Genomic DNA, 57,671 nt, shown 5'->3' on the forward strand with positions numbered 1-57,671 from the left:
GCCATCGGCGGCGACAAACTGTCGCGCGGCCTCACGCTCGAGGGGCTGTGCACCAGCTACTTCCTGCGCACCTCGAAAATGTACGATACACTCATGCAGATGGGGCGCTGGTTCGGCTACCGGCCGGGCTATATCGATCTTTGCCGTCTCTACACCACAAAAGAACTGACGGAGTGGTTCGGCCATATCGCCGATGCATCCGAAGAGCTCCGCGAAGAATTCGACCTGATGGCCGCGAGCGGATCGACCCCGCGCGAGTTCGGTCTGAAGGTTCAGTCGCATCCCGTGCTCATGGTAACGTCGCGGCTGAAAATGCGCTCGGCGAAAAGTCTGATGCTGTCTTTCTCCGGTCAGGTGGTCGAAACTATCTCGCTCTTTTCCGACCGGGATACTCTGCAGCGCAATTATGATGCCGCTGCACGCCTCATCGCCCGGCTCGGCGCCGGCGAGGACGATCCGGTACGCGTGCGCGGATCGTCGAGCCAGACATGGAAGGGGCGGCTCTGGAAAAACGTCGCGCCCGACGAGATTGTAGCGTTCCTGACCGACTATCGCACGCATTCCGACGCCTACAAGGTCAACAGCCGGCTGCTGGCCGAATTTGTGACAGCAATGAACGGCACCGACGAGCTCACCGACTGGACCGTCGCGATTGTCGGCGGGGGACAGGGACAGGCGTATGAGATCGTGCCGGGTCTCAGCGTCGATATGCTCGTGCGCCGGTCGAACCAGGCGGGGCGTTACGCGATCGGCCGCCTCCTCTCGCCACGCGACGAGGCGCTCGATCTCAGCGAGACGGCATGGGATGCAGCGCTCGCCGCGACGCGTGACGCGTGGCAGGCTGACGCCGCCCGCCTCAAGTCGCGCGAGGCGCCCTCTCAGCCGTCGGGGCCAGCCATCCGCCGGATTCGCGGTGAGGGCAGCCATGGCGTCCCGGGAAACCCGAAACGTGCGCTGCTGCTGCTCTACCTGCTCGATCCTGAACAAGCCCGTCCCGACATGGCGGGGCTGCCGCCCGTCGTCGCGTTCGGGATCAGTTTTCCCGCAAGCGGGTCCGGCGTGAAGGTCGAATACAAAGTGAACAATGTCGCGTGGAACCTGGAGTATGGCGGTGCAGACTGACACGGAAGAACTGCGCCTCGCATGGACGGCACTGGCCGGGCAGGACGTTGCAGACGGCTGGATGACGATACCGCTCGGTGGCGCGGGCCCGCGCTTTCGCGCCGGCATCCACTATCCCGGCGGGTACGAAACCTTGCTCGTCGGGTTCAGGGGCATTACGACGCCCAAGCGCGCGGATCTGCCGGCGGGACGCGGCTTCACCGTCAGCGCGGTGCCGGAGGCCGCGGGCAACGGATTCACCCAGTGGATCGGCGTCAGCCGCCAGCCAAACGCACCGGACGATATGTTCACGCAGATGGCGGCGGATATCGTCGGGTCGCTGGCCGCCCATGCCGGTCGCGCCGAATCTTGGCTTTTCGGTCTGCTGCTTGCACGGATCAGAGCGTGGCAGGAGTTCATGCGGCCGCCCCGGGCAGGCATTCTGTCGCCGGAAGCGGAACTCGGGCTCGCCGGCGAGCTGATCATGCTCGAGGCGCTGATCGGAGCGGGCGCCGACCCCGGGTCTGTCGTGGACGCCTGGCAGGGGCCGGCACGGTCGCTGCAGGATTTTCTCTTCGCTGTGCACGGGCTCGAGGTGAAGACGAGCCTGTCGGTCAACGGCTTCCCGGCGTCGATCAGCTCGCTCGAGCAGCTCGATGCGGCACAGGGCCGGCTCGTCCTCCTCGCTGCGGTCCGCCTCTGCATGCAGCAGACGGGGCGCACGCTTCCCGAGATCGTCACCGGCTGCCGCGCACTGCTGTCGGCGCTCACGATGTCGCTCAACGCGTTCGAACTGCAGCTGCTCAATGCCGGCTATTTCGACTCCGTGTCCGCCGAATATGTGCGCACCTTCGACCTGGTCGACATCCGCATCTTCCCCGTCGATGACGCTTTCCCCGGAATGTTGCGGAGCCTGACACGGCCGGAAATCCGTTCCGCCGAATATGTCCTCGATCTCGATCTTGTCAGTGTGCCGTCGATCACGGTTGCCGATCTGACGTCGCACGGAGTTTTCTGAATGACCCTTGAGGAATTTCTCGCCCAGACGCAGGCCGATGTCCGGGCGGAGGTCAGCGAAAAGATGGTAGCCGGCCAGTACCTGCGCCCCGACGCGGCCTTTACCGGCATTGTGACCGAGCACATGTCCGAAATCGGCATGACGTTCGATCCGCGAACGCTGCACGTAGAACGCAAAGTCGGCAACGCCACGCTGCGACTGAGCGGATTTGCCGTGTCCGACGATGCCGATGAGATCGACCTCTTCGTCACCATCTACGACGGGCTCGACACGGTTGAAGCGATCCCCGACAGCGAAATCAAAGCTGCGGCGGATCAGTGCCTTCGCTTCCTCGCGAAGTCGGTGGAAGGCAAGCTGGCGAGCGCGATCGACCCTGCCGACGAAGCGCTGGAGTTCATCCTGACGATTCAGGACTGCTACCCGTCGCTCGATCAGATTCGGGTCTATATTCTGACCGACCGGGTCGCGAAATCGAAGAGCTTCAAACCGCGTGACGTCGCCGGGAAGTCGGTGCGGCTCGAGGTAATGGATATCGAACGGCTGTACCGGCACTGGGCAGAGGGCAAGCCGCGCGACGAGCTGATCGTCAATTTCGAAGACGTCTGCGGCGCCCCGCTGCCCTGCGTGTATGTGCCCGGGGAAACCGAGGACTATGACTATGCGCTGGCAGCGATCCCGGGTGCCGCTCTGCGGCTCATCTATGAGCGGTACGGAGCCCGGCTGCTGGAGGCAAACGTCCGCTCGTTCCTCAGCCAGACCGGAAAGGTCAATCGCGGTATCCGCGACACGCTGCGTGATGCTCCCGAGCGGTTCATGGCGTACAATAATGGCATCGTACTCGTCGCGGATTCAGCGGCACTAAGCCGCACGGACGATGGATCGGTCGGAATTGCGTCGCTGAGCGGCATGCAGATCGTCAACGGCGGGCAGACTACGGCGTCGATCTACTTTACCGAGCGCAAGGAGCGCCATATCGACCTCTCGCGGGTGCGGGTGCCGGCAAAGATCATCGTGATGCGCGTTCATGATCCGGTGGCGGAAGAAGCGCTGATAAGCGACATATCGCGCTACGCCAATTCACAGAATGCGGTGAAGGTATCGGACCTTTTCGCCAACCGGCCCTTCCATATCGAGCTCGAAAAGCTCGCGCTGTCGACCTACCTGCCGGACGGCGTCGGACGCTGGTTCTACGAACGCGCCTCGGGCAGCTACAACGTTATGCTGTCGCGGGAGGGCAATACCCCCGCGAGGCTCAAGGCCCTGAAGGAGGCGATCCCGCCTTCCCGCAAGGTGATCAAGACCGATCTGGCGAAGTACGTTAACGCCTGGGGTTTGAAGCCGCACCTCGTGTCGCTCGGCTCTCAGAAGAATTTCGAGAAGTTCATGGCCGAACTCGCAGAAAGCAGCCCGGATCCGGTTGATGCGGCGGGGTACAAGCGTCTGATTGCGCAGGCGATACTCTACAAGGGCGTCCACAAGGCGGTACGATCCGGCAACTACCCTTCGTTTCAGGCCAATATTGTCACCTACACCGTCTCCGTTCTGGCCAAGCTCACGGCTGCCAGACTGTCTCTTGATGCGATCTGGGCGCGACAGGGCCTGTCATCGCAACTTCTCGAGTATGTCGCGCTGCTCGCCGGCGAAGTCGACAGAGCGCTGCGCAAATCTTCCGGCCAGCGGATGGTGTCGGAATGGGCGAAAAAAGAAGAGTGCTGGAGCGACGTGAGCGGCCGCAAATACACCAGCCCGCCAGCAAATATTCCGGAGCTGACATGATCACTCTCGGGAATATGAAACTGTGAGCAGATCAGGCGTGCTCGCGGAAGGGTTCACCCATGTTGTTTTTAAACGGCTGTCGGCTGTCGAAGCCGACCGCTCACGCTCCAACCAGCACGAGTTCAATGCCCCAAGAGCCCTGCGCGACGCTTTCGGCGCCGCGCAGCCGCGTCGCATCGACACGGATTTCGTCTGGATGCCAGACGACGGGGATTTCGTTACCGAACGGGGTGACCTGACCTGGTATGATTCACGGGCGCGGCATCCCACGCGATCCGAATATCGGGTCTACTACCGCGACAATGCGGTTACCCGGTATGCGTCGGCGGGCGCGTTGCTCCTGATCGCGCTCAGGCCGGATGGCACCGTATTGCTCGTGCTGGCTCCCGGAACCGGCCTCTCGGCGGCGCGTATCTCTTGGCTGTTCGGTATAGAGGCCCTACCGGGCTCCGGGTTTGCCGCGCTCGACATCGACCCGGCAGCGGGCCGGAAGCTGACGTCGCAACTAGGGATAATCTCCGGTCAGCAATCCACCGGCTGGGAGGAAGAATCGGAAATGCTCGTCGTGCAGTCCGACGTCGGGATCCGTTGCCAGGCAGCCGTTGCGCAGAACAAGGTTGCCAGCGTTACGGTCAGCGGGGCGCAGTGGGGCGATATTATCTTGGCTTTCCCCGACCCGCCACCCGAGATCGCCGGAGCGGGCTTCGAGCACACTATCCGTGGAGTCATCTCTCCACGCTCCTGAATTTATCGAATACCCGCCGGCAACGATGCTTCCGGGCCATACAAGACACACGTTAGGGCCATCAGCGATACTATATCCCGGAGCGGTCGGAGAGTAAGCGATCGCGACGACACCGGCTCCCCATTTTCAAAGCTCGAGGAGGGTGTTCGCGACATCTTTGCCTCAAAAGATGGGAGGGGCGCGGCCGGAATCAAAAGGAACAAGACGTCCGCATCCTCAAGCATCCCCCGGCCGGTCTACGAGACCCAATGGCAGCTGCTTACTCGCTTCTTCCCACTCCCCGAAACCGGCCGCTCTTTCATGTGACCGGACGACGGCTTCGGCTGCCTCAGCTAATCGTTCGGAACGATCGACCTCGGGAACTTTGCCGCTAGGCAGCTTGTAGACCAAGGACAGTCTGACCTTGCGCCGGGTTCACCCGCCCGTCACATTGGAGACAGGGGACAAAAATTCAGGGGGTTGGATGCTGGATCGCGGATCGGAATGGCGGCGCTGGGATCTTCATGTCCACACTCCTGAGAGTGCTCTTGCCAACCACTATGGGGACTGGCCCAGCTATATAGACGCACTTGAAGCCAAGGGGGCGGGCGTTTCGGTGATCGGCATAACCGACTACTGCAGCATCGAGGGCTACAAGAAGGTAGTCGAGGCCAAGGCCGCCGACCGCCTGCCCGACTTCGATCTAGTCATTCCCAACATCGAGTTCCGCACCCATCCCGAAATGGGGAATGGCAGGGCCATCAACCTCCACATACTGGTTGATCCCGAAGCGAAAGATGCGATCGTCCATATCGAACGGTGCCTCGGCCTACTTACTTTCGAGTATGACGGAATACACTATCCATGCTCGACGCAGGGGCTCCGCAGTCTCGGTGGCGCGGTCGATACTAGCCAGACAGACGAATGGGGTGCGTTCAAGACCGGCGTGAACGCGTTCAAGCCTGACTTCGGAGCCCTCCGCCGGTGGCTGGACAACGAAGGATACTGGCTCCGTCAAAACGGCCTCGTGGTCATAGCGAACGGCAAGGATGGCCCTTCCGGGCTGTCCAAAGACGCGGGTTTTGCTGCCGTTCGGGAGGAGCTGTATCGCTCCGCCGACATGATCTTCTCGGGCAACCCGGCTGATCGTGTGTACTTCCTCGGTCAAGGCTCGGACGACCCGTCGGAGGTCAGAAGGAAGAATGGCTCTCTGAAGCCCTGCATACACGGATCAGACGCCCACGACGAGGACAAGCTGTTTCAGCCCGACAACGATCGCTACTGCTGGATCAAGGCAAAGCCCACGTTCGAAGGCCTTCGGCAGCTTCTGCATGAGCCCGAGTACCGCGTCACCATCGGCCCGACCCCACCTTCGCCAACCGACACCAGCAAAATTATTGACCACGTGGCGCTCGCGGGCGCTCCCGACTGGTTCGCCGACGAAACGATTCATCTGAACCACGGCCTCGTGACGATCATCGGCGAGAAGGGCGCCGGCAAGACCGCGCTGGCAGAACTTATCGCGTTCACGACCGCGGCATGGAAGAGCGAGGGTTCGCCCGCGTCGTTCATTACCAAGGCTGCGCCCACCATTGACGATCTGGTGGTGACGGTAACTTGGGCAAACGGCGAGACCACAAGCCGCAGGGTGGGCGATGGTCGTGCGGGAGATCTGCCGCGAATCCGCTATCTTTCGCAGGACTTTGTCGAAGAGCTATGCTCGAACGATCTATCCGGGAACCGCCTGATTCGCGAGATTGAGGATGTCGTATTCGACTACATCGAAGAAGGTGATCGCCTCGATTCGTCCGACTTCGCGGGCCTGCGCCGACTTCGAACCGACAACGTCACGCAGAGGAAGCGCGAGGTGAACGCGCGTATTTCGACAATCAACCGCGAGATCCTTGCGATTGACGAACGACTTGCCGGCCGCCCCGAGAAGCTGCTGCTCCTGCAGCGCACCGGCGACGATCTAGCCGCCATCGACGCCCAGCTGCCGGCGCTCCAGGAAAGCGTGGATCCTGCTGTCGCCGCGGAGATTTCACGGCTCACCGGTATCCGAACGGAAAAGAGTACGCAGGTTGCGAGCGCCAACCGTCGATTGACTCGGGTGGCCACGACACGCGCGAAGACGTCCGATTTCGTGGCAGCAACGGAGCGGGCCTTCCTCGAGCTTCGCCCGGCGCTGATCGCGGTCGGCTTCACCGAGGCGCAGGCGGATAGGCTTCGGCCGATGATACCGGTCGACGCGCTCGATCCCTTCGATCCGATCGAGATCCAGCTCTTGCAGGACGTCGTCACGCTGTCGGGTCAGGCCGAAGCTCTTGATCCCGTCGGCGAGACGCTTGCGGATCTAGATCAGCGTCTCGAGACGCTGAACGGCGTCCTTGCGACCGACGAGCAGCAGCGGATCCGGTTGATCGAATTGCAAAAGCAGCGCGCGCGGATCGAAGGGGACCAGCGCCGGCTGGAGGCCGAGCTCGCTAATCTCGACGGTCCCGTGAAGACTGCGCTCGCGGCGAAGATCGAGGAACGCTGGACGACGTACCTCTTCTATTTCGACCTCCTCGATGAGGAGCGCGCGGAACTCGCAAAACTTTATTTGCCGCTGGAAAAGGTGATTCCTGCCGATGGCGACGGGGCTGAGGCGGGCTTCGAGCTGGACGTACGCCTGAGCGCTGCGCCAAACGAATGGATTGAGGTTGGTCGCGACATGTTCGACAAGCGGAGGAACGGAGTCGCACTCGCCAACGATAGGGTGCTTAGCGAGACCCGCCGCACGCTCTTTGAAGCGTGGCGGTCCGCTGACCGGCCGGCGATAAGAAGCTCGCTCGAGCGGCTGATAGGCGAGATGGGGCCAGCCGTCGAGATAAGCGAGCAGCTTCTCGGTCATGCTAGCTTGGAGCGGGTCAACGACTGGCTCTTCTCAACCGACCACATTACGCTCGACTACGGCCTAAAGTACCGCGGCACCGATCTCGAGCGCCTGTCGCCAGGCACGCGAGGAATCGTGCTGCTCGTTCTCTATCTTGCGATGGACAGACAGGACCGGCGTCCGCTCATCATCGACCAACCGGAAGGCAATCTGGACAACTCGTCGATCTACGAGGCGCTGGTGCCGTTCCTGCGCAAGGCGAAGCTGACTCGGCAGGTGATCCTCGTCTCGCACAATCCGAACCTCGTTGTCACCACAGACGCTGATCAGGTCCTCGTGGCGCGTGCCGACCGGCCTAAAGGGGCGCGGCATCCGATCATCTCGTACTCAGCTGGAGCGCTCGAGGACACTGGAACGGAAGAAGCGATTCGTGCTCAGACCGTCAAGCTGTTGGAGGGCGGCCGTGACCCGTTCAAGACACGCGAGAAGCGATACGCACTTCCCGCGTGACCGATTCTGACCAGAGGCCGGCATGCCCCCCCGCCTGAGAGAGCCGTCAGCGGTATAGCCGGCGGGCGATCAATATCACTGACTCGGTTAGCGGACGCAGTTTCCGGTCACCCTTCTCCAAGCGTCTTGCAAAACAGCGAAAACCCGAGCGGTTCGCGGAGATGAAGAAGTAGGGCCCAAGGATTATTAAACCTAGGCTATCGATCACGTTTAGGAGGACGCATGACTGGAGCCGAACTTATCGAACAGGTACGTCGCGCGATCACCGGAAGCGGCGAGCGGCCGGCGACTGACCGCGCTGTTGCAGGACGCTTGGGCATGAGTGTCACACATCTGACGAATTGGAAGAAGCGGCAGGACGTCACGCCGGAGCAGATCGCCAGGCTGCTGCTGTCGGTCGACCGAGCTTCGGAAGAGCGTACCCACAATGGCGTGATCCAGCCGATCGTCGAGTTCTTTTAGATCGCACCCTGCCCATACGGCAACGGCGAACGTTATCGTATTTTCTCCGTCAAGGACGAGGATGGAGAGGACCTGCCGTACCTAGCTGGGCTCAGGGCCGAACTAGAGGAGCATCGTGGCGTATACCTCTTCTACGACAGTCGTGGGCGAGCACTCTACGCAGGCAAGGCGCGTAATCAGTCGCTATGGACCGAGCTGCACAACGCCTACAATAGGGACCGTGGCCTTCAGAACATCTTGCGCGTCAACCATCTGCAGAGCCGGAAGGATTTCCGCACGTCGGATGAGGTGTCGCGGCAAATCCGCAGCGTCAATGTCAGGCTGCACGAATTGGCGGAGTACGTAAGTGCTTATCGAGTTGCGGACGCCATGATCAACAACGTCGAGTCGTTGCTCATCCGTGCCTTTCCGAACGACCTGCTAAACAAGCGGATCGAGAACCTTGCTTGGGCTTAGCCGCACTTACCCGTGTAACGACGTTCTGGACGAACCCCCGGGGTAGCGAATTTAGTGCAGAGCAACCCACGATGATCACTTCGCAGCATATTGGTTGCTTCGCTTATCCGGCGGGTAGGCGAACTCGCGCAGCAGTCGCCTCACCGCGCTGCGCTTTCGGTCGCGCGAACACTTACTGTGATCGCCACCTAAAGCGGTCAGACCGCCTTCAACCCCCGCCAAGTGCCTGAGGCCCTGCCCGGCCGAATGAACGAAGGGCTGGTTACGGCGGCGGCCGCCCGAAAGCGGCCGGGCCGGTTTCCACCAAGTTTAACGCGGTTGCGGTATGAAAGCCGGGGACAAAACGAACGCGGGAGCCGTAGCTAGTGGCAGATGGGATTCGGACTGGTACGCCATCTGTTCGTCATGCGGGTTTAGCCGGTGATAGGCTGCCCCCTTATGATAGGAACCGCCGCCACCTTAATTCAGAAGCTTCTTGTGTCGTACAGGCGCCGGGAATGTCTACGCTCAGAGTCATGCCCCGAAGCATCGCCCCAATCCATCAGCGCACGTTAACTCACTTGCGACGGTCGCCTGCTTCGCGGTATATTGCTTACGCTTCATTTGAGCAAGCTTGCGGTCGCCAACTTATCACGAACAATCAGTCGGATAGCTTCGGGTCGGGAGGGCCGTGGTTCGTGCAGGTCAATCCAGTCGTCAAGCGCTGCCAACTGCTCCGGCTGTAAGCGAACGTTGATCGAGACGCCTAAGCCCGTAGCGGGGCGTCCCCTCTTTTTTGCGGTGCCGTTAATTGACATGACCAAATTACGGTGCCACTAAAGGCGAGCCGACGCAAGGCTCCTACACCTCGCGACGGCTCTAACCAAAACCGATCTTAAGGGAGATCGATTGTGGCTGTTCAGGCCTTAAAGCCAGCGGCGTCGCTGGCCAATACCGATCGTACCCATTCAAAACTCGCGCTGGCACGATTCATCGACGCAGCCACAGGGCACGATGCAATCCGTTGCCCTTTCTCTATCACGAGCAAGCTAGCCGCGGGGCATCTCTTGCATTTTGCCAAGGTTCAGCTGGCGGGACCTTCGGTGCCCGATCTCGCGGCGTTGACGACCAAGCTCCGCTTTATCGTGACGAACATGGGCACTCCGCCGCTAGTCGCCGAATGCCTAGCGATGGACGTTCGCCGCCTCGCAAGTCGCGCGCCACAAGAATGCGCTTTTCGTCTTCGTCTTAGCCATCGCGTCCCAAAAAGAGCCCATCTGACACGGTGCGCTCAGCGAGCTCCCAGTCATCCCAGCACTCTTGTAGAAATGCTTTCTACAAGAGTGCTGGCTGGCGCAGCCGCTCGATCGTCTCGCAAGAGAAACAGTATGATGATCCACGCAGCTCCAAGCCAAACACGCCAACCCGAACCATCGGCACACTTAGCAGCCTGTTCCCAAAAGTGGGAACAGGTGAGTTTTCCGATCGCGGTGATCGGGATGTTGGGGTTCGACACATCCAGCGCATTGCCCGGCAAAGGCCGGCTAGTCGCTGAACTGAGCACCGCCATTCTTGCAGCGCACTTTATCATAAATGGAGAACATGGCGTATCCGACGCCAAACTTACGGATGCGGCCGCCGGGTCGGATCCGCGCAGCGAGCGGCTTCTCGTTCATACGCGCGAGCTTCGTGAGGCAATCCAATGACGGCCCCCTCGATCGTCAGACTCGACCAGAAGCTCGCCCGCGCTGCTGAGCTTGGAAAGGGCATCCGGCTGGAGTCCGCCGACCTCGACTTGCTGGGCAGTCTCGGCCTCTTCGACATGACGCACCGCGCCAAATCCGATTATCTGAAAGAACGAACACAATGTCGCGACGCACGCCGCCGGTCTATCAACGGGGCAAATACTGGCTTGCTCATGACGAGCGAGCAGACGGAAGCCGGCGGAGTCCCAATTTCTATGTCTGGTGGTACGATTCCGCCACGCGACGCGAACGCAGCTCGTCGACGGGTAAGGTAGACGAAGCCTCGGCGATCCTCGCGCTCGACAGGCTCTATCTGGCCGACAAGGGCGAGGCTCCGGCTTTTTGCCACGCCTGCGGCCAGTCGCTGGCGCAGGCGCAGACCTATCTGCTGACCGATGCCATCGCGGACTATAAGATCGAGTGGGGCGATACGCGTGTGTCGGCGGACACGATCGCCGGACGCCTGGCGCACGTCGTTGGGTTCCTCGACGCCGAGCAGGCGTTGGCTACGGAAGGCAGATTTGGTCACGCCACCAGCTGCGCTGCCGCCTGCTCGTCAGTCTTCGTCCACGCGTTTCGCGCTTGGTCGCGGTTGCAGCCGGTCGAGTGGCGCAACGGCAAGGGCGAGGTCACGGTATCGCGTATCCGCTCGCCGGCAGCGACCGAGGCATCGATCGCACAGCTGATCGCGGTCCTAAACCACGCCGCGAACGCCGAGCCGCCGCGCTCCGACAAGCGCCCTATCTATAAACCCCTCCCCGCCCGCCAAGTGCAGCGCCAACGTCGCACGCGAATCGGGGTTGAGGAATTGGCAAAGATGTTTGCCTATGCGGCCGAGCCCGACCGCCAGCGCGGCTCGCTCCACGCGTTCCTTGTCGCCTCGGTCTGCACGATCGCACGACCGGGCGCTGTGGTGGATATAAGCGTCGCGCCCGATCGACAGCAGTGGTGGCCCGGCGCCCCAACGGTCGATCTGAACCCGCAGGGCCGCACGCAGAACAAGAAGCATCGCGCGCTCCTGCCCGTGCTGCCGCTGCTCGATCGCTGGCTGCGCGCGGAATACGCGACCTACATGGCGCTGAAGCCTGACGAGCGTGCGGGGCGCGGCTGGCTGGTAAACTACCACGGCCGCCCCGTGCAGGACGTCGATCGCGCGTGGGACACGATGCTGACGAAGCTCGACATGCCCACCGGTCGCGAATGGCGCCCCTATGTGCTGCGTCACAGCTTGGCGACGCTCGTCCGCAACCGTGGCGCCGAGAAGTGGGATCTTGAGGGCTTCATGGGCCACCGAGCCGGAAGCCAGACCGAGGTCTACGCGATCGGCGAATTCCCCAGCGTAGTGCGCGCTCTCGAGAGCATCATTTCGGAAATCGAAAAGCTCGCACCGGGGGCAATGCACCGGAACCTTACCGGAGTCGACAAATCCTCGCCCCTGACAGGAAACCTGCAGATGTAAGTGTTTACAACAACTTGTCGATGGTGCCGCTTACAGGACTCGAACCTGTGACCCCCGCATTACGAATGCGATGCTCTACCAGCTGAGCTAAAGCGGCCCGACGACGGATGTGTCCGGTCGAGGGGGCGGCGCATACCAAGGGAATTCCGGGCTGACAAGCGGTTTGCGTCTTTACCGTGCGTTTACCAAGCGGGGTGCAGAAGCGAAGGCGAAAAACGGGGGCCTTTCGGCATGGATACGGTACACGGCCTGGACAGCGAACGCATCGACGGCCGGGATGACCTGGCCGCACGCGAAGGAAATGGCGCAGTGGCTTCGACGATCGGCGGCGGTGCAAATGACGGCGGTGAAAACGGCGGCGGTGAAAACGGCGGCGGTCGCAATAACAGCGGCGGCAATGACTGCGGTTCGGACAACGGCGACCCCGGCCCGGCGCGGGAGGCGACCGATGCCGGGATGAACGACGTGATGTTCGATATCGGTGGCGACGAGCGGCGGATGCACGTGCGCGCGTACAATCACTGGGTGTCGCTGCTGAAGGGGCGGCCCTATCCGTCGATCGCCGACCTCGAGCCCGAGACGATCACCGATTTCGGGCCGCACAGCGTGCTGCTCGACTTCAGCCACGGCATGGGCGATCCCAAGATCGCGTATCTCGGCCGGGCGCTGCGCGAGGAATGCGGGCTGGAGGGGCCGATCGCGACGATCGCCGACGTGCCGAGCCGCTCGCTGCTGTCGCGGCTGACCGATCATTATCTGCAGATCATCGCCAATCGCGCGCCGATCGGCTTCGAGGCGGAGTTCGTCAGCAGCCGCGGCTGCACGACGCTGTACCGCGGGATCCTGATGCCGTTCACGTCGGGGGGCGCCACGATCGACTTCATCTACGGCGTGATCAACTGGAAGGAACTTGCCGACGCCGACCTGCAGTCAGCGCTAGCGGCCGAACTCGATGCGGCGGTGCGCAGCAGTCCGCAAAGTTCGGCCGACATCGCGCCGGTCTGGGCGGATGGGCCGAGCGGCGGGTTTGGGATGGACCAGGCAGACGATCTCGGAACCGTCGAGCCGGCTTCGCCTGCGCTCGACACGACCGCATCACTGACTCCGATCGCTGTACCGAACGGCGCGTTGGGCGAGCAGCTCGCGATCGCGCGCGAGAGTGCCGCGCAGATGCGGGCCGCCGAGGCGCGCAGCCGGGCGGCGCTGCACCGTGCACTCGGCCGGGCGCATGATCTGGCCGTGTCGGCCGACACCGACGGCGCCGCGTATGCCGCGATGCTGTCGGCCGCGCATGGTCCCGGTTCGACGACGCCGATGGAGGATGTCATCGCGCTGGTGTTCGGCGGCGACTTCGAGGCGACGCGCCGGACGGAGCTGGCGGCGGTGTTGTCGCATGCGAAGCGACATCAGGTGCCGGTCGGCGGTTTTTCGAGTTTCCTGAGCGGGTTCGGCAACGATCTGTCGGTCGTCGCTGCAGCCGAGCGCGCGGCAGAAGGGTTCTGATACCAGTACCAAAGCTGGGTGCGGCGCAGCATATTTCTTCGCACCTGCCACAAGGCTTGAGATAGCCGGACGGCAGGCGCATAGGCCCCGACCTATGGCGAACCAATCGTTGAAAACACTCACCGATGCCCTTGCGGCACGGCTGACCGAACGGGCCCTTCCGGGCGAACTCAAGGACTTCGGTGCGAGCGAGGTGGCGCAGGCCGCAGCCTTCGTCGCCGCCACCGCCGCGCACCGCGACGACGGCGCGCCGGCGATCGCGATCGAGCCGATCAGCGCGGACGACACGCGGCGGCGGATGCGCCTCGCGATCGTCAACGACGACATGCCGTTCCTGGTCGATTCGATCGCCGCGGCGATCGGCGCGCAGGACATCGCGGTCGACCGGATCATCCACCCGGTGGTGCGGACGGTGCGGGCCCCCGATGGCGCGCTGCACGCGATCGGGGAAGAAGGCCGCCCCGAATCGATGATCTATCTCGAGATGGAACGCGCCGATGCGCGCGACCGTCGCGGACTGATCGAGGACCTGACCGCGGTGCTGGCGGACGTCCGCGCGGCGGTGACCGACTGGCGGGCAATGCAGGCTGCGCTCGACGACGATATCGCCAAGCTGCCCGAGGGTGAAGGCGCGGCGCTGTTGCAGTGGTTCCTCGACGGGCATCTGACGCTGCTCGGCCATCAGGTCTGGCATCGCGACGGCAGCAGCGGCGCGGCGCTCGGCATCGCGCGCAACGAACACCGCGTGCCGATCCTCGCCGAAGCCTCGCGCGCGCTGGCGATCAAGTGGTTCGAGGCGGGCAACGAGGCGCCGCTGCTGCTGAAGTCGAACCTGATCTCGACCGTCCACCGCGCCGTGCCGCTCGACCTGGTCGTCCTGCCGGTGATGGAGGGGACGAATGTCGCCGGGCTGTCGATCCATAGCGGGTTGTGGACCAGCGCGGCGCTGGCGGCGATGCCGCGCGACGTGCCGGTGCTGCGCACCCGGCTGGCGGCGATGAAGGCGAAGTTCGGGTTCGATCCGCGCGGTCACGCCGGCAAGGCGCTGACGCATGCGTTCACCGCGCTGCCGCACGATCTGGTGATCGCGTTCGCGCCCGATGCGCTGGAGGATTTGGCGCTGACCGCGATGAGCCTCGCCGACCGGCCGCGGCCCGCGCTGGTGCTGGTCGAATCGGCGCTTGGCCGTCATCTCTTCGGATTCGTCTGGCTGCCGCGCGACGACGTCACCACCAGCCGCCGCGTCGCGATCGGCGACATGCTGGCGGAGGCGGCCAATGCAAGCGTGCTGAACTGGTCGATCGCGCTGGAGGACGGCGAGGTGGCGATGATCCGCTACACGCTCGACCTGCGCGGCGATGGCCGGATGCCCGATGTTGCGCCGCTCGCGCTGCGGTTGCAGCGGATGGTGCGCGGCTGGGTGTCCGACGTCGAGGCCGCTTTGGTCGACGCGCTGCCACCACCACGCGCTGCGCGTCTGGCGTTGAAGTGGGCGGCGGCATTCCCGCAGAATTACCGCAACCTCAGCACGCCTGCCGAAGCCGCCGCGGACATCCAGCGACTTGCCGCGCTCGACGACGCGGGCTCGCGCGGCGTCCGGCTGATCCCGAGCGCCCCCGGTGAAGACCGACAGCTCAAGATCTACAAGCTCGGCGGCGCGCTCGCGCTGTCGGACGCGGTGCCGGTGCTGGAGAATTTCGGCTTTCGGGTGATCGGCGAATTGCCGACGCGGTTGCGCGATGACAGCGATCCGTTCGTCCACGACTTCGTGCTGGAGGCGAACGATGCGGCGCTGGATACCGATGCGGCCGTGCTGGAGGGCGCGATCGCGGCGGTGCTGGAGGGTGCGGCGGAGAACGACGCGTTCAACCGGCTGATCGTCGAGCTGGGCATGGGCCCGCAGGCGATCGTGCTGTTCCGCGCGTGGTTCCGGTATCTGCGCCAGGCGGGCATGCCGTATGGGCTGACCACCGTGGTGGACGCGCTGCGGCGTGCGCCCAAGGTCGCGGCGGCGCTGATCGCGCGGTTCACCGCGGTCCATCATCCGGAGCATCCGGGCGACGCGATCGCGGCGGATACCGCGATCGAGACGGGGCTCGATGCGGTATCGGCAATCGACGACGACCGCATCCTCCGCGCGTATCGCAACCTGATCGCGGCGACCCTGCGCACCAACGCGTTTGCGCCTGCCGCCACCGAAGCGCTGGCATTCAAGCTCGACAGCCACTTGATTCCGGGGCTTCCCGCGCCGGTGCCGTGGCGAGAAGTGTGGGTCTACTCGCCCCGCGTCGAAGGCATCCACCTCCGTGCCGGTCCGGTCGCACGCGGCGGCCTGCGCTGGTCCGACCGTCGCGACGATTTCCGCACCGAGATCCTCGGGCTGATGAAGGCGCAGCGCGTTAAGAACGCGGTGATCGTGCCGACCGGCGCAAAGGGCGGCTTCTATCCGAAGCAACTCCCCGCCCCGTCGAACCGCGACGCGTGGCTGGCCGAGGGGACGGAGAGCTACCGGATCTTTATCCGCACCTTGCTGTCGATCACCGACAACATCGTCGAGGGCAAGGTCGTGCATCCGGACGGCGTGACGATCCTCGATGGCGAGGACCCGTATTTCGTGGTCGCCGCCGACAAAGGCACCGCGACGTTCAGCGACGTGGCGAACGCCCTCGCGCTCGAACGCGGCTACTGGCTCGGCGACGCGTTCGCCTCCGGTGGCTCGGTCGGCTACGATCACAAGGCGATGGGGATCACCGCCAAGGGCGCGTGGCTCAGCGTCCAGCGGCACTTCGCCGAACGTGGTCTCGACGTGCAGAGCGAGAGCATCACCGTCGTCGGCTGCGGCGACATGTCGGGCGACGTGTTCGGCAACGGCATGCTGCTGTCGAAGACGCTGAAGGTGATCGCGGCGTTCGATCACCGACACATCTTCCTCGATCCCGATCCCGATCCGGCGGCAAGCTGGACCGAGCGCAACCGGATGTTCGCGCTGCCGCGGTCGAGCTGGGCCGACTACGACACTAGCCTGATCTCGAAGGGCGGCGGCGTGTTCGCGCGCACCGACAAGGTCATCAAGCTGTCGAAGCAGGTCCAGGCCGCACTGGGCGTCACCGCCAGCGAGATGGAGCCGGGTGCGCTGATCTCCGCGATCCTCAAGGCACCCGCCGACCTGCTCTGGTTCGGCGGCATCGGCACCTATGTGAAGGCGGCATCGGAAGCGAACGTCGCGGTCGGCGATCCGGCCAATGACCGGTTGCGCGTCAACGCCGAGGATTTGCGCGTGATCGCGATCGGCGAGGGTGCGAACCTTGGCGTCACGCAGGCGGCGCGCATCGCGTTCTCTGCACGTGGCGGGCGGATCAACACCGACTTCATCGACAATTCGGCGGGCGTCGACTGCTCGGACAACGAGGTCAACATCAAGATCGCGCTCAACCGCGAGATGATCGAGGGGCGGCTCGACTATGAGGACCGCAACACGCTGCTCGCGAGCATGACCGACGACGTCGCGCATCTGGTGCTGGAGGATAACCGGCTCCAGACGCTGGCGCTGTCGATCGCCGAAGCCGATGGCGCGGTGGCGGTGCCGAGCTATGTCCGCGTGATCGAGATCTTTGAGGGCGGCGGCAAGCTCGATCGTGCGGTCGAGGGGTTGGCGTCGAATGACATCCTGCTGCGACGCGGCCAGGACGGATTGGGACTCACCCGCCCCGAGCTGGCGGTGCTGCTCGCGACCGCCAAGCTGTCGCTGCAGGATGCGATCGAGCATGGCGACATCGCGCGCGACGATGCGCTCAAGCCCGACCTGCACGCCGCTTTCCCGGCCGCGATGCGCGAACGGTTCGCGACGGCGATCGACGAACACCGGCTGCGGCCGCAGATCGTCGCGACCAAGCTCGCCAACCGGATCGTCAACCGTCTCGGCATCCTCTACCCGTTCGAACTGGCGGAGGAGGAAGGCGCGGCGATGGACGATATCGCCGCGATGTTCGTCGTCGCCGAGCGGCTGTTCGACCTGCCGGCGCTGTGGGCGGAGATCGAGACCGCGGTGATGCCCGAGGCGGCGCGAATCGCGCTGTTCGACGAAGTGGCCGTCGCGACGCGCTCGCAGATCGCCGACCTGTTGCGTGTGTCCGCGCCCGGTACCGCACCGGGCGAAGTGCTTGCGCGGCTCGCGACGGGCATCACGCAGCTCGATCGCCAGACCAAGGCGTTGCTGCTCGAAGAAGCGAGCGCGCAGAGCGGCCGGATCGCGACTCAGCTCGAGGCGGTCGGTGCGCCGGGCGATCTGGTGCGCAAGGTGGTGCGGCTGTTCGAGATGGACGGGGCGGTCGGTCTGGCCGATCTCGGCGCGCGGATGACGCTCGACGAGGCGGTGCTGACGCGCGCGTTCACGCATCTCGGGCAGGCGCTGGGGCTCGACTGGGCGCAGGCGAATGCCGCGCGGATCAGTCCTACCGATCCCTGGGAGCGGTTGCTGATCGCCGGGCTCGCACGCGATTTCCAGCAATTGCGACTGGAATTCATCGCGCGGTGCGGCGCCCAGGATCCGCAGGGTGCGGTGGAGAAGTGGCTGCTGACGAACGCCGCGCGCGTGGCGCAGTTCAAGGCGGTGATCGACCGCGCCCGTCATGCGGCGGTGCCGAATGCGGCGATGCTGGCACAGATCGCCGGCCAGGCGCGGGTATTGTTGGGACGGTAAGCCCCTCTCCCCGGCGGGGAGAGGGAGGGGCCCGCACGCGCTTGCGTGTGGGAGGGTGAGGGGCATGAGGCTCGGGACGTTAATCCCAACTGCCCCTCACCCTCCCGTCGCTATGCTCCTCCGTCCCTCTCCCCGGCGGGGCGAGGGAACGCCTACGCCGCCCGCGCCTTGCGCTTCGCGGCCAGCTCGGCCTTCCAGCCGCGAGCACGCCACCACATGATCACGCCGGTCACGCCCAGCACCGCGGGCAAAATCCCGCCGATGAAGATGATCGCCTGCCACAGCGCGCCCATGTCGGTACCATCGTGGATCCGGCGCATCCACCGCGCGACGCCACCCTGAGGCCGCGCCGGCGCCGCGGTCGCGTCGCCGGTATCGTCGGCGATCTTGATCCCGACCGGCGCGCCCTTGCCCGCAAACGTCACGGTCCAGTCCGCAGTGAGATCGGTCGGCCACGCGACGCTGCGGAGCGGCGCGGCCCCGGCGATCCCGCGCGCCTTGCCGATCGCGACGTCGAGCGGTTGGGCGGGCTTCACCAGCGGCTTCGCGCGCGCCATCGCCGCCCGGTCCGGACCGCCGCCGCCACCGCCACCGCCGCGCGGGCGTGACGCCTCGCCCGAAATCTTGCCGAAGAACTGCGGGAACGAGATCCAGGCGCCGGTCAGCGACAGCACGAACAACGGCAGCGCGACCCAGAAGCCGAACAGATAATGCAGGTTCGTATCGGTGTTGCGGTGACGCTTGTAGCGCAGCCCCCGCGCCCAGCGGCCGACCGTCGGCCACCACAACCACAGCCCGGTAAAGCACGACACCATCATGAACACGCCGATCCAGCCGACGATCGACCGGCCGACGCCGGGCAGTTGCAGGCTGCCGTGGAGCCCATGGAGGAACCGCACCAGCCCGCCGTTCGACGGCGAGATTTCCAGCACGCGCGCGGTCGGCGGATCGAGATAGACCATCGTCCGCTGCGGCGGGCCGGGCCGCTGGGGCGCTTTCCCGGCAGCCGCGGCCGATACCACGACCGGGCCACCGTCCTCGGGCAACGTCAGCACCGCGATCCGCTCGCCGTGCTTCAGCGCGATCGCCGCCGCCGCGACATAGGCGTCGGGGCTCAGCAATGTCGTCCCCGACACCGCATAGCGCGTCGGGTTGACGATCTTGTCGAGCGCGTGGTCCCACACCAGCGCCGCGCCGCTGAGCGACAACGGGATGATCAGGATCGCGAGGATCAGTCCGATCCACTTGTGGACCTGAAACCACGCCCGTCGCATCGCCATCTTACGCATCATATTCCCCCGTTCGTGGAGCGTGGCATGGCTGGCGTGGCCAAGTCCATCCATCCCCTTTCACCTGCGCGCTCAAACATCCGCCCAGCGACGCAGCAGATTATGATACACCCCCGTCAGCCGCACCGTCGCCGGATCACCCTGCCCTTGCGCGGCCGCGACCGCCTGCACGCCTTGGTCGAGATCGAACAGGATACGCCGCGCGCCGTCATCGCGAACCATCGACTGCAACCAGAAAAACGACGCGACCCGCACGCCGCGCGTGACCGGCGCGACGCGGTGCAGGCTGGACGCGGGATACACCACCATATGGCCGGCGGGCAGCTTGACGGATTGCGGCCCGAACTGGTCCTCGATCACGAGCTCGCCGCCGTCGTAACTTTCGGGATCGGCGAGGAAGAGGGTCGCGGACAGGTCGCTGCGGATGCGGAAGTCGGAACCACGCTTGATCCGGATCGCGGTGTCGACGTGTAGCCCGAAATCCTGGCCGCCGGCATAGCGGTTGAACAGCGGGGGGAAGACTTTGAGCGGCAGCGCGGCGGCGACGAACAGCGCGGACTGGCCAAGCGCGTCGAGGAGGATGCTGCCCGCCTCGCGTGCCGCGGCGGAGTCCTCGGGCAGTTGCTCGTTGCGCTTGGCGAGCGCGGATTGGGTGCCCGAGGTCGCGTTGCCGTCGATCCACGCGGCCGCGTCGATCAGCGCGCGGACCTGCGCCACGCCGGCGGGATCGAGCACATCGGGAATCGCGATCAGCATCGTGTACCCTCCCGAAATGCCGCCACGCCGCGCGTGCGGAACGCCGGAATCTCGCTGGTAGCCAGCCACGCCCCGGCCTTGGCGAGGAACGCCGCATTGCCGCGTTCGCCGGCCTGTTTAAGCCAGTCGAGCGCCGCGTCGATATCGCCCGCCGCACCGAGCATCCGCGCGTGATTGAAGCAGCCGCGGAAATCGCCGCCCGCTGCCGCCTGCGCATAACATGCGGCGGCGCGCACGAGATCGCGCTCGCAGGCCCAGCCGTCTTCGGCGAAGCTGCCGACGAAATTGATCGCCTTCGCGCTGGCGAGCCCCGAGTCCATCGCCGCGACCTTTTCCAGCAACGCTAGCGCCGCCGGCTTGTCTTCGGCGACACCCTCCCCCAGCGCGAGCAGCGTCGCGTAGTTGTACATCGCCCAGTCGAGCCCGCGCTCGGCGGCAATCCGGTAGCATTCGGCCGCACGCGCCTTGTCGACGCGCGTGCCCCAGCCAAGATCGTAGCAGCGCCCGACCATGTTCAGCGCCATCACGTGATGCTGCGCTGCCGCCTTGGTAAACCAGCCCAGCGCAGCGACGGGGTCCACCGCCACGCCAAGCCCGTCGAGCAGCATCTGGCCATACACCGCCTGCGCCTCGGCAACGCCCGCGTCCGCCGCCTCGCGCACGAACGCCGCGCGCTCCGCCGGACTTCCGGAGAGGCGCGCGGCGATGGCGTCGGGGGTAAGGGTGTCGATCGCCGTCATATCGTCCTCAGAACCGCAGGTTCACCGTGCCGAAGATCGTGCGACCGGCCGCCAGCGTCGCGTAGTGGCTGGTGTAGGTCTGCGAGAAATAGGTCTTGTTCGTCAAATTCTGCGCATTGACGCTGAGGTCGACATTGTCGGTCAGCGTGTAGCTCGCGCGCGCATCGAAGCGCCAGTAATCGGGGCTGCTGCGCGTCAGCACCTTGGTCGCCGGGTTGACCGACACGACGCCCGCGGCGGTCTGCGTCGCGGTGCGGTTGTCGGCATAGCCGCCGATCTGCTCGTCCATGTACAGCGCGGTACCGCCGATCTGGAGCCGCTTGGTCACGGTGACGTTGGTCGTTGCCGTAAAGCTGTTCTTCGCGGTCTGCGGGACCTGCTTGCCGGTATTGACCGACACGACGCCGATCGTGCGCGCCGGCTGGATGCCCGGGAGCGCGGCGGCGGTTAGCGTGGTGAAGCCGCCGTCGATGATCTTCGGATCGAGATGCGTGAAGCCACCGAACACCGTCCAGCCAGGCAGGATCGTGCCGCTGACGTTGAACTCGACGCCGCGGATCCGCGTCTCGCCGATGAACGACGCGGTGTTGTTGTCGTCGAGCACGCGCGCATTGGCGATGTCTGTCTGGAACACGGCCGCGCCGAGCTGGAGCTTTTCCCCGAACAGGCTGGCCTTGGCGCCGACCTCGTAGGACTTGGTCTTTTGCGGACGCAGCAGGTTGAGCACCGCGGCGGTGATCGCATTGTCCTCGCGCCCCTCACCCAGCAGGCTGTTGGGCGGCGTCGCGGCGGTCGCGTAGCTTGCGTACAGGCTGGTTTCCGACGTCGGCTTGAACACGAGGCCGGCCTGCCAGTTGAACAGGTTATCGACGCGCTTGATCCGCGTCTGCTGCGCACTCGGCAGGATCACCGTCGACTGGAACCGGTCGTAGCGCGCACCCAGGTTCAGGATCAGCGACGGCATCAGCGTGATCGAATCGAACGCGTAGACTGCCTTGGTATTCGCGTCGTTCTGCGTCTCGGCGGACGTCGCGCCCTTCACGATCGGGGTCGGCATGGTCAACGTGTCGCTCGTGTAATTGACCCACGGTGCGTTCGGGTTCGGGTTGAACAGGCTCACGCAATAGGAGCGCGCGATCGTCGCGGTGTTGCAACGTGGCGAAATCGTCGATCCGTTCGCCGACACGAACGCGCCACGCCGCGTCTTCTCCCACGAGATTTCGGTGCCGAGCGAGAAGCTGTGCTCGATGCTCCCTGTATCGAACTTGCCGTACAGGTCGGTCTGGTCGACGATGCTCTCGCTATAGCCGTAGCGCGTGTTGCCGCGCGTCCAGACATAGCCGCCGGTAAGCACGTCGCCGCGCGCGCCAGCGACACCGCTGGTCGGATTGACGGCCGCCGTCCCGTAGACATTGCCCTGGCTGTCGTCGGGCAGCGTGAAGATGTAGCTCTGGTCGCTGTGCGTGTAGCGCGCGGTGTTGCGCAGGGTGATGCCGCCGAAGTCATGCTCGACGCGGATCGTCGCCTGGTTGGTGTTGGCATCGCGGAAATCGCGTGCCGCCAGGCCGTAGAAGGTCTTGCGCGAGACGTAGCCGGTCTGTCCGCCGGCGGTCGTCACGGTGCCGAGCGCGGGCTGGGTCGAGACGTTGCCCGTGCCGGGATGGTTGGCGATCGTATAGAGATACGGGATGCCACTGTCGGGCAGTTCCTTGCTCTCCATGTGATAGAAGCTGGCGGTGAGCCGGGTCGGCGTGCCGAGCCCGACCGCGAACGACGGTGCGATGCCCCAGCGCTTCGCCCAGATCGCGTCGCGTCCGGCGACGTCCTGGTCGTGCCACATGCCTTCGATGCGGAAGGCGGCGGTATCCGAGATCTTCAAATTCACGTCGCCGGTGACGCGCTTATAGTCCGCCTCGCCGTAGCTGCCGCTCAGCGATCCGAAGTTCTCGAGCTGTGGCAGGCGCGACAGGATGTTGATCGTGCCGCCCGCCGAGCCGCGCCCGCCGAGCGTCGAATCCGAGCCGCGAACGATCTGGACCGAGTCGACCGCGAACACTTCGCGCGTCTGTGCGGCGAGATCGCGAACACCATCGACATAGATGCTGCCCTGGCTGTCGAAACCGCGGATGAAGGGGCGATCGCCGATCGGGTTGCCCCCCTCGGCGGCGCCGAACGTGATGCCGGGTATGGTGCGGAGCGCGTCGGCCAGGCTGTTCGATCCGGTCTGTTCGATCACTTCCTTCGGCAGCACGATCACCGAGCGCGGCGTGTTGACGAGCGGCGCGACCTGCTTGGGACCTTCGTCGCGCTGGCGCTGGCCGTTGACGAGGATTTCCTCGCGCTGCTGGTCGTCCGTCGCGGCGGGGGCCGGAGCCTTTGCCGCATCCGCCGCATAGGCCGGCGCGGTCGCGAAGGCGCCGACGCACGACAGAGCGAGAAACGCGGGCACGGAGGACGAGCGCGGCAACGATGCGCGCGGCGAAGGTAGCGACATGGACAAACCCCTTTGTTCTTGGGGGTTCGCTATTGAGAGTCGTTCGCACTGTCAACGCTAATGAGAGTAGTTCTCAACCTCTATTGTCGAACAGCCATGTTCTCAATGCGCTAGCGAGGTTGGGCGGATCATTCGCGACGATGCGGACCGCATCGATTTCAGCGACGAGCGCGGACAGCGGCAGGGCGTGACGAACCGCTGCCGCTTCAAGCGCGCCCCAGAAGACGGGTTCAAGGCTGATCGACGTCTGGTGGCCAGCGATCGTGATCGAGCGTTTGACGGGTCCGTGGAACCCGCCCCCGGGCGCCGCGATCACGCCGCCCGCCCGGCGATCACTCGGTGTCGAACAGCGACGCGAGCTGTTCGATGATCGTGCCGCCCAGTTGCTCGACGTCCATGATCGTGACGGCGCGCGCGTAATAGCGGGTGACGTCGTGGCCGATGCCGATCGCGACCAGTTCGACCGGTGACTTGCTTTCGATCCAGCCGATCACCTGGCGCAGATGCCGCTCGAGATACGAGCCCGAATTCACGCTGAGCGTCGAATCGTCGACCGGCGCGCCATCACTGATCACCATCAAGATGCGACGCTCCTCGGGCCGCGCGACCAGCCGCGCATGCGCCCACATCAGCGCCTCGCCGTCGATATTTTCCTTGAGCAACCCCTCGCGCATCATGAGCCCGAGCGAGTTGCGCGCGCGGCGCCACGGCTCGTCGGCACGCTTGTAGACGATGTGGCGGATGTCGTTGAGCCGGCCCGGCTGTGGCGGACGCCCTGCGGCAAGCCAGGTTTCGCGGGACTGCCCGCCCTTCCAGGCGCGCGTCGTAAAGCCGAGGATCTCGGTCTTCACGCCGCAGCGCTCCAGCGTGCGCGCGAGGATGTCCGCGCTGATCGCCGCGATCGAGATCGGTCGCCCGCGCATCGAGCCGGAATTGTCGATCAGAAGCGTCACGACGGTGTCACGGAAGTCGGTCTCCCGCTCGGCCTTGTAGCTCAGCGACAGCGTCGGGTTGACGATCACGCGGGCGAGGCGCGCCGCATCGAGGATGCCCTCCTCCTGGTCGAAATCCCACGACCGCGACTGCTGCGCCATGAGGCGCCGCTGAAGCCGGTTGGCGAGCTTCGACACGGTCGATTGCAGGTGCACGAGCTGCTGGTCGAGATAGCCGCGCAACCGCGCCAATTCGTCGGCGTCGCAGAGCTCGGTGGCGGCGATCACTTCGTCGAACTGCGTCGTCCACGGCTTGTAGTCGAACGCGCCGCCCATGTCCGCGAAGGGACGGTTCGGGCGGACCGGCTGCATGCCTTCCTCGCCATCGTCGCCGGGCTCGCCGTCGATGTCGTCCATCGACTCGTCGCTCTGCTCCTGGCCGTCGCTTTCCTCGTTCTGCTGCTCGGACTGTTCGCCGCGCGCCTCGACTTCGCCCTGGCCGTCCTCGCCCTGCTCGTCGCCTTCGTCGCCCTCGTCCTGCTGCTGCTCGTCAGTGCCCTCGTCCTCGGAGCCGCCTTCGTCGCTCTCCTCGGGGACCTGATCGCCTTCGACCAGTTCGAGTTCCTGCAGCATTTTCCGGGCGAGGCCCTGGAACGCCTTCTGGTCGTCGAGCGCGTAGGCCAGCGCGTCGAGATCGGTCTTGCTCTCGATCCACTCGCGGACCAGCGCGAGCCCCGGCGCTGCGATCGCGGGCGATTCCTGCCCGGTCAGCCGCTCGCGCACCATCAGGCCGAGCGCGGTCGACAGCGGCACTTCGTCACGGTTGCGTGCGCGCGTGATCGGATCGGCGCGCAACCGCACGTCGAGCGCGCGTTCAAGATTTTCGGTGATGCCGGCATAGCCGCGCGACCCAAGCGCCTCGACCCGCGCAGTCTCGACCGAATCGAACACCGCTCGCGCCACCGCCTCGACCGGTGCCGCGCGGCTGTGGAGCGCGATATCGTGATGCTTCAGTCGCAGCGCGAACCCATCCGCAAACCCGCGCGCCTCGGCAACCTGCTCGAGCGGGAGGGCACGTGCCGGCATCGGCACCTTGATATGCTTGCCACTCTGCACCGGCGCATCCGCGGTGAAGGCGAGTTCGACCTCCGGCTCCTCCGAGATCGCGCGCGCCGTCCCGGCAAGAACCGCCTTGAAGCGATCGAGAGGTGTTTCGTTGGCCATCAGCGTGTTCCACGTAGTGCGTAGCGACGCGCTATCGCCACCGCGAGGACGGCGATGACCAGCGCGAACAGGAAGCTCAGCAGCATGAACAAGTTCTCAGTGTCCTCGATCCCGATGCCGCCCAACGCGCCGGACAGGCGGCTGACGGCCAATCCGACGTTTTCGGGCCAGTGGATACGCCCGAACGCCATCCACAAGACGATCGTGATCGCCAGCACGGCGATCGCCGAGAGGGTCGACCGCATCACGAAACCTCGATCGTGCCATAAGCGCGACCACCGCCCCTCGGGATCGCGAGCGGCTGCGCGTTCCGCAACGCTGCGGCCAGTCGGACGAAGTCGGCCAGCCGCCGGAGGGTCACGCAGCCTTCGCTGATGCCCATCGGGCCGACCGGGTGCAACCGGAACTCACCGCGTCGGATATGACCGACGAACGTCTCATCGTCCAGGCGGCCATCGTCGCGCAGCAGCGCGAACCAGCTTGAATGGTCGATGCCCGACCAGCTGTCCTTGACGAAATCGCGCAGCCAGCCCAATCGCCCGCCACTTTCGCGATCGACGATGTAATATCGACCCTCGGGCAGCGGCCCGATCTTCGCCACCCCCACACCTTTGGGATCGTTCCGCCACCGCCCCGAGCCGGAAAAGGCTGCGAAGCTTCCCACACCCGGCGCGACCAGGGTCGACATAGACCGCCCGTTCAGCGCGAAGGTGCAGGCGATCGCCACGCTCAGGCCTTCCCGACGACGCTCTCAGGAAGATCCTTGCCGAACACGCGCTGATAATATTCGGCGACCAGCGGCCGCTCCGCCTCGTCGCACTTGTTGAGGAAGCTCAACCGGAACGCGAAGCCGACGTCGCCGAAGATCAGCGCGTTCTGCGCCCAGGTGATCACCGTGCGCGGGCTCATCACGGTCGAGATGTCGCCGTTGACGAAGCCCTTGCGGGTCATGTCGGCGACGCGGACCATGTTCTCGACGGTCTTCTTGCCCTCGGGCTTGTCGTATTCGCCCGACTTGGCGAGCACGATCTGCGCCTCCACCTTGGCGGGCAGGTAGTTGAGCGTGACGACGATGTTCCAACGGTCCATCTGGCCCTGGTTGATCTGCTGCGTGCCATGATACAGCCCGCTCGTATCGCCCAAGCCCACCGTGTTGGCGGTCGCGAACAGGCGGAACCACGGGTTCGGACGGATCACGCGGTTCTGGTCGAGCAGCGTCAGCTTGCCCTCGGTCTCCAGCACGCGCTGGATCACGAACATCACGTCCGGACGGCCCGCATCGTATTCGTCGAACACCAGCGCGGTCGGGGTCTGCAACGCCCAGGGCAGCAGGCCTTCGCGGAACTCGGTGATCTGCTGGCCGTCCTTCAAGACGATCGCATCGCGGCCGATCAGGTCGATGCGGCTGATATGCGCGTCGAGGTTGATGCGGATGCACGGCCATTTCAGGCGCGCCGCGACCTGCTCGATATGCGTCGACTTGCCGGTGCCGTGATAGCCCTGGACCATCACGCGACGGTTATGCGCGAACCCGGCCAGCACGGCGAGCGTCGTGTCGGCATCGAAGACGTACGCCGGATCGAGATCGGGGACGCGCTCGTCGGCTTCGGAGAAGGCCGGCACTTCCATGTCGGAATCGATCCCGAACATCTCGCGCACTTTGACCATCTTGTCTGGTGCATCGAGGATCGTGGTCTCGCGGCTATCTGGCTGGGTATTCGGGATATCGGTCATGTTGGCCTCGTGTTCCCCACCGCTCTAGGGCAAGCAAGGGGCGTTACTCAACCGCGACCTTGTCCGGAAGCGGGAAGAGTGTGACGAACCGCTCGGCAAGCGCACGGTTCCCGGTGATCTGCAATGTGCCCGCGGCTTCCGCCTCGGGAAGGGGCCTGGCGCCGTAGACGAGCGATGCGATCGTCATCGGATCGCTGTCGAACGTGACGTCCGCGACCGAGGGGTCCGCGCGCACGACGTGGATCCACTCGCCATCGATCCGGCCGACGAACCCCTCACCGCCTAGCCGAAACCCGACGACCGCGGCCCAGCCATCGGCACGCTGCCGCGAGAACATCGTCCGGAACGACAGCATCAGCGAGGCCGCGCTGAGCGGCAGGGTCGGATCATGCGCCGGCGACCGCGCCGCCCATCGACCAAGTTCGCGGATCGCGGTCTCGCTCTCATATCCCCACGGCGTCAGCTCGTAGACCTGTACGCTGGCGGGTGACGGCAACACGCGCCGGATCAGGATACCGGCGCGCGCGAGCCCCTCCAGCCGCTGCGTCAGGACGTTCGCACTGATCCCGCCAAGGTTGGCCTTGAGTTCGCCAAACCGCCGCGGACCGAACATCAGTTCGCGCACGACCAGCAACGACCAGCGCTCGCCCACCAGTTCGAGCGCCATCGCGGTGCCGCACGCATCGTCATACCACCGCTTCGGCGGGGCTTCGGTTACATTTTCTAACTTCATAGTTGTTTTAAGTAACCTTTGCGGGCATGCAATGCAAACACCGGTATGAAACCGAGTCGAATCAGGAGAGCCGCCATGAGCAAAGCCATCTTCGTGAACCTGCCCGTCGCCGACGTCGTGGCCGCGACGGCGTTCTACGCGGCGATCGGGTTCGAGCGGAACGCGATGTTCTCGAACGATCGGGGATCGGCGATGGCATGGTCGGACACGATCACCGTGATGCTGCTCGACCGCGCTTTTTACGCGACCTTCACGCCCAAGCAGATCATCGATGCGAAGACGACCAGCGGCGTGCTGCTGGCGTTGTCGTTCGGCACCCCCGCCGACGTCGATGCGATAACGGAAGCCGCTCTTGCGGCGGGCGGGCGTGAGTTGCACGATCCCGAGGACATGGGCTTCATGTACAGCCGCGCCTTCGAGGATCTCGACGGGCATGGCTGGGGACCGTTCTCGATGGACATGGCGGCGGCGGCGCAGTCGATGGGCGAAACCCAGCCGGCGTGATCCAGCCAAACTGATCCAGCCGCGGCGACCGCGCCAGACCTGGTGACATCCGGAAAGGGAAACGATGCGACCGATCATCACCGCCTATGACTGGGTTCCCGATTTCGCCAGAGGCCAGGTGCGGGACCTGCGCCTCCGCTGGGCGCTCGAGGAGGTCGGCCAGCCCTATGACGTCCTGTATCTCCAGCAGGGCGAGCAGAAACAGCCGCCGCACCGCGATCGGCAACCCTTCGGGCAGGTGCCGACGTACGAGGCGGGCGACCTGATGCTGTTCGAGTCCGGCGCGATCGTCCTGCATATCGCCCAGACGCAGGGCGACGCGTTGCTGCCGGCCGACGACGACGCTCGTGCCCGCGCGATCGAATGGATGTTCGCCGCGCTCAACACGCTCGAGCCGCCGATCATGGACCGGGCAAACGCCACGCTGTTCGAGCGCGACGAACCCTGGTCGCTGCCGCGACTGCCCGCGATCGACCGCCGCATCGACGAACGGCTGCGCGAACTCGCCGGACGGCTTGGCCGGCGGCAATGGCTCGACGGCGACCGGTTCAGTGCCGGCGACCTGATGATGGTGGCGGTGTTGCGCATCGTCGGCGGCACGCCGTTGCTCGACGCGCATCCGACATTGACCGAGTATGTCGCGCGAGGCGAAGCGCGTCCGGCCTTCGCGCGGGCGCTCGCCGACCAGCTCGCCGGGTTCACCGGCGCACCGCCGCCGGCGTTCGCCGCATGGGTGGCGGCACAGGGAGAGACTGGATGACCGACGCGTACGACCTGTCGATCACCCGCCTGATCGACGCCCCCGTCGAGACGGTGTGGCGTGGCTGGACCGAGCATCTCGCTGACTGGTTCTGCCCGCGCCCCTGGACGACCGAGATCGTCGAACTCGACCTCCGCGCTGGCGGCCGCTGCGCGCTGATCCTCCGCGGCCCGGACGCCGAGGAAAACGCGCTCGAAGGCGTCTATCTCGAGGTGACGCCGTACTGCCGCATCGTCTCCACCGATGCGTTCACAGCGGGCTGGGTGCCGCAAACCCCGTTCATGACGCGGCTCGACGAATTCTTCGAGGAACACGGCAAGACCCGCTACACCGCCACCGCCCGCCACTGGACCGCCGAGGCGCGCGACAGCCACGCAGCGATGGGGTTCGAAACGGGCTGGAACGCGGCAGCCGATCAACTCGAAGAGGTCGTCCGGCGATTATAGGGATGTAGCAACGTCATTTCCCGGCGGGGGGGCTCGTGTAGATCGCAAATGCGGCGTCGGCGTATCACGCGAACGCCGCGGCCCCCTTCAGGTGCTGATACGCCGCGATCACTTTCTGCAACTCCGACTCGTGCGCGCGGTCACCGCCATTGCGATCGGGGTGATAGCGCCTGACGAGTTCGCTGTAGCGTTTGCGCAAGGCCGTCCGGTCGGTGTCCGTGCCGAGCCCGAGCACGCGCAACGACCGCCGTTCGCCATCCGACAGCACGCGGCCGTCCTTCCGCGCTGCGGCCATCCGCTCGCCGAAGCGCGCACCGATCGCATCGATCGGATCGGCGAAGTCCGCCCATTTCGGCGGGGTGTCGCCGCCGCCATGCGCGAACGCGCGCGTTTCGCGTTCCCAGCCCGCCATCGGCCGCTGCGCATAGTGGATCTCGTCCGCCGTCATCCCGTCGAAGAAATTATAGCCGGAGTTGAACGCACGGACATGCTCCAGGCAGAACCAGCGGAACTGCGGCGGGCCGCCGTCGCTCGGTCCTTCGAGCGGTGGCGCGCGGAATTCGCCGGGTTCCTCGCAGTCGCGCCACATGCAGACGCGCCCGCTCCCTTCCACGCGGCCGTGAAACCGCGGGCTGGGTCGCTCCTTGCGATTGTTCTGACCGTCTTCGCTCACCGGCTCCCCGCGCTTTCCGAAACGGGCTATATAGGGAGCATGACAGACCTCGCCACCGGCTCCATGCAGGACCAGATCACCGCCCGCCTCACCGCGGCGCTCACGCCCACACAGCTGACCGTCGTCAACGAGAGCGGGCTCCATGCCGGCCACATGGGCGACGATGGCACCGGCGAGACGCATTTCCGGGTCGCGGTGGAAACGCCGCGTTTCGAAGGCCTTACCCGCGTCGCGCGCCAGCGGCTCGTGAACCAGGCGCTCGCAGACCTGTTGAACACGAAGATTCACGCGCTCGCCATCAAGGCCCGCGCACCAGGGGAAAACTGATGCCGTACAAGCTCTGGTACTGGCCTTCCATCCAAGGCCGCGGCGAGTTCGTCCGGCTCGCGCTCGAAGGCGCCGAGATCGCGTATGAGGATTGCGCGCGTAGCGTAGGCGAAGAGGGTTTGCTGGCCGATCTCAACGATCGTACCGGACGGACGCCGTTCGCGCCGCCCTATCTGGAGCTCGACGGTCTGGTGATCGCGCAGGTTGCCAACATCCTGATGTATCTCGGCGAGCGTCACGGCCTCGCGCCGTCGAACATGGCGGACCGGCTGTGGCTCAACCAGCTCCAACTGACGATCGCCGACCTCGTCGCGGAGGTCCACAACGTCCATCATCCGGTCGCGATGATGGACTATTACGACGACCAGAAGCCCGAGGCGGCGCGTGCGGCGAAACAGTTCCGCGAGGCGCGGATGCCGAAGTATCTCGGTCATTTCGAGAATGCCGCGCAGGCCAATACCGGCGACTGGCTGATCGATCACAAATGGAGCTACGCCGATACGTCGCTGTTCCAGGTGATCGAGGGGCTGCGGTACATGTTCCCGAAGCGGATGAAGACGCTCGAACCCGACTATCCGAACCTGATCCGCATCCACGACCAGGTCGCGGAACTGCCCGGCATCAAGGCCTATCTGAAGAGCGACCGTCGCCTCGCCTTCAACACCGACGGCATCTTCCGCGCGTATGCGGAGCTCGACGCGGCATGATGGTTCTCCGATCCTCCCCCGCCAGGGGGAGGTGGATCGCGCAGCGAGACGGAGGTGGCGGTAAGCGATGACCGCTGCTCCGTGTCCTCCCCCTCCGTCAGGCTATGCCTGCCACCTCCCCCTGGCGGGGGAGGATCGATGAGCCATCGCACCCCACGCCCGGCCGCGCGCATCCTGCTCGTCGACGGCCAAGACCGCGTGTTGATGTTCCGCTTCACCCCCACCGACCGCCCGCCGCTCTGGTGCACCCCCGGCGGCGCAGTCGATCCCGGCGAGACCTACGCCGCCGCCGCCCGCCGCGAACTCTGGGAGGAAGTCGGCCTCGACATCGACTGTGGCCCCGAAGTCGCGCGCCGCGTCGTCGACTTCCGCACCTTCGAAGGCACAGAGGTCACCGCCGACGAACGCTATTTCCGGATCGACGTCGACACCTGCGAGGTAAAGGCGGGCAATCTCACCGAACAGGAGAAGCAACTGCTCGTCGGTCACCGGTGGTTTTCCCGAAACGACATCGTCGCGCATGACGAAACGCTCTATCCAGCCGACCTGGTCGAACTGCTCGACGCCACGGAACCTGCCAAGGGATAACGCCATGCTCGATGATTTCGTCCTCCAGACCATCCTGCCGTCGACGCACGATCTCGGCGGGTTCAAGGTCCACCGCACGCTGCCGAACAAGGAGCGGACGATGGTCGGCCCGTTCCTGTTCTTCGACCAGATGGGCCCCGCGCATCTCGACCTGGGCCAAGGCATCGACGTGCGCCCGCATCCGCATATCAACCTGTCGACCGTCACCTATTTGTTCGACGGCGCGATCGATCACCGCGACTCGCTCGGCACGCAGGCGCGGATCGAGCCCGGCGCGGTCAACCTGATGACCGCGGGCCACGGCATCGTCCATTCCGAACGCTCGCCCGGCGACGAGCGTGCGGAAGGGCCGAACCTGTCGGGCATTCAGACCTGGCTGGCGATGCCCGAGGCGGTCGAGGAGATCGATCCGGCGTTCGAGCACGTCACCAAGGCGCAGCTGCCGACGATCGAGGCGCATGGCGCGCGCTCGCGGATCATCATGGGGAGCCTCTGGGGCCAGACCGCGCCGACCACGACCTATTCGGGAACGATCTACGCCGACATCGCGCTCGATCCGGGCGCGAGCGTGCCGATCGACGCGGCGGCCGAGGAGCGCGCGATCTACCTCGCAATGGGCGAGGCGACGCTGGAAGGCGTGCCCCTCGAACCGCAAGTCCTCTACGTCCTCCGCCCCGGCATCTCGGCGACGCTGCGGTCCGCACACGGCGGCCGAGCAATGCTCTGCGGCGGCGATGCGTTCACGACCCCGCGCCACGTCTGGTGGAACTTCGTCAGCTCGAACCGCGACCGTATCGAACAAGCGAAGCGCGACTGGAATGCGGGCAACTTCCCGAAAGTGCCCGGCGACGAAAAGGAATGGATCGAAATCCCCGCGATCCCGAAAACGGTAAGCTATCCCTGACTCCTCCCCTCCCGTTTACGGGAGGGGGTAGGGGTGGGCACGCGCCATCAACGAGCGATCCGCTTGTGACTAGCCGCGAGCCCACCCCAGCCCCTCCCGTAAACGGGAGGGGAGATACACCTTCTGCTCCCCTCCCGCTTGCGGGAGGGGTCGGGGGAGGGCATGATCCAAGGGCAGCGCGACGGGCAGGCCCTCCCCTGACCCCTCCCGCAAGCGGGAGGGGAATCATGACACTGCAACGCATCGCGCTATCCACGGGCGTCGAACTCGACGTCGCGATCACCGGAGACCCGGCGAACCCACCCGTCATCCTCCTCCACGGCTTCCCCGAATCGCACCGCACCTGGCGCGCCATAGCCCCGGACCTCGCCAGCGACCATTACGTGATCGCCCCCGACCAGCGCGGCTTCGCACGCTCGTCCAAGCCGGAGGGCGTCGACAGCTATACCCCCGACAAGATCGTCGCCGACCTGATCGCGCTCGCCGATCACCTCGACATCGACCGCTTCACGCTGGTCGGCCACGACTGGGGCGGCGCGGTCGCCTGGATGGCGGCGCTGCGCCACCCCGAGCGCATCGCGAAGCTCGTCATCATCAATGCCCCCCACCCGCTCGTCTTCCAGCGCACCATGCTCGACGACCTCGAACAGCGCGCCGCCAGCCAGTATATTCGCGCCTTCCGCAACCCCGATCTCGAGAAGCATATCGAGTCGATCGGGCTCGAAACCTTCTTCGACACCAGTTTCTCGAAACACGCCGATCTTGCCGCGATGGCCGAGGACAAGGCGGCCTATCTCGACGAATGGGGCCAGCCCGGCGCGATCACCGGCATGCTCAACTGGTACCGCGCGAGCGCGATCGTCGTCCCCGCAATGGACGAAACCCCGCCCCGCCCCGCCTTCCTCGACGCACCGTTCCCGCCCACGAAGATGCCGGTGCTGGTGATCTGGGGCATGCAGGACAGCGCGCTGCTACCGAGCCAGCTCGATCTCGCCGCGTATGTCCCCGATCTCACGATCGAGAAGATCGACGCAGGCCATTTCGTGCCATGGCAAAAGCCAGACGCGGTGATCGCCGCGATGCGTCGCTGGGAAATCTGAGAACACTCTCGATCCTCCCCCGCCAGGGGGAGGTGGCGCAGAAGGCGACGGAGGGGGAGGATACGGAACAGGCGTCGTCGCTTACCGCCCCCTCCGTCTGGCGAGCGCCAGCCACCTCCCCCTGGCGGGGGAGGATCGAAGACATTACCGGCCGATCCATACTCGCGCCGACGCACGCCACCTGTCTGAATCCTGACCACCGCATTCTGTGATCGTTCAGCGGCGCGGGAGCAAAACCGCGTCCATGCCGTTGATTCGGCGTCGAACACAGGAGAGCATTCATGCGTAAGATGATCCTCGCGGCGGTCGCCGCCGCCACCCTCGTCCCCACTGTCGCCACCGCACAGAGCTACGGCGAAGTCCGCCGCGATCAGCGCGAGATCCGCGAGAGCCAGCGCGACCTTCAGCGCGCGCGCCGCTATGGCGACCGCCACGACGTCCGCGAAGCCCGCCAGGAACTGCGCGAAGACCGCCGCGAGGCACGCGAGGACTGGCGCGACTATCGCCGCACGCACGGCGACGTCTATCGCCGCCCCGCCTACGCCGGCCCGCGCGGCTATCGCTATCGCCCGGTGACCGTCGGCTACCGCTTCGCGCCCGCCTATTACGGCCGCAACTATTGGATCAACGACTATCAGACGTACCGCCTGTCGCGCCCGGCCTACGGCTATCAGCGCTGGGTCCGCTACGGTCGCGACGTCGTCCTGGTCGACACGCGCTCCGGCCGCGTCGTGCAGGTCAACAACGGCTTCTTCTACTAAGACCTTCTACCAAGTTCGTGCGGTCCGGGAGCGATCCCGGGCCGCACTCGTATCTGGCGCCTCAGTCCTTCTCGTACGCTCCGCGCCGCATGACATAATCGCGCGTCTCGTACGGCGGCGACAATCCCTCGACCCACGCACCATGCGCGTGCGTCAGCGCGACCAGTTCCATCGCCCGATCGCCCGGCCAACCGCGGACACGAACTTCGTGGCGGTGAAGGTCGCGGTTGGGCTCCATCATCACCCAGCCGAGCGGCCTCTCGACCGTCGCCCGCGCGCCTGCCGCGTCCATCGCGACCCGGATCCGCTCGCGGGAGGCCGGCGGCAGATACTGCCACACCACCGAATGCATCAGCACGCGCGTGACGCCCTCTGGCTGCGGCTCGGCCAATTGCGCCTCGACCCAGTCCGCCGCATCGCCTTCGGCCAGATCGACGCCACCCGCGCGCACGATGGCGATCGCCGTGGCGAGCCGCGCCTGTCGCTCGACCGCATCGACCCAGACATACGCCTCGAGCCGCGCCGCCGCGACCGGATCGGCGACGTCCATCGGGTGGATATCGACGCCGCGTGTCGACGCGATCGCGACCGGCGCGCTCGGGGGCGGCGCACCCCGCCATTCGGGCCGGATCGTCACTGGCGATGAATCCGGCCCGACGGTCACGCCGCCAAGATCGAACCGATAGCGATCGATCAGCAGGTTCAGCCCGGCACTCGATCCGATCTCCAGCGCCTCGAACCGCGGCCCGTACCGCTCGGCCAGATGCGATATGCCGGTCATCATCCCCGCCGACCGCGCCGCTTCGTTGGTTTGCGGCGGTCCGTCGAGCCATAGCTGCAACGCCGCATCGTGTGCGACGAGCGCGGCCTTCAACGTCGCCGACACGCGCGCCGGGTCAATCTCCGCACCGTAGAATATGGCAGAAAGCGCCGGATCGACACCCGCGCGGTGGAGCGCATGCAGCCCGCCAACCAGCCGCAACGCCAGCGCATCCGCGACCGGCTCGCCCGGCCAGTCGAGCACCCGCCGCCCCGTCTCGCTGTCACGATCGAGCGCCTCCGCCAGCGTGGTGCAGACACGAGCCGTGATGGGCGCGTCCATCGCGGTGCAATAGCCCGCCTGGATGTCGAACGCCGCGCGGTTCGCTGTCTCATTTGCCATGCGCAGGTTGTTGCACCCGCCAAGCCCCCCCCGTAAAGCCCGGCGCGTGCCTGACTCCCAGATCATCATCGCCGTCCCCAAGGGACGTATCCTCGCCGAGGCCCTGCCGCTGCTCGCGCGTGCCGGGGTGCATCCGGAAGCATCGTTCTCGGATGAAAATTCGCGCGCGTTGCGCTTTGCGACCAACGATCCGGCGATCTCGCTGATCCGGGTGCGCGCGTTCGACGTCGCCACTTTCGTTGCGCACGGGGCTGCGCAACTCGGCATCGTCGGGTCGGACGTCATCGCGGAGTTCGGCTATTCGGAACTCTACGCGCCGGTCGACCTCGGCATCGGCCATTGCCGCCTGTCGGTCGCCGAGCCTGCCGAGATGGCGGCGCAGGATGATCCGCGCGGGTGGAGCCATGTTCGGGTCGCGACGAAATACCCGCATGTGACGGCGGCGCATTTCGCGAGCCGGGGCGTGCAGGCGGAGTGCGTGAAGCTCAACGGCGCGATGGAGTTAGCACCGACGCTCGGCCTCGCACCGCGCATCGTCGATCTCGTTTCGTCGGGGCGGACGTTGCTGGAGAACGGACTGGTCGAGGTCGAGACGATCATGGAAGTCACCAGCCGCCTCGTGGTCAACCGCGCCGCGATGAAGACGCGCAGCCGGGTCGTGCCGCTGGTCGAGGCGTTCCGTCGCGCTGTCGAAGCGCAGGAGATCGCAGCATGAGCGCCAACCTTCTGCTCCCCTCCCGCTCGCGGGAGGGGTCGGGGGAGGGCATGCCGTCCTCCAGCGTAACGTCTGGGGCTACCACAGCCCCTCCCCTAACCCCTCCCGCAAGCGGGTGGGGAATGTGATTCGCCTTTCCACATCCGACGCGGACTTCGCGACCCGCTTTACCGCGCTCGTCGAAGACCGCCGTGAATCCGACGCGGGCGTCACGCAGGACGTCGCCGCGATCATCGCTGCCGTCCGTCGTGATGGGGAGACCGCGATCCGCGACCTCACGCAGAAGCACGACCGCCACGATCTGGAAGCTACCGGCTGGCAGATCGATGCCGCCGACTGCAAGGCCGCCTTCGACGCGCTCGACCCGGACCTGCGCACCGCGCTCGAACTCGCCGCCACTCGGATCCGCGCGTATCACGAGAAACAGCGCCCACTCGACAGCGACTCGGTCGATTCAGCGGGCGTGAGGCTCGGCGCACGCTGGTTGCCCGTCGATGCCGCGGGCATCTACGTCCCCGGTGGACGCGCCGCCTACCCTTCGTCGCTGCTGATGAACGCGATCCCCGCCAAGGTTGCGGGCGTCGGCCGTCTCGCAATGGTTACGCCGACCCCGGACGGTCAGATCAACCCGCTGGTCCTCGCCGCCGCACATCTCGCGGGCGTCGATGAAGTCTGGCGAGTCGGTGGCGCGCAGGCTGTCGCGGCGCTCGCGTACGGCGCAGGCCGGATCGAACCGGTCGACGTCATCACCGGCCCCGGCAATGCCTGGGTCGCCGAAGCCAAGCGCCAGGTCTACGGCGTCGTCGGCATCGACATGGTCGCGGGTCCCTCGGAAATCGTCGTCGTCGCGGACGCGCTCAACGACCCCGAATGGACCGCCGCCGACCTGCTCAGCCAGGCCGAGCATGACGTGACTACGCAGTCGATCCTGTTCACCGACGACGCAGCCTTCGCCGACAAGGTCGCGGACGCCGTGGACCGCCAGCTTCGCGACCTCGCCACTGAAGCCGTCGCGCGTGTCGCATGGGAGACCAACGGCGCGATCGTCGTCGTCGACACGCTCGCCGATGCGATCCCGCTGGTCGACCGGCTCGCCGCCGAGCATCTCCAACTGGCGATCCCCGACCCGCAAGGATTCTTCGACCGCATCCGCCACGCCGGCTCGGTCTTTCTCGGCCGCTACACCCCCGAGGCGATCGGCGATTACGTCGCCGGTCCGAACCACGTCCTCCCCACCGGCCGCCGTGCGCGCTTCGCCAGCGGGTTGTCAGTGCTCGACTTCATGAAGCGCACCAGCTTCCTGGCGCTGGACGAGGCGTCCTTGCGCGAACTCGGGCCAGCCACGGTCGCCTTGGCAAACGCCGAGGGTCTACCTGCGCACGCAAAATCGGTGGCGTTGAGGCTGCGGCTGAACAGTTAGAGTTGTTCACGCGAAGGCGCAAAGGCGCGAAGATGTCGTCATGCGGCGCAGCCACTGCGCAATCGTATCGACGTTGTAAAACGGCCGCTACGCGGAAAGCGCATCATCTTCGCGCCTTTGCGCCTTCGCGTGAACAAACTCTTGTTCGCCAGCCCGCCCGAAACGCAAAGGGCTGACACACACGCCCCCCGCGCCTACAGGCAACCGCTTATGACTCGAACCGCCCCCCGCACCAAGGCGCGTGCCGCCGCTCGCCTCGCCGCCGTCCAGGCGACCTACCAGCACGAGATGGAGGGCACCGCGATGCCCGTCCTGCTCAACGAATTCCACCAGCACCGGCTCGGCGCAACGATCGAAGACGTCGAATATGCCGAGGCCGATGTCGACTTCTTCGACGATCTGGTGACCGGCGCCAACGCGCGCGCCGGCGAGATCGACGTGCTGATCGAGGGCAAGCTGGCCAAGGGCTGGACGCTCGCCCGGCTCGACAAGCCGATGAAGGCGATCATCCGCGTCGGCACGTATGAGCTGCTCGCGCGCAAGGACGTGCCGGTGGCCGCGGTGATCAGCGAATATGTCGACGTGGCCCATGCGTTCTACGACAAGCGCGAGTCCGGCTTCGTGAACGGGTTGCTTGACGGTATCGCCAAGGAAGTGCGGGCGTAAACTCCCTCTCCCCTCCGGGGAGAGGGTCGGGGTGAGGGGCTGCCAAGCAGTGTGGCGCCTGGAACGGCCCCTCACCCCAGCCCTCTCCCCGGAGGGGAGAGGGAGCGGAGAATGAACGAAGCCGAGTTTATTGCTGCACTGCGTCGGCTTCCGCTCCATCCGGCGGCGCGTGGCCTCGACGACGATACCGCGCTGCTCGACGTGGGCCCGCTTGTCGTCACCACCGACACGCTGGTCGAAGGCATCCACTTCCTCCCGACCGACCCCGCGCAGGACGTCGCGTGGAAGCTGGTCGCGACCAACCTTTCCGATCTGGCTGCCAAGGGCGCTAGGCCCGAAGGCATCCTCCTCAACTACCCGCTTGGCGACGATGCTTGGGATCACGCGTTTCTCGAAGGGCTCGCGGAAGTTCTGACGGCCTTCGATACGCGCATCATCGGCGGCGACACCGTGACGCTTCCACCGAATGCTCCTCGTGTCCTGACTATCACCGCGTTCGGCAGCAACGCCGCGGCGCCCGCCCGAAGCGGCGCACGCGACGGCGATGCGCTCTACGTAACGGGCACGATCGGCGACGCGGGCGCGGGTCTCGCGATCGCACTCGGCGCGCAAGGCCCAGCCCAACTCCTCGCCGCATACCGGCGCCCGCAGCCACGGCTCGCCGACGGTCGCATACTTGCCCCGCATGTCCACGCGATGATGGACGTGTCCGACGGCCTCCTCATAGACGCATCCCGCATGGCGTCAGCCAGTAGCCTCGCCGTCAGCGTCGACCTCGCGCGCATCCCGCTTTCCGACGCCTATCGCGCGTTCTCCGGCGACCGGCTCGCAGCAGCCACCGCGGGCGACGACTACCAACTGCTTTTTGCTGCACCGCAAGGTTTCGTTACCGACGCCGCGCGAATCGGCGCGTTCTCGGCCGGCTCGGGGCTTACCCTGCACGACTCCGGCAAACTCGTCCCGCTCCCGCCAAGTCTAGGCTACGAACACAACCCGATCGGATAACTTGCGCAATGCACCCGCACTGATAGGCTCCTGACATCGGGACTCGGCAAAGCCGGGACCGGAGAGGACCTGACAAGAGGGATAGCGCCGTATGACGACCGTCTATTTGGCCATGATCTGCGGCGTCATCGCCGTCCTATATGGTTTCGTCACCAGTCGACAGGTGCTCGCCGCCTCCCCCGGCAACGAGAAGATGCAGGACATCGCCGCCGCCATCCAGGAGGGCGCGAAGGCCTATCTCGGGCGGCAATACACCACGATCGCGATCGTCGGCGTCATCGTCGCGGCGATCCTGCTGTTCACGCTCGGTATGATCTCGACGGTCGGCTTCGTCATCGGCGCGGTGCTGTCGGGCGTTGCTGGTTACGTCGGCATGAACATCTCGGTTCGCGCCAACGTCCGCACCGCGGAGGCCGCGCGGACGTCGCTGCAGGCTGGCCTGACGCTGGCGTTCCGCTCCGGGGCGGTCACCGGCATGCTCGTGGCGGGTCTCGGCCTGCTCGCGATCAGCGCGTTCTTCTGGTACCTCACCGGACCCGCCGGCCATGCGCCGAACGACCGGATCATCGTCGAGGCGCTGACCGCACTCGCCTTCGGCGCATCGCTGATCTCGATCTTCGCACGGCTCGGCGGCGGAATCTTCACCAAGGCGGCAGACGTCGGCGCGGATCTGGTCGGCAAGGTCGAGGCCGGCATTCCCGAGGACGATCCCCGCAACCCCGCGGTCATCGCCGATAACGTCGGCGACAACGTCGGCGACTGCGCGGGCATGGCCGCCGATCTGTTCGAGACCTACGTCGTCACCTTGGGCGTGACGATGATCTCGATCGCGCTGCTCATCCAGGCGAGCGGCGCCGAGCTGATGCAACTGATGACCCTCCCGCTGCTCGTCGGCGGGGTGTGCATCGTCACCTCGATCATCGGCACCTACATGGTCCGGCTCGGTGGCGGCAGCATCATGGGCGCGCTCTACAAGGGCTTCTTCACCTCGACGATCCTGTCGATCCCGGCGATCTACCTTGCCACTCAGTACGTGCTCGGCGACCTCCACCGCGTGATCGGCGGCGCGGGGTTCCTCGATCCCGCGACCGACGATCTCACCACGCAAGCCGCCCCGTCGCTGACGCAGAGCTTCACCGGCATGGACCTGTTCTGGTCGATGATGATCGGGCTCGTCGTCACCGGGCTGATCGTCTGGATCACCGAATATTATACCGGCACCAACCACCGTCCGGTCCAGTCGATCGCCAAGGCATCGGAGACCGGCCACGGCACCAACGTCATCCAGGGCCTGGCGATCAGCCTCGAGTCCACCGCGCTGCCGACGCTCGTCATCGTCGTCGCGGTGATCGTCGCGTACCAGCTTGCAGGGATCATCGGCATCGCGTTTGCCGCCACCGCGATGCTTGCACAGGCTGGCATGGTCGTCGCGCTCGACGCGTATGGCCCCGTCACCGACAATGCGGGTGGGATCGCCGAGATGGCGGGGCTACCCGACGACGTCCGGCAGCGCACCGATGCGCTCGATGCGGTCGGCAACACTACCAAGGCGGTGACCAAGGGCTATGCGATCGGCTCGGCCGGGCTTGCCGCGCTCGTATTGTTCGGTGCGTACACCACCGATCTCGCGACCTACTTCCCCGACGTCACGGTCGATTTCAGCCTGTCCAACCCGTACGTCATCGTCGGCCTGCTGCTCGGCGCGCTGCTCCCGTATCTGTTCGGCGCGTTCGGCATGACCGCCGTCGGTCGCGCAGCCGGCGCCGTCGTCGAGGAAGTCCGCGAGCAGTTCCGCAACAACCCCGGCATCATGCTCGGCACCAGCCGTCCCGACTACGCGCGGACGGTCGACCTCGTCACCAAGGCGGCGATCCGCGAGATGATCGTGCCCTCGCTTCTCCCCGTCCTGAGCCCCCTCGCGGTGTATTTCATCATCACCGCGGTCGCCGGCCAGGCCGCCGGCTTCGCCTCGCTCGGCGCGATGCTGCTGGGCGTGATCGTCTCCGGCCTGTTCGTCGCGATCTCGATGACCAGCGGTGGCGGCGCATGGGACAACGCCAAGAAATACATCGAGGATGGCCATCACGGCGGCAAGGGTTCCGAGGCGCACAAGGCCGCGATCACCGGCGACACCGTCGGCGATCCCTACAAGGACACCGCCGGCCCCGCGGTGAACCCGATGATCAAGATCACCAACATCGTCGCGCTGCTGCTCCTCGCGGCACTGGCCGGCGGCGGGGTGGGGTAAGCGTTCGGCGACCGCCGTCATTCTGATCTTCGTCAGGATGATGGCGGTTCGCGAGCCCCTCCGCATCGGACCATGTCCACCGACTGTGGATGCATCTCGCTTGGACGGAGACGCGATTGTGACCGCATCCTTCGGCGATGCGAAACCGTCCCGAGAATCACCTCTTCTACGGCGACAATCTTGCCGTTCTCCGCAAGGAAATCGCCGACGAGAGCGTCGACCTGATCTATCTCGACCCGCCGTTCAACTCGAACGCGAATTACGGCATCCTGTTCAGGGAGCCCGACGGCAAGTCCTCCAACGCGCAGATCGAGGCGTTCGAGGATACCTGGCACTGGAACGAGAGCGCCGAGGACGCCTTCGATCAGGTCGCGCGGAGCGGCAGCACCAAGGCGTTCGACCTGCTCAACGCGATGCGCGGGTTTCTCGGCGACAACGACATGATGGCGTATCTGGCGATGATGGCGATCCGCCTGCTCGAACTGCACCGCGTCCTGAAACCGACCGGCAGCCTGTATCTTCACTGTGACCCGACTGCGAGCCACTACCTCAAGCTCCTCCTCGATGCGATCTTCGGCAAGCGCCAGATCGCGAACGAGATCATCTGGTGCTATCGCCGCTACACCGCGACGAGCAACCGCTTCCAGCGGCTTCACGACACGCTACTTTTCTACGGCAAGACCGACCAGCGCCGGTTCAACGACATCCGCATCCCGTATGGCGACGCCTCGGGGAAGCAGGATTCGCACTATCGCCAGGACGACGCTGGCCGCTGGTTCCGCTGGCAGAAGCGCAAGGATGCCGAACCTTATCGCATCTATCTCTCAGACGGCGTGCGGCTCGGCGACTGGTGGGACATTCCGATCATCAACGCGTCGTCGAAGGAGCGGCTGGGCTATCCCACGCAGAAGCCGTCGGCGCTGCTGGAGCGGATCATCGCCGCGTCGTCGAACGAGGGCGACGTCGTGCTCGACCCGTTCTGCGGCTGCGGCACCGCGGTCCACGCGGCGGAAAAGCTCAAGCGGCAATGGATCGGGATCGACGTCACGCATCTCGCGATCTCGCTGATCGAGAAGCGGATGAAGGACGCGTTCCCCACCGTCACCTTCACCGTCGAGGGGACGCCGAAGGATCTCGCCTCGGCCTGCGATCTCGCGTTGCGCGACAAATACCAGTTCCAGTGGTGGGCGGTCTCGATGGTCGACGCGTTGCCGTTCGGGGGCAGGAAGAAAGGCGCGGATGGCGGGATCGACGGGCTGATCTACTTCAACGATCACGACGCGACGTCAGGCAAGATGATCACGCACCGCGCGATCGTGTCGGTGAAGGGTGGTCTCAATCCCGATACCGCGATGGTCGAGACGCTGGCGGCGACGATCGCGCGCGAGAAAGCGCCGATCGGCATCCTCATCATGAACGCCAAGCCGACGCGCGAGATGGAACGCCGCGCCGCCGCAGTCGGCATCTACCGCGCCGGCGTCGACGAGACATTTCCGAAGCTCCAGATCCTGACACTGGCCGACCTGTTCCAGGGCAAGCGGCCGCGCATCCCCAACGTCGACCGGGCTGCATTCCGACGCGCCGCGCGTGAGGCCACCGCACTTCAACCGAGCCTGTTGTGACCGCGCGTGAATGCCGTGGTCGAACCAACGCCCGTCATCCTGACGAAGGTCAGGACCCAGGACGACAAGGGACGGCGTGTCGTGGCTCTGGGTCCTGACGTTCGTCAGGATGACGGAGCGCAGCATAGCGCGCCCTTGTCTCCATCATGCCGAACGCCGATATCCACGTCTCGACCAGCGGGTGCGGGCATGACGCCTGTGTCCGCTGTCGGCCGTGCTTTCCTTTTTCGCGAACCTGCGGTAAGGGCGCTCGTCCCGAAATTCCCCCAATTCAGAGATTATATTTGGCCAAGGAAGAACTGCTCGAGATGCGCGGCCGCGTGGTGGAACTCCTCCCCAACGCGATGTTCCGGGTTCAGCTCGAAAACGACCACGAGATTCTCGGTCACACCGCCGGCAAGATGCGCAAGAACCGCATCCGCGTGCTGGTCGGCGACGAGGTGCTGTGCGAACTCACGCCGTACGATCTGACCAAGGGTCGCATCACCTACCGCTTCAAATAAGCCCGTGGGTGTTTAGGCGCCCATCGCTTTTCAAGACGAGGCACCTGTGCTGGTCCTAGCCTCCTCATCGCCCCGTCGCCGCGATCTGCTCGCGCGGCTCGGCGTCGTGCCGTCGCGCGTAGTATCTCCCGACATCGACGAGTGCCCGCGCAAGGCCGAACCGCCCCGCGCCTACGCGCTGCGCCTGGCGATCGAAAAAGCCAGTGCGGTAGAGCGTGCCGAGGGCGAGATCGTCCTCGCCGGCGATACGACGATCGCGCTTGGCAGCCGCATCCTGCCGCCTGCCGACACGCTCGAGATCCAGCGCGATCTGCTCGGCAAGCTCTCGGGCCGGCGCCATCACTGCCTGTCCGCGGTCTGTGTGATCGATGCGGCGGGCAAGGTCCGCACGCGCATCGCCGACACGATCGTCGCGTTCAAGCCGCTCTCCCCCGCCGAGATCGACGACTATCTCGCGTGCGGCGAAGGGCTCGGCAAGGCGGGCGGGTACGCGATCCAGGGCCGCGCGGAGGCGTTCGTCCGCTTCCTGTCGGGCAGCCATTCGGGCGTCGTCGGCTTGCCGTTGTTCGAAACCCGGGCGCTGTTGAAGACCGCTGGCGTCGCGCTTGCCTGAGTGGCTCTACGAAGCCGGCATCGGCGAGGCGCGCGCCGCGCTGGTGGACCATGATCAGATCGTCGAAGCCGCGATCGAACTCGACACTGAGGCACTTAAGGTCGGCCTCGTCGCCCGCGCGCGTCTCGTCGAACTGCTGCCGGGCCGCCGCGGTCGCGTCACGCTCGACGGCGGCGAGGCGCTGATCAACCACCTCCCCCCCGGCATCACGCAGGGCGCCAGCCTTACCGTCGAGATCGTCCGCGAGGCGCTCCCCGAAGCGGGCCGTGCCAAGCTTGCCAAGGCCGTCCCCAGCGACCAGCCGCCCTGCCCTGCCCCGACACTGTACGAGCGCCTCATGGCGACCGGCCTGCCCGTCCGCAGCCCCCGTGCGCACGAACCCGACGCGTTGGAGGCGGCGGGCTGGTCCGAACTCCTCGACGAAGCGACCAGCGGCGAGATCGTGTTCCCGCTCGGGGCGCTGCGGCTCTCGCCGACGCCGGCGATGACGCTGTTCGATGTCGATGGCGCGCCGCCACTGGACACGCTCGCGATCGCCGCCGCGCATGCCGTGGCGCGCGCGATTCGTCGCCACGGCATCGGTGGCTCGATCGGCATCGATTTCCCGACGTTGCAGGGCAAGGTCCAGCGCAACGCGGTGGCCATGGCGATCGACGACTCGCTGCCGCAGCCGTTCGAGCGCACCGCGATGAACGGTTTCGGCTTCCTCCAGATCGTCCGCCCCCGCCCGCGCGCGTCGATCCCCGAGATTCTCCGTGCCGATCCGGTCGGCGCCGCAGCCCGCGCTGCGCTCCGCACGCTCGAACGCACGCCGCCGACCGCCTCGCGCCGTCACACCCTGCCTGCAGCCATCCATGCCCGTCTCGTGGCCCGCCCGGACTGGCTCGCGGAACTCGCGCGCCGTACCGGCGTCGTCCACGAACTGGAGAGCGCCCGATGACAACCGTCAAATGCCCGATCTGCGACCAGCCTGCGGTCGCCGAGTACAAGCCGTTCTGCTCGAGTCGCCACCGCGACCGCGACCTGTTGCAGTGGCTCGGCGAAGGCTATCGCATTCCCGGCCGGCCGATATCGCAAACGGGGCTGGACACCGCCGAAGACCCCGACTAAACGCGCCCTTCCGATCGCAAGGTCGGACGCTTCTCCGGTCCCAGACCGGACGTGCCCGGATAGCTCAGTTGGTAGAGCATGCGACTGAAAATCGCAGTGTCGGCGGTTCGACCCCGTCTCCGGGCACCATTTCTCCACAATGCGTAATGCGGGTGTCGGCGACGGTGGCAAGCCGTGCCGATGCGCAGATGCGATCGATCGCCGCGAAGGCCCGGTCCTCCCGAGCGGCGCCGACAGCAGCGTTTTGCCGGTAGATCGCACGTCCATGTCGTGCGCGCCGTTTACGGTGTCCCGCCAGCGATCGATCCGAGCGCGACCGCAAGGGCATCCATGTCCGCCATCGTGTTGAAGAGCGCGGGCGTCACGCGAACGCAGGCACCGCCGGCCACGCCATCGCGGTGCACGGTGAAAATCCGGTATTTCTCCAGCAGCAGCGTGGCGAGCGCGATATTGGCGTCGGTGCCGATCTTGCCGTCGATCCGGAACGACGTGATACCGCCGTGCAGATCGGGATCGTCGGGCGTCAGGATCTGGACGTTCGCCAATGTCTTCACGCCGGAGACCCAGCGGTTGCGGAGCGCTGCGAGCCGATCGGCGCGGCGCGTGCTGCCGATGCTTTCCTGGAACGCCAGCGCGGCCGGCACCGTCAGCGGCGCGGCGAAGTCGACCGTGCCGGTGTGGATGCGTGCCTGGAGCGTATCGCGATCGGACGCCGGATTGGCGGGGTCGCGGTCGATCGCGGCGAGCGCCGACCGCCGGATATGGATCGCGCCCACGCCAAGCGGTGCGCCCAGCCATTTGTGGCAGTTGATACCGACATACTCGCAGTCGAGATCGGCCAACGTCATGTCGAGCTGGCCCCAGCTATGCGCGGCATCGACGATCGTCGCGATTCCCCGCGCCCGAGCCATCGCCGCGATCTCGCGGACCGGCAGGACCAGGCCGGTGCGGTGGCTGAGATGCGTCAGGAGGATCAGTTTCAGCCGCGGGTTCGCCGCCATGGCGTTCGCATAGGCGTCGATCAGCGACTGCCGCGTGGCCGGCTCGGGCAGCGCGATCCTGATCACCGAGACGCCGCGTCGGGCGCGCAGGCTCTCCATGCACGCCTGCATGCTGTCGTAATCGAGATCGGCGTAGAGCACCGCATCGCCGGGCACGAGCCGGTTGTAACCGAGGATCAGCGCCTTGAGCGCCTCGGTCGCGTTGCGCGTGAACGCGATCTCGTCGGGGTGGACGCGCAGCGTCGCCGCCAGCGCGTCGCGCGCCGCAATCCAGTCGGCCATCATGCCACGCCGCGTATAATAGCTCGTGTCGCGGTTCACGCGTTCGACGATCCGTTCATAGGCCTGCAGCACGGGCCGCGCCATCATGCCCCAATTGCCGTTCTCGAGCTGGATCACGTCGCGCGTCACGTCGTAGTGCGACGCGATCCCCCGCCAATACGCCGCGTCGTCGGTCGCCCCGGACGGAAAGGCCGCCGCCCGCGCCGCCAGCGGCATCGCCGCCGCGCTTGCCAGCACTGTGCGGCGATCGACGATGCGCGCCATCAGAAGCTCATCCCGACCCGGACGTAATATTGCCCGCCGTCGGTGTCGTAGGGGGCGTTGCGCGAATAGATCAGGCCCCGCACCGCCTGGTTGGTCACCTCCGCCGGATAGGTATTGGCGACGTTCTCGGCGCCCACCCGGAGCGAGAAATGCTCGGCGAACCGGTAGCTGGCCGACACGTCGAACAGCGCAATTCCGCCGAACCGCTGGAAGAGTTCGCCGGTGGCATTGCCGGTGACGTCGGTCCACGCGCCGTAATAGCGCCCGCGCGCCAGCAACGAGACCGCGCCGATGTCATAGCCGAGCGTGGCGGTGGCGTTGTGCTTTGGCAGGCGCTCCTCGAAGATCCGCCGCTGCGTATCGTTGGGGATCGCCGCGCTGACGCCGCTGCGCACCTTGGTCTGGTTGTAGTTGTACGCGAGGCTAACGCTCGCGCGCCCCGGGCCGGCACGGTGCGCATAGGACAGCACCGCATCGATTCCGCGGGTGCGCGTGTCGAAGTCGTTGGTGAAATACGACACCGCGGTGAAGCGCTGCGGGTTGGCGAACGACGCCGGCACCGCGAACGTCCGCGACTGGCTGAACCGGTTGTCGACGTCGATCTGATAGATGTCGACCGATCCGGTCAGCCCGAAGCCGCTCTGGAAGGTCAGCCCCGCGGTGCCGGTCTTCGATGTTTCCGGCGTCAGCGGCTTGGCCCCGAGCGCGATGGCGAGTGGATCGCTCGGCGACAGGCGCCCCTGGTTGAAGATCTGCAGCGTCGTCGTATCGAGACCCTGCGTGGTCTGCGACGTGTTCAGCTGCGCCGGGGTCGGCGCCCGGAACCCGGTCGAATAGGTCCCCCGCGCGGCAATGCCCTTGATCGGTTCGAACCGTGCCGACAATTTGTAGTTGAAGGTATCGCCGAACGCGGAGAAATCCTCGTAGCGACCCGCCGCGCCGAGCGTCACCCTCTCCACAGGCTGCCATTCGAGATCGAGATAGCCGGCGTAGCTGGTCTGATCGAACGTTCCCGCCAGGCTCGGGCTGAAGCCCGGAAAACCGTTCGAATTGGGCGCGAGGCCGGTCGCGGCACCGGCACCGATCGCATAGGAGGCGGGGTCGCCGGCCGACACCTGATAGGTTTCGCGGCGTCGTTCCGCACCGAACGCGACGTTGACGGGATGCGCCGTGCCGACCGGCAGGCGATAGACGAAATCGGCGTTGAGGTTGAACTCGCGCTGTTCGAGGCGACCGAGGTAAAAGCTGGTCGGGCTCGCCGGCCCGAGCGATGCGTTGAGGCTCTCGTTCAACGTGTACGCGATCCGGCTGCGCCCGACCGCGGCGCTCAGATCGTAGCTGAACCGGTCGCTGACGTCGCCGCGCAGCCCGCCATCGGCCTGGTAGTCGCTGAAAGTCGTGCCGAAGCGCGGCGTGAAGCCGACCGGATAGACGCTGCGGAACGAAAAGCCGGGAAACGCTGTGCTGGCGTTGTACACGCTGCCGGTCCCGGCCGGGTTGCGCCAGTTGAAGTCGGTGACGCCTTCGCCCTGTTGCGCGGTGCCGAACACATAGAGCGTGGCGGCATCGGCGAGCGCGTAATGCGCATCGACCGCGCCGCGAATGCGCTCCTCGTCGGGTTGGCCCCAGCGCTGGACCGGGTTGGGCACCGCCAGGCCTGGATTGGCCGCCTGGAACGCGATCGCGTCGGGTCGCTGGCGGGTACGCGAGGTCGCTTCCGAATGATCATATTCACCGGTCACGACGATCGCGCCGCGCGTCCCCAGCGCGATCCCGCCGCGCGCGCCGGTCTGATATTCCTTGCCGTCGCCTTTGTAATATTGCGAGAATTGCCCGAACGCTTTCATCCCCGCGCTATCGTCGAGGATGATGTTGACGACGCCGGCGATCGCATCCGAGCCATATTGCGCCGACGCGCCATCGCGCAGCACCTCGATCCGCTTGATCGCGAGCGACGGAATCCCCGCGAGATCGGGCGCCTGCGCACCGCGCGTGCCGAGCAGCGCCGACCGGTGATAGCGCTTGCCGTTGACCAGCACGAGCGTCTGGTCCGCAGACAGGCCGCGTAACGTCGCGGGGCGGACGAACGCCTGGCCATCCGCCGCGGGCAGGCGCTGGACGTTGAACGACGGCAGCAACTGCGCGAGCGTGTCCGACAGATCGCCCGATACGCTCGATCGCACCGCGTCGCCCGACAGCACGTCGACCGGCGCCAGCGTATCGAACTGCGTCCGCGATCGGTCGCGCGTGCCGGTCACGACGATCTGGCTGTCGTCCGCGGCGGGGGCGGCGTCGGGCTGCGGCGCCGTCTGGGCGAAGGCGGACGAGCTGGCGATCAGCGCGACCAACGCACTGCCGGTGATGAATTTCATGATGCCCCTGGCTTGGCCGGCTTGGGTCCGCCGGTTCGCGAGGTCAGCTAGGCGCCGCATCTTTCGCCGTCATGACCGAACGGGTGCAGTTCGATGACACCGCCGCCAATGCGAAAAATCTTCTCCACACGGCGCGGGGCCACCCGCTCGCATGTCCGACTCGGATCTTAACGCTCCCGTAACCACGCGCCGATCGCACTATCGTCAGAATCGAACATCCGTGAGGGCCGAGTAATATGCCGACCACGCAGCGTGCGATTGGCCGATGCCGTCAGTTTCGACAGTCTTTTCGCGCCCTGATTTTGGCCGAGGGAGAGACGATACGTACGAAGAACGGCATATCCGGGCCGATTGTATATTTCAGACAAATCATGCCGCAAATTAAACTTGCATTAAACCTTAGAGACTTACATAGATCAAGAACACCATCGAGTAAGCCACACAGCGCGATCCTCGCGACCGACGACGCTCCTGGTACGCTACGCCTAACCATCTGGTTTTTGATCACCGCGGAACTCGGCACAGATCGATCCGCGACGATCCGTTAAGGCTTCGTCCTCGCTTCGGGCGGTCTATCTCCTTTTCGAACGGCTCCCGCTGCTGCGGATGGGAGACCTGTGTCTTTCTTCCGCGGTGACTTTCGAGGTGTTCATGTACAAGTCGACCCTTTGGGTAGCCGCGCTTGCGGCTGTGAGCCCGGCTGCGCTGCTGGTTTCCGTCCAGGCTGCACAGGCCCAGGTGCCCATCGGCGCCGGTGGACAGCTCCAGCAGATCCCGCCTGCACCACTCAGCGACAAGGCCGCTCCGGATCTTGGATTCGAGCGGACGGCGCCCGTCGCCGTCGCCGCCACCGGCGGACCCAAGACGCTGGTCCAGTCGCTTCGCGTCTCCGGTGCGACGCTGTTTCCCGAGGCCGACCTGATCGCCGCGAGCGGCTTCACGCCGAACAGCCAGCTCGACCTGTCCGAGCTGAAGATGCTCGCCGCGCGGATCACCGGCTATTACACCAGCCGCGGCTATTTCGTCGCGCACGCCTATGTCCCGGAGCAGGACGTGCAGAGCGGCACGGTGACGATCACGGTCGTCGAGGGGCGCTTCGGCGCGGTCGGCGTGAAGAACGACTCGCGGCTGTCGGACAGCGTCGCGAACGGCATCCTCAGCGGTCTCGATGTCGGCGATCCGGTCGCCGTGGCGCCGCTCGAACGCCGGCTGCTGATGCTGTCGGACCTGCCGGGCGTGCGCGTGCAGTCGACGCTCAGCCCCGGCACCGCGGTCGGCACGTCGGACCTGCTGGTCGACATCACCCCCGGCCAGACCATCACCGGCAGCGTCGAGGCCGACAATGCCGGCAACCGCTACACCGGCGCATACCGCGCCGGCGGCGTCGTCAACTGGAACAACCCCACGGGCTCGGGCGACGTGCTGAGCCTGCGCGCGCTCACTTCGTTCTCCGGCCTCGCCTATGGCCGCGCGTCGTACCAGGCGCCGATCGGCCAGGTTACGCTGGGCGTCGCCTACGCGCATCTCGAATACTCCCTCGGCAAGGAGTTCGACCGCCTCGACGGTAGCGGCAACGCCGATGTCGCCAGCGTCTACGCCAGCTATCCGCTGCTTCGGTCGCGCGACAACAACCTGTACCTGACGGTCGGCGGCGACCTGAAATGGTTCGAGGACAAGATCGGCATCGTCGACGCCGTCAGCTATCGCCGCGCGCAGGTCGTCAACATCGGTCTCAGCGGCGACGAGCACGACACGCTGCTCGGTGGCGGCTGGAGCGCGTATTCGCTCGGCTATTCGGTCGGCAATCTCGACATCCGCGGCGCGTATGAGCGCTCGGTCGACGCGCTGACCGCCCGCACCGACGGCAGTTACGGCAAAGTCGTGTTCAGCGTCGCGCGGCTGCAGACGATCGCCGGACCGCTGTCATTCTTCGCGTCCGCGCGCGGCCAGATCGCGTTCGACAATCTCGACATCTCCGAGAAGATGGAGCTGGGCGGCGCCTATGCGGTGCGCGCCTATCCCGAGGGCGAGGCGTATGGCGACCAGGGCTATGTCGCCACCGCCGAAGCGCGCGTCGCCTTGCCGCAGATCGTCCCGGGGTCGCTCCAGCTGTTCGGGTTCGTCGACGTCGGCGAGGTCGATTACGTCAAGCACCCGTATTTCACCGGCTCCAACCACGCGAAACGCAGCGCCTATGGCGGCGGCCTGAGCTGGGCCGGACCGTACGGGATCGCCGCGAAGGCGACCTATGCGCGCAAACTCGGCGACGAGGATGCGACGTCGGCCCCCGACAAGTCGGGCCGCGCCTGGTTCCAGCTGTCGAAGACCTTCTGATCGCGCCGCTCGCACCGAACTTTGCGGCCAGCCGCCGCCACCAAGGATACCGCACATGACCCCCATCCCTTCGTCGATCAGAAATACCAAGCGCCCCGCCCCCGCGGTCACACGCACGCGGCGCGGCGGCCTGTTCGGCACGACCGGCCTCGCGCGGTTCGCCTGGCTGATCGGCTTCAGCCTGGCCGGCACGATGGCGGCACGTCCGGTCGAGGCGCAGACGTTGCCGACCGGCGGCGACGTGGTCGCGGGCCAGGCGAGCATCGCGACCGGCACCAAGTCGCTGACCGTGACGCAGACCAGCGACCGCGCGGCGATCAACTGGCAGTCCTTCTCGATCGGCAAGGGCAGCAGCGTCGTCTTCGACCAGCCCAACAGCAGTTCGGTCGCGCTGAACCGCGTGCTCGGCTCCGATCCGTCGGTGATCCTCGGCAACCTGTCGGCGAACGGCAAGGTGTTCCTCGTCAACGCGAACGGCATCCTGTTCGGCAAGACCGCGAACGTGAACGTCGGCGGCCTGGTGGCCTCCACGCTGAACATTTCGGACGTCGATTTCCTCGCGGGTAAGAACGGTTTCGCCGGAACGAGCGGCGCTTCGGTCCAGAACGACGGCAAGATCACCGCGAAGAACGGCTATGTCGCATTGCTCGGCGCGAACGTCGGCAACACGGGCACGATCAAGGCGAATTTCGGCACGGTCGTACTCGCGGGCGGCGAGGCGATCACGCTCGACGTCGCGGGTGACGGGTTGCTCAACGTCGTGGTCGACAAGGGTGCGGTCGGCGCGCTCGTCCGCAACGGCGGGCTGATCCGTGCCGACGGCGGCAAGGTCGTGATGACCGCGCAAGGCGCGGGCGACCTGCTCCACACCGCGGTCAACAACAGCGGCATCGTCGAGGCGCGGACGCTGCAGAACCGCGACGGCACGATCCTGCTGCTCGGCGACATGAAGACCGGCACCGTCACGGTCAGCGGTGGCCTGGATGCGAGCGCACCGGTCGGCGGCAATGGCGGCTTTATCGAGACGTCGGCGGCGACCGTTAACGTCGCCGACAGCGCCAGGGTGTCGACCTTCGCACCCGGCGGGATGACCGGCACGTGGTTGATCGATCCGCAGGACTACGTGATCGGCGCGGGCGGCAACATCGCGGGATCGACGCTCGCGGCACAGCTGGTGACGACCAGCATCACGATCAGCACGATCCCCGCGGCGGGCGACACGACCACCGGCAACGGCGACATCATCGTCAACGATGCGGTCGCGTGGACCGCGTCGGGCGTGCCGACGACGCTGACGATGAACGCGTTTCGCGACGTCGTCATCAACGCGCCGATCACCGCGACAAACGGCAACATCGTCGCGTGCTGCGGTCGCGACGTGAACGTCAATGCGGCGCTGACGACCACTAACGGCAGCATCCTGCTGAACGCCGGGCGCAACGTGCAGGTGTTTCACGCGATCACCACGACCGACGGCAACATCGCGCTCTGCGCCGGCCACGACGTGATGATCGACGCGGCGGTGACGCTGACGCGTGGCACGACCATTCCGGCGCAGAGCCTCGGCCTGCCGGTCGGCCTGACGCTGATCGCGGGTGGCGACGGCACCGGGCCGGGAGTCAACGGCGGCACGATCGTGTTCGCCGCGCTCTCGCCACCGACGACGGTGACCGCGGCGCCGGTGACGATCAACTACAACCCGGTGTCCTACACGACACCCACCGACTTCTCGACCAACTTCGTCCTGACCGAGGGCGCCGCGATCACGCAGCGGATGCTGCTGTTCCCGACCGCGCAGAAGGCGGCCGACGGCAGCAACGCGGTGGTGTTGAGCGGTTTCAACACGAACGGCACGTCGGGCCTGCCGACCGGCGTTTCGCTGGTCGCCGGCCCGAACGCGACCGCGACGTTCGACAGCACCGGCGAAGGCACAGGGATCGGTGTCAGCTACAGCGGCTACTCGCTGACCGGCGCGAACGCGGACCAATATGCGCTGGCGAGTTCCTGCTGCACCACCGGGAACCGGACGACCGGCACGATAACGGCGGCACCTGCTCCAGCACCGGCCCCCGCTCCGGCGCCGGCGCCTGCTCCAGCACCGGCGCCCGCTCCAGCACCGGCGCCCGCTCCAGCACCGGCGCCCGCTCCAGCACCGGCGCCCGCTCCAGCACCGGCGCCTGCTCCAGCACCGGCGCCCGCTCCAGCACCAGCGCCTGCTCCAGCACCAGCGCCCGCTCCAGCACTGGCGCCCGCTCCAGCACCAGCACCCGCTCCAGCACCAGCGCCCGCTCCAGCACCGGCGCCCGCTCCAGCACCGGCGCCCGCTCCAGCACCGGCGCCCGCTCCAGCACCAGCGCCCGCTCCAGCACCAGCGCCCGCTCCAGCACCAGCGCCTGCTCCAGCACCAGCGCCCGCTCCAGCACCGGCGCCCGCTCCAGCACCAGCGCCCGCTCCAGCACCAGCGCCTGCTCCAGCACCGGCGCCCGCCCCAGCACCAGCGCCCGCTCCGGCACCGGCGCCCGCTCCGACGCCAACGCCTACACCAACGCCGATCCCGGTGTTGCCGTTCGTACCGACTGCTGTCCGGCCGATCCTCGACGTTCCGCCGGTCCCGGTCCGGGTGCCGACCACGCCCGATGTCGAGATCGTCCGTGGCGGCGTATTGCCCCCGCCGCCGTTCGGTCCGCCGACCGTGACGGTGACCGAACTGCCACCTACTCCCACCCCGCCCACCTACACCCCGCCGACCCAAACTCCGCCCGGCTACACGCCGCCCGGCTACACTCCGCCCGGCGCCACGCCCCCCACATCGCCGCCGGTCGGGGAACGGGGTTTCGTGCAGCCCACCCCGCCAACGCCCGCGGTGCCGGTCTATCCGCGCAAGCAGGCGCGTCATTGAGATGACCGACCATGGTCGGCGACGGTCCGGTTTCGCGATGCTTCGCGGTGTCGCGCTACTGGCGTCGCTGGCGGTCGGCGTGGGTGGCCCTGGTAGGGCGACAGCGGCACCCGCGGCGGCTCCGACGACGGCACGGTTCGACGGCGAGGCCGTCTCGGATGCGGCACGCGAGACCGCCGACTGGGTCGTCGCATCGCACGACAACACGTCGCTGCCGTTCATCGTGATCGACAAGATCAACGCCAGGGTATTCGCGTTCGACAGAGCCGGCGCGTTGCGCGGCGCGGCGCCCGCGTTGCTGGGGATGGCGCGCGGCGACGACAGCGTACCGGGGATCGGTCACCGCAAGCTCGCGACCATCACCCCGGCCGAACGCACCACGCCAGCCGGGCGGTTCGAAGCCGCGCTGGGCCATGATTTCGACCAGGATATCCTGTGGATCGACTATGACGCGGCGTTGTCGATGCACCGCGTGATCGTCGGGCGCAAAATCGACAATCGCGCCGGGCGGCTTGCCTCGCCGACGCCGAACGACAACCGCATCTCTTATGGCTGCGTCAACGTGCCTCCGGGGTTTTACGATGGCGTGGTCAAGCCGCTGTTCACCGGCACGGTCGGGATCGTCTACATCCTCCCGGAGACGAAGCCGTTGCGCAGCGTGTTCGCAGTGCCAGGATGACGGATCCGACCATCCTCCCCCGCCAGGGAGAGGTGGCACCGCAGGTGACGGAGGAGGAGGACAGGCAAATTCCGTTGTCGCTTTCCCCGTCCGTCCGGCACGTGCCAGCCGCGTTTCCTTCGCCAGGGAGGATCAGGGGGTTTGGCGCGTCACTGGCACCAGGGACGTTCGCGATACCATTTCGTCAGCACGTATTTGACGCCCCGCTCGACCGGCATGCCCTGGTGCAGCGATCCGGCGTTGGGCGCGCCATACTCGTCCATGTTGTTCCAGATCACCAGATTGCCCGCTTTCGGCGTGATCGCGACGCCGGCGGTCGGATAGTTCGTCCGCCCCCCCGCCTCGGGCTCGTTGAGGAAGGTCATCGCCGACCATGTCCGCTGGCCGCCCATCGCAACCTGATCCTGCCAGTACGGCTGGCCGGTATCGAAGAAATCATGATGCGGCTTGAACTCCTGCCCGACCGCGTAGCGCTGGCCCTGCAACGCCTCGCCGTAGCAAGGCTCGAGCCCGGTCAGCTGGTCGAGCTTGGTCTCGACCGCAGTGACCGGCGCCGGCCCCGGGTAGAGGTAACACGTCTCGCTGGTACGATGCGCCGACGCCGTGGCATCGCCGACGACCGGCGACGGCACGCGATTCGCGTCGATCATCGCGATCAGCGCCGCGCATTCGTCGAGCGTCAGGAAATTGCGGACGATATACAATTCGACACCAGTCGCCGGCATCCGCACGGCATCGGGGTAACACGCGATCCGCTCGCGAACCTCAGCTGCGGATTCTGTCCTGCCCAGGGCCTCGATATTACCGTCACGCCGATCCGGCGGCGACAGTTCGAGCCCGGAAGCCGGCGCAGACACGTCGTTCGATACACGATCGGAGATAGGAAACCGCATCATAACGTCGTCGCTTTCAGGCCAGGTTCGGCAAGGCTTAATGCCGCGGATGTCCTAACATAGATTTATATTTCCGTGCAGCGGAACCATATAAACAGATCTATGTTAGTAATATACGACCAACATAGGTTAGGCCGGTTGAGCGCTTAGTGCCACCACCCCGCCCTCATGGATGCGCGCAAGTCGCACCAGACCGAAGAGTTCGGGAACATCCCCCGCTCCGCTGCCGGCGAGAGCGACGGGTGACGCGATTGAACCGACATCGGCGGAGACAACCATGCAGGCCATATTTCTGGCGGGCGGGGACGTGCGTTCGACTGCGCATCCCTTGCACGCTGCCACACCGCTTTTCGCATCATCCCCCATGATAGCATGCGCGCTGGCGACGGCGATCGCCGCCGAGACCGAGGACCAGCGCGTCGCGATCGGCATCGCGGGACAGCCGACCGGGCGCTTCAGGTAATTCTGCACCGATCGCGCGACGATCGGCCGACACCCTGAACCGAACTCTCTCTCGTCTCCGCGCCGCGCGGGGCCAGGACCCCCATGTTCAAAACCATTCTCGCAGGCGCCGCAGCCTCGATGCTCGCGCTCCTCCCCCAACCCGCCGCCGCACAGCGGTTGATCCTGCCGGGCGCGCTGTTGCTCGCCGGCTACCGCGCCACCTGCGGCCCGGTCGATACGATGATCGAGCCGATCGAGGACATCGCCGCGGCGTATCGGGGCCGCATCGTCCTCCACCCGCGCGTCCTCGATCTCCCGCGCGCGCAACAGCTGTTCTGGTACACGCACGAATGCGCGCACCAGATCTTCGGCCCCGGCGAGGCCGCCGCCGATTGCTGGGCGGTCCAGCAGGGCCGGATCAACGGTTGGTTATCCGATGCCGACCTGAAGAAACTCGGCG

49 protein-coding genes and 2 tRNA genes (2 of these 51 cut by a window edge) are annotated in these 57,671 nt (G+C 66.0%); 35 read left to right on the top strand and 16 right to left on the bottom strand.

Features of this window, described 5'->3' with window-relative positions:
- The 9 genes from O6Y00_RS17860 to O6Y00_RS17900 all read left to right on the top strand — a co-directional run.
- Nucleotides 1-1,122, top strand: the 3' portion of a protein-coding gene (locus O6Y00_RS17860) for a Z1 domain-containing protein (protein ID WP_353443917.1). The gene continues 1,518 nt to the left of window position 1, outside the view; the window shows 1,122 of its 2,640 coding nt (coding positions 1,519-2,640); the start codon falls outside the window, past its left edge; its stop codon occupies nucleotides 1,120-1,122.
- Nucleotides 1,112-2,119 carry a PD-(D/E)XK motif protein gene (locus tag O6Y00_RS17865; protein WP_353443918.1) on the top strand — a complete coding sequence of 336 codons (1,008 nt, stop codon included), beginning with the start codon at nucleotides 1,112-1,114 and terminating at the stop codon, nucleotides 2,117-2,119. Before O6Y00_RS17860 ends, O6Y00_RS17865 begins: the two co-directional genes overlap by 11 nt.
- Nucleotides 2,120-3,895: an AIPR family protein gene (locus tag O6Y00_RS17870; RefSeq protein ID WP_353443919.1), complete on the top strand. Its 1,776-nt coding sequence runs from the start codon at nucleotides 2,120-2,122 to the stop codon at nucleotides 3,893-3,895.
- Nucleotides 3,896-3,917: 22 nt separating this feature from the next.
- Nucleotides 3,918-4,640: a hypothetical protein gene (locus tag O6Y00_RS17875; RefSeq protein WP_353443920.1), complete on the top strand. Its 723-nt coding sequence runs from the start codon at nucleotides 3,918-3,920 to the stop codon at nucleotides 4,638-4,640.
- Nucleotides 4,641-5,103: 463 nt separating this feature from the next.
- On the top strand, nucleotides 5,104-8,004 hold the full coding sequence (locus tag O6Y00_RS17880; protein WP_353443921.1) for a TrlF family AAA-like ATPase: 2,901 nt from the start codon (nucleotides 5,104-5,106) through the stop codon (nucleotides 8,002-8,004).
- Nucleotides 8,005-8,226: 222 nt separating this feature from the next.
- Nucleotides 8,227-8,466, top strand: a complete 240-nt coding sequence (locus O6Y00_RS17885; RefSeq protein ID WP_353443922.1) for a hypothetical protein — start codon at nucleotides 8,227-8,229, stop codon at nucleotides 8,464-8,466.
- A gap of 237 nt (nucleotides 8,467-8,703) precedes the next feature.
- Nucleotides 8,704-8,922, top strand: coding sequence for a hypothetical protein (locus tag O6Y00_RS17890; protein ID WP_353443923.1), 219 nt, complete (start codon nucleotides 8,704-8,706; stop codon nucleotides 8,920-8,922).
- 1,451 nt (nucleotides 8,923-10,373) lie between these two features.
- Nucleotides 10,374-10,607, top strand: coding sequence for a hypothetical protein (locus tag O6Y00_RS17895; protein WP_353443924.1), 234 nt, complete (start codon nucleotides 10,374-10,376; stop codon nucleotides 10,605-10,607).
- Nucleotides 10,608-10,767: 160 nt separating this feature from the next.
- Entirely contained in the window at nucleotides 10,768-12,105 is a 1,338-nt protein-coding gene (locus O6Y00_RS17900; protein WP_353443925.1) for a hypothetical protein, read from the top strand.
- Between the two features lie 21 nt (nucleotides 12,106-12,126).
- Here the strand turns inward: O6Y00_RS17900 and O6Y00_RS17905 are convergent.
- Nucleotides 12,127-12,202 (bottom strand) — tRNA-Thr (locus tag O6Y00_RS17905).
- A gap of 134 nt (nucleotides 12,203-12,336) precedes the next feature.
- On the opposite strand from O6Y00_RS17905, the gene O6Y00_RS17910 reads away from it, so the two are divergent.
- Nucleotides 12,337-13,608: a PAS domain-containing protein gene (locus tag O6Y00_RS17910; protein ID WP_353443926.1), complete on the top strand. Its 1,272-nt coding sequence runs from the start codon at nucleotides 12,337-12,339 to the stop codon at nucleotides 13,606-13,608.
- A 94-nt stretch (nucleotides 13,609-13,702) separates the two neighbouring features.
- Entirely contained in the window at nucleotides 13,703-18,307 is a 4,605-nt protein-coding gene (locus tag O6Y00_RS17915) for an NAD-glutamate dehydrogenase (protein ID WP_353443927.1), read from the top strand.
- 152 nt (nucleotides 18,308-18,459) lie between these two features.
- On the opposite strand, the gene O6Y00_RS17920 is transcribed toward O6Y00_RS17915, so the two are convergent.
- From O6Y00_RS17920 to O6Y00_RS17965, 10 genes are all read right to left on the bottom strand, one after another.
- Complete coding sequence (locus tag O6Y00_RS17920; protein WP_353443928.1) at nucleotides 18,460-19,599, bottom strand: PepSY-associated TM helix domain-containing protein; 1,140 nt, start codon at nucleotides 19,597-19,599, stop codon at nucleotides 18,460-18,462.
- 69 nt (nucleotides 19,600-19,668) lie between these two features.
- A complete protein-coding gene (locus tag O6Y00_RS17925; protein WP_353443929.1) occupies nucleotides 19,669-20,352 on the bottom strand; it encodes a Fe2+-dependent dioxygenase in 684 nt (227 codons plus the stop codon).
- A complete protein-coding gene (locus O6Y00_RS17930; RefSeq protein WP_353443930.1) occupies nucleotides 20,346-21,092 on the bottom strand; it encodes a tetratricopeptide repeat protein in 747 nt (248 codons plus the stop codon). The genes O6Y00_RS17925 and O6Y00_RS17930 overlap by 7 nt, the downstream gene beginning before the upstream one ends.
- 7 nt (nucleotides 21,093-21,099) lie before the next feature.
- Complete coding sequence (locus O6Y00_RS17935) at nucleotides 21,100-23,586, bottom strand: TonB-dependent receptor (RefSeq protein ID WP_353443931.1); 2,487 nt, start codon at nucleotides 23,584-23,586, stop codon at nucleotides 21,100-21,102.
- Nucleotides 23,587-23,659: 73 nt separating this feature from the next.
- A complete protein-coding gene (locus O6Y00_RS17940) occupies nucleotides 23,660-23,902 on the bottom strand; it encodes a ribbon-helix-helix domain-containing protein (protein WP_353443932.1) in 243 nt (80 codons plus the stop codon).
- A gap of 16 nt (nucleotides 23,903-23,918) precedes the next feature.
- Nucleotides 23,919-25,742: a cobaltochelatase subunit CobT gene (gene cobT / locus O6Y00_RS17945; RefSeq protein WP_353443933.1), complete on the bottom strand. Its 1,824-nt coding sequence runs from the start codon at nucleotides 25,740-25,742 to the stop codon at nucleotides 23,919-23,921.
- Complete coding sequence (locus O6Y00_RS17950) at nucleotides 25,742-25,987, bottom strand: hypothetical protein (RefSeq protein WP_353443934.1); 246 nt, start codon at nucleotides 25,985-25,987, stop codon at nucleotides 25,742-25,744. Before O6Y00_RS17950 ends, cobT begins: the two co-directional genes overlap by 1 nt.
- Complete coding sequence (locus O6Y00_RS17955) at nucleotides 25,987-26,469, bottom strand: DUF2778 domain-containing protein (RefSeq protein ID WP_353443935.1); 483 nt, start codon at nucleotides 26,467-26,469, stop codon at nucleotides 25,987-25,989. Before O6Y00_RS17955 ends, O6Y00_RS17950 begins: the two co-directional genes overlap by 1 nt.
- A 2-nt stretch (nucleotides 26,470-26,471) precedes the next feature.
- The gene (gene cobS / locus O6Y00_RS17960) at nucleotides 26,472-27,476 is read right to left on the bottom strand and encodes a cobaltochelatase subunit CobS (protein ID WP_353443936.1); all 1,005 of its coding nucleotides are present in this window, start codon (nucleotides 27,474-27,476) and stop codon (nucleotides 26,472-26,474) included.
- Between the two features lie 43 nt (nucleotides 27,477-27,519).
- Nucleotides 27,520-28,209 (bottom strand): winged helix-turn-helix transcriptional regulator, encoded by a 690-nt coding sequence (locus tag O6Y00_RS17965; RefSeq protein ID WP_353443937.1) that lies wholly within the window; start codon nucleotides 28,207-28,209, stop codon nucleotides 27,520-27,522.
- A gap of 75 nt (nucleotides 28,210-28,284) precedes the next feature.
- Between O6Y00_RS17965 and O6Y00_RS17970 the strand changes: the two genes are divergently transcribed.
- The 3 genes from O6Y00_RS17970 (at nucleotide 28,285) to O6Y00_RS17980 (ending at nucleotide 29,919) form a co-directional block, all read left to right on the top strand.
- Nucleotides 28,285-28,713: a VOC family protein gene (locus tag O6Y00_RS17970; RefSeq protein ID WP_353443938.1), complete on the top strand. Its 429-nt coding sequence runs from the start codon at nucleotides 28,285-28,287 to the stop codon at nucleotides 28,711-28,713.
- A gap of 64 nt (nucleotides 28,714-28,777) precedes the next feature.
- Complete coding sequence (locus O6Y00_RS17975; protein ID WP_353443939.1) at nucleotides 28,778-29,473, top strand: glutathione S-transferase family protein; 696 nt, start codon at nucleotides 28,778-28,780, stop codon at nucleotides 29,471-29,473.
- Nucleotides 29,470-29,919 (top strand): SRPBCC family protein, encoded by a 450-nt coding sequence (locus tag O6Y00_RS17980; protein WP_353443941.1) that lies wholly within the window; start codon nucleotides 29,470-29,472, stop codon nucleotides 29,917-29,919. The genes O6Y00_RS17975 and O6Y00_RS17980 overlap by 4 nt, the downstream gene beginning before the upstream one ends.
- Before the next feature lie 64 nt (nucleotides 29,920-29,983).
- On the opposite strand, the gene O6Y00_RS17985 is transcribed toward O6Y00_RS17980, so the two are convergent.
- Nucleotides 29,984-30,508, bottom strand: a complete 525-nt coding sequence (locus O6Y00_RS17985; protein WP_353443983.1) for a J domain-containing protein — start codon at nucleotides 30,506-30,508, stop codon at nucleotides 29,984-29,986.
- 123 nt (nucleotides 30,509-30,631) lie between these two features.
- On the opposite strand from O6Y00_RS17985, the gene O6Y00_RS17990 reads away from it, so the two are divergent.
- From O6Y00_RS17990 to O6Y00_RS18015, 6 genes are all read left to right on the top strand, one after another.
- On the top strand, nucleotides 30,632-30,919 hold the full coding sequence (locus tag O6Y00_RS17990) for a BolA family protein (RefSeq protein WP_353443942.1): 288 nt from the start codon (nucleotides 30,632-30,634) through the stop codon (nucleotides 30,917-30,919).
- A complete protein-coding gene (locus O6Y00_RS17995; RefSeq protein WP_353443943.1) occupies nucleotides 30,919-31,626 on the top strand; it encodes a glutathione S-transferase in 708 nt (235 codons plus the stop codon). Before O6Y00_RS17990 ends, O6Y00_RS17995 begins: the two co-directional genes overlap by 1 nt.
- Before the next feature lie 138 nt (nucleotides 31,627-31,764).
- Nucleotides 31,765-32,214, top strand: a complete 450-nt coding sequence (locus O6Y00_RS18000) for an NUDIX hydrolase (RefSeq protein ID WP_353443944.1) — start codon at nucleotides 31,765-31,767, stop codon at nucleotides 32,212-32,214.
- Nucleotides 32,215-32,218: 4 nt separating this feature from the next.
- Nucleotides 32,219-33,118 carry a pirin family protein gene (locus O6Y00_RS18005; RefSeq protein ID WP_353443945.1) on the top strand — a complete coding sequence of 300 codons (900 nt, stop codon included), beginning with the start codon at nucleotides 32,219-32,221 and terminating at the stop codon, nucleotides 33,116-33,118.
- Nucleotides 33,119-33,345: 227 nt separating this feature from the next.
- The gene (locus tag O6Y00_RS18010) at nucleotides 33,346-34,218 is read left to right on the top strand and encodes an alpha/beta fold hydrolase (protein WP_353443946.1); all 873 of its coding nucleotides are present in this window, start codon (nucleotides 33,346-33,348) and stop codon (nucleotides 34,216-34,218) included.
- 281 nt (nucleotides 34,219-34,499) lie between these two features.
- The gene (locus O6Y00_RS18015) at nucleotides 34,500-34,979 is read left to right on the top strand and encodes an RcnB family protein (RefSeq protein WP_353443947.1); all 480 of its coding nucleotides are present in this window, start codon (nucleotides 34,500-34,502) and stop codon (nucleotides 34,977-34,979) included.
- A 61-nt stretch (nucleotides 34,980-35,040) separates the two neighbouring features.
- On the opposite strand, the gene O6Y00_RS18020 is transcribed toward O6Y00_RS18015, so the two are convergent.
- Nucleotides 35,041-36,141, bottom strand: a complete 1,101-nt coding sequence (locus O6Y00_RS18020; protein ID WP_353443948.1) for a DUF2332 domain-containing protein — start codon at nucleotides 36,139-36,141, stop codon at nucleotides 35,041-35,043.
- A gap of 46 nt (nucleotides 36,142-36,187) precedes the next feature.
- Here O6Y00_RS18020 and hisG point away from each other — a divergent pair, with 46 nt between their 5' ends.
- From hisG to O6Y00_RS18075, 11 genes are all read left to right on the top strand, one after another.
- A complete protein-coding gene (gene hisG, locus O6Y00_RS18025) occupies nucleotides 36,188-36,856 on the top strand; it encodes an ATP phosphoribosyltransferase (RefSeq protein WP_243693365.1) in 669 nt (222 codons plus the stop codon).
- Nucleotides 36,857-36,980: 124 nt separating this feature from the next.
- Nucleotides 36,981-38,276, top strand: a complete 1,296-nt coding sequence (gene hisD / locus O6Y00_RS18030) for a histidinol dehydrogenase (RefSeq protein WP_353443949.1) — start codon at nucleotides 36,981-36,983, stop codon at nucleotides 38,274-38,276.
- Nucleotides 38,277-38,486: 210 nt separating this feature from the next.
- Nucleotides 38,487-38,942 (top strand): transcription antitermination factor NusB, encoded by a 456-nt coding sequence (nusB, locus tag O6Y00_RS18035; RefSeq protein WP_056488135.1) that lies wholly within the window; start codon nucleotides 38,487-38,489, stop codon nucleotides 38,940-38,942.
- Nucleotides 38,943-39,053: 111 nt separating this feature from the next.
- Complete coding sequence (gene thiL / locus O6Y00_RS18040) at nucleotides 39,054-39,947, top strand: thiamine-phosphate kinase (protein WP_353443950.1); 894 nt, start codon at nucleotides 39,054-39,056, stop codon at nucleotides 39,945-39,947.
- Nucleotides 39,948-40,038: 91 nt separating this feature from the next.
- Entirely contained in the window at nucleotides 40,039-42,195 is a 2,157-nt protein-coding gene (locus O6Y00_RS18045) for a sodium-translocating pyrophosphatase (RefSeq protein ID WP_353443951.1), read from the top strand.
- Nucleotides 42,196-42,332: 137 nt separating this feature from the next.
- The gene (locus tag O6Y00_RS18050) at nucleotides 42,333-43,817 is read left to right on the top strand and encodes a DNA methyltransferase (protein WP_353443952.1); all 1,485 of its coding nucleotides are present in this window, start codon (nucleotides 42,333-42,335) and stop codon (nucleotides 43,815-43,817) included.
- Between the two features lie 284 nt (nucleotides 43,818-44,101).
- Nucleotides 44,102-44,320, top strand: a complete 219-nt coding sequence (gene infA, locus O6Y00_RS18055) for a translation initiation factor IF-1 (RefSeq protein ID WP_031441079.1) — start codon at nucleotides 44,102-44,104, stop codon at nucleotides 44,318-44,320.
- Between the two features lie 46 nt (nucleotides 44,321-44,366).
- Nucleotides 44,367-44,933, top strand: a complete 567-nt coding sequence (locus O6Y00_RS18060; RefSeq protein ID WP_353443953.1) for a Maf family protein — start codon at nucleotides 44,367-44,369, stop codon at nucleotides 44,931-44,933.
- Nucleotides 44,926-45,873, top strand: a complete 948-nt coding sequence (locus tag O6Y00_RS18065) for a ribonuclease (protein ID WP_353443954.1) — start codon at nucleotides 44,926-44,928, stop codon at nucleotides 45,871-45,873. Before O6Y00_RS18060 ends, O6Y00_RS18065 begins: the two co-directional genes overlap by 8 nt.
- A complete protein-coding gene (locus O6Y00_RS18070; protein ID WP_353443955.1) occupies nucleotides 45,870-46,043 on the top strand; it encodes a DNA gyrase inhibitor YacG in 174 nt (57 codons plus the stop codon). Before O6Y00_RS18065 ends, O6Y00_RS18070 begins: the two co-directional genes overlap by 4 nt.
- A gap of 53 nt (nucleotides 46,044-46,096) precedes the next feature.
- A tRNA-Phe gene (locus tag O6Y00_RS18075) sits at nucleotides 46,097-46,172 on the top strand.
- Nucleotides 46,173-46,324: 152 nt separating this feature from the next.
- Here the strand turns inward: O6Y00_RS18075 and O6Y00_RS18080 are convergent.
- Together O6Y00_RS18080 and O6Y00_RS18085 are read right to left on the bottom strand one after the other, a co-directional pair.
- Nucleotides 46,325-47,581, bottom strand: coding sequence for an aminotransferase class V-fold PLP-dependent enzyme (locus O6Y00_RS18080; protein WP_353443984.1), 1,257 nt, complete (start codon nucleotides 47,579-47,581; stop codon nucleotides 46,325-46,327).
- Between the two features lie 8 nt (nucleotides 47,582-47,589).
- Nucleotides 47,590-49,962, bottom strand: coding sequence for a TonB-dependent receptor plug domain-containing protein (locus tag O6Y00_RS18085; protein ID WP_353443956.1), 2,373 nt, complete (start codon nucleotides 49,960-49,962; stop codon nucleotides 47,590-47,592).
- Between the two features lie 651 nt (nucleotides 49,963-50,613).
- Between O6Y00_RS18085 and O6Y00_RS18090 the strand changes: the two genes are divergently transcribed.
- From O6Y00_RS18090 to O6Y00_RS18100, 3 genes are read left to right on the top strand one after another with little or no spacing between them, the layout of a single operon-like run.
- On the top strand, nucleotides 50,614-52,296 hold the full coding sequence (locus tag O6Y00_RS18090; protein ID WP_353443957.1) for a ShlB/FhaC/HecB family hemolysin secretion/activation protein: 1,683 nt from the start codon (nucleotides 50,614-50,616) through the stop codon (nucleotides 52,294-52,296).
- Nucleotides 52,297-52,351: 55 nt separating this feature from the next.
- A complete protein-coding gene (locus O6Y00_RS18095) occupies nucleotides 52,352-55,195 on the top strand; it encodes a filamentous hemagglutinin N-terminal domain-containing protein (RefSeq protein ID WP_353443958.1) in 2,844 nt (947 codons plus the stop codon).
- Nucleotide 55,196: 1 nt separating this feature from the next.
- Entirely contained in the window at nucleotides 55,197-55,874 is a 678-nt protein-coding gene (locus O6Y00_RS18100) for a L,D-transpeptidase (protein ID WP_353443959.1), read from the top strand.
- A gap of 149 nt (nucleotides 55,875-56,023) precedes the next feature.
- On the opposite strand, the gene O6Y00_RS18105 is transcribed toward O6Y00_RS18100, so the two are convergent.
- Entirely contained in the window at nucleotides 56,024-56,731 is a 708-nt protein-coding gene (locus tag O6Y00_RS18105) for a prolyl hydroxylase family protein (protein WP_353443960.1), read from the bottom strand.
- Between the two features lie 582 nt (nucleotides 56,732-57,313).
- On the opposite strand from O6Y00_RS18105, the gene O6Y00_RS18110 reads away from it, so the two are divergent.
- Nucleotides 57,314-57,671, top strand: partial view of a hypothetical protein gene (locus O6Y00_RS18110; protein ID WP_353443961.1) — the 5' portion only. 80 nt of this gene lie beyond the right edge of the window; 358 of the gene's 438 nt are visible here — the first part of the coding sequence; the start codon lies at nucleotides 57,314-57,316; its stop codon lies beyond the right edge, outside the window.

Source organism: Sphingomonas faeni, assembly GCF_040407565.1.
Lineage (GTDB): Bacteria > Pseudomonadota > Alphaproteobacteria > Sphingomonadales > Sphingomonadaceae > Sphingomonas > Sphingomonas faeni_F.

Bases quoted from the DNA above. Each gene is read 5' to 3' on its own strand.
- O6Y00_RS17975 (WP_353443939.1), top strand. From the start codon at position 28,778: ATGCGACCGATCATCACCGCCTATGACTGGGTTCCCGATTTCGCCAGA.
- O6Y00_RS17900 (WP_353443925.1), top strand. From the start codon at position 10,768: ATGTCGCGACGCACGCCGCCGGTCTATCAACGGGGCAAATACTGGCTT.
- O6Y00_RS18045 (WP_353443951.1), top strand. From the start codon at position 40,039: ATGACGACCGTCTATTTGGCCATGATCTGCGGCGTCATCGCCGTCCTA.
- O6Y00_RS17950 (WP_353443934.1), bottom strand. From the start codon at position 25,987: ATGCGGTCGACCCTCTCGGCGATCGCCGTGCTGGCGATCACGATCGTC.
- O6Y00_RS17925 (WP_353443929.1), bottom strand. From the start codon at position 20,352: ATGCTGATCGCGATTCCCGATGTGCTCGATCCCGCCGGCGTGGCGCAG.
- nusB (WP_056488135.1), top strand. From the start codon at position 38,487: ATGACTCGAACCGCCCCCCGCACCAAGGCGCGTGCCGCCGCTCGCCTC.
- O6Y00_RS18090 (WP_353443957.1), top strand. From the start codon at position 50,614: ATGTACAAGTCGACCCTTTGGGTAGCCGCGCTTGCGGCTGTGAGCCCG.
- cobS (WP_353443936.1), bottom strand. From the start codon at position 27,476: ATGACCGATATCCCGAATACCCAGCCAGATAGCCGCGAGACCACGATC.
- O6Y00_RS18005 (WP_353443945.1), top strand. From the start codon at position 32,219: ATGCTCGATGATTTCGTCCTCCAGACCATCCTGCCGTCGACGCACGAT.
- O6Y00_RS17990 (WP_353443942.1), top strand. From the start codon at position 30,632: ATGACAGACCTCGCCACCGGCTCCATGCAGGACCAGATCACCGCCCGC.
- O6Y00_RS17965 (WP_353443937.1), bottom strand. From the start codon at position 28,209: ATGAAGTTAGAAAATGTAACCGAAGCCCCGCCGAAGCGGTGGTATGAC.
- O6Y00_RS17980 (WP_353443941.1), top strand. From the start codon at position 29,470: ATGACCGACGCGTACGACCTGTCGATCACCCGCCTGATCGACGCCCCC.
- O6Y00_RS17870 (WP_353443919.1), top strand. From the start codon at position 2,120: ATGACCCTTGAGGAATTTCTCGCCCAGACGCAGGCCGATGTCCGGGCG.
- O6Y00_RS18085 (WP_353443956.1), bottom strand. From the start codon at position 49,962: ATGAAATTCATCACCGGCAGTGCGTTGGTCGCGCTGATCGCCAGCTCG.
- O6Y00_RS17995 (WP_353443943.1), top strand. From the start codon at position 30,919: ATGCCGTACAAGCTCTGGTACTGGCCTTCCATCCAAGGCCGCGGCGAG.
- O6Y00_RS17985 (WP_353443983.1), bottom strand. From the start codon at position 30,508: ATGTGGCGCGACTGCGAGGAACCCGGCGAATTCCGCGCGCCACCGCTC.
- thiL (WP_353443950.1), top strand. From the start codon at position 39,054: ATGAACGAAGCCGAGTTTATTGCTGCACTGCGTCGGCTTCCGCTCCAT.
- O6Y00_RS17880 (WP_353443921.1), top strand. From the start codon at position 5,104: ATGCTGGATCGCGGATCGGAATGGCGGCGCTGGGATCTTCATGTCCAC.
- O6Y00_RS17920 (WP_353443928.1), bottom strand. From the start codon at position 19,599: ATGATGCGTAAGATGGCGATGCGACGGGCGTGGTTTCAGGTCCACAAG.
- O6Y00_RS18015 (WP_353443947.1), top strand. From the start codon at position 34,500: ATGCGTAAGATGATCCTCGCGGCGGTCGCCGCCGCCACCCTCGTCCCC.
- O6Y00_RS17935 (WP_353443931.1), bottom strand. From the start codon at position 23,586: ATGTCGCTACCTTCGCCGCGCGCATCGTTGCCGCGCTCGTCCTCCGTG.
- O6Y00_RS17885 (WP_353443922.1), top strand. From the start codon at position 8,227: ATGACTGGAGCCGAACTTATCGAACAGGTACGTCGCGCGATCACCGGA.
- O6Y00_RS18000 (WP_353443944.1), top strand. From the start codon at position 31,765: ATGAGCCATCGCACCCCACGCCCGGCCGCGCGCATCCTGCTCGTCGAC.
- O6Y00_RS17910 (WP_353443926.1), top strand. From the start codon at position 12,337: ATGGATACGGTACACGGCCTGGACAGCGAACGCATCGACGGCCGGGAT.
- O6Y00_RS18020 (WP_353443948.1), bottom strand. From the start codon at position 36,141: ATGGCAAATGAGACAGCGAACCGCGCGGCGTTCGACATCCAGGCGGGC.
- O6Y00_RS17915 (WP_353443927.1), top strand. From the start codon at position 13,703: ATGGCGAACCAATCGTTGAAAACACTCACCGATGCCCTTGCGGCACGG.
- O6Y00_RS18095 (WP_353443958.1), top strand. From the start codon at position 52,352: ATGACCCCCATCCCTTCGTCGATCAGAAATACCAAGCGCCCCGCCCCC.
- O6Y00_RS18010 (WP_353443946.1), top strand. From the start codon at position 33,346: ATGACACTGCAACGCATCGCGCTATCCACGGGCGTCGAACTCGACGTC.
- cobT (WP_353443933.1), bottom strand. From the start codon at position 25,742: ATGGCCAACGAAACACCTCTCGATCGCTTCAAGGCGGTTCTTGCCGGG.
- O6Y00_RS18070 (WP_353443955.1), top strand. From the start codon at position 45,870: ATGACAACCGTCAAATGCCCGATCTGCGACCAGCCTGCGGTCGCCGAG.
- O6Y00_RS18100 (WP_353443959.1), top strand. From the start codon at position 55,197: ATGACCGACCATGGTCGGCGACGGTCCGGTTTCGCGATGCTTCGCGGT.
- O6Y00_RS17970 (WP_353443938.1), top strand. From the start codon at position 28,285: ATGAGCAAAGCCATCTTCGTGAACCTGCCCGTCGCCGACGTCGTGGCC.
- O6Y00_RS17930 (WP_353443930.1), bottom strand. From the start codon at position 21,092: ATGACGGCGATCGACACCCTTACCCCCGACGCCATCGCCGCGCGCCTC.
- O6Y00_RS18050 (WP_353443952.1), top strand. From the start codon at position 42,333: ATGCGAAACCGTCCCGAGAATCACCTCTTCTACGGCGACAATCTTGCC.